The 57,671-nt window shown below is 62.9% G+C and carries 46 protein-coding genes (2 of these 46 running past the window's edge); 18 read left to right on the top strand and 28 right to left on the bottom strand.

Annotated elements, in window-relative coordinates; translation table 11 throughout:
* The 6 genes from DL86_RS05245 to DL86_RS05270 all read right to left on the bottom strand — a co-directional run.
* Positions 1-143, bottom strand: the 5' portion of a protein-coding gene (locus tag DL86_RS05245; RefSeq protein ID WP_036258944.1) for a hypothetical protein. The gene continues 118 nt to the left of window position 1, outside the view; 143 of the gene's 261 nt are visible here — the first part of the coding sequence; its start codon is at positions 141-143; the stop codon falls past the left edge of the window.
* Between the two features lie 360 nt (positions 144-503).
* Complete coding sequence (locus tag DL86_RS05250) at positions 504-1,625, bottom strand: glycosyltransferase family 4 protein (protein ID WP_036258946.1); 1,122 nt, start codon at positions 1,623-1,625, stop codon at positions 504-506.
* A 496-nt stretch (positions 1,626-2,121) separates the two neighbouring features.
* A complete protein-coding gene (locus DL86_RS05255; protein ID WP_036258948.1) occupies positions 2,122-2,481 on the bottom strand; it encodes a c-type cytochrome in 360 nt (119 codons plus the stop codon).
* Positions 2,482-2,485: 4 nt separating this feature from the next.
* Entirely contained in the window at positions 2,486-2,899 is a 414-nt protein-coding gene (locus DL86_RS05260) for a hypothetical protein (RefSeq protein WP_036258950.1), read from the bottom strand.
* A 161-nt stretch (positions 2,900-3,060) separates the two neighbouring features.
* Positions 3,061-3,219: a DUF3309 family protein gene (locus DL86_RS19135; RefSeq protein WP_036258952.1), complete on the bottom strand. Its 159-nt coding sequence runs from the start codon at positions 3,217-3,219 to the stop codon at positions 3,061-3,063.
* Between the two features lie 110 nt (positions 3,220-3,329).
* Entirely contained in the window at positions 3,330-3,908 is a 579-nt protein-coding gene (locus tag DL86_RS05270) for a Spy/CpxP family protein refolding chaperone (RefSeq protein WP_156964488.1), read from the bottom strand.
* 241 nt (positions 3,909-4,149) lie between these two features.
* On the opposite strand from DL86_RS05270, the gene DL86_RS05275 reads away from it, so the two are divergent.
* From DL86_RS05275 to DL86_RS05290, 4 genes are all read left to right on the top strand, one after another.
* On the top strand, positions 4,150-5,064 hold the full coding sequence (locus DL86_RS05275) for a DMT family transporter (RefSeq protein WP_036258954.1): 915 nt from the start codon (positions 4,150-4,152) through the stop codon (positions 5,062-5,064).
* A gap of 294 nt (positions 5,065-5,358) precedes the next feature.
* On the top strand, positions 5,359-5,670 hold the full coding sequence (locus tag DL86_RS05280; protein WP_036258956.1) for a septal ring lytic transglycosylase RlpA family protein: 312 nt from the start codon (positions 5,359-5,361) through the stop codon (positions 5,668-5,670).
* A gap of 558 nt (positions 5,671-6,228) precedes the next feature.
* Entirely contained in the window at positions 6,229-9,744 is a 3,516-nt protein-coding gene (locus DL86_RS05285) for a helicase-related protein (protein ID WP_036258961.1), read from the top strand.
* 178 nt (positions 9,745-9,922) lie between these two features.
* On the top strand, positions 9,923-10,468 hold the full coding sequence (locus DL86_RS05290) for a hypothetical protein (RefSeq protein ID WP_036258964.1): 546 nt from the start codon (positions 9,923-9,925) through the stop codon (positions 10,466-10,468).
* A gap of 178 nt (positions 10,469-10,646) precedes the next feature.
* Here the strand turns inward: DL86_RS05290 and hpnN are convergent, their stop codons facing one another.
* Positions 10,647-13,313, bottom strand: a complete 2,667-nt coding sequence (gene hpnN / locus DL86_RS05295; protein WP_084572717.1) for a hopanoid transporter HpnN — start codon at positions 13,311-13,313, stop codon at positions 10,647-10,649.
* Between the two features lie 240 nt (positions 13,314-13,553).
* Between hpnN and ispH the strand changes: the two genes are divergently transcribed.
* Together ispH and hpnH are read left to right on the top strand one after the other, a co-directional pair.
* Positions 13,554-14,486: a 4-hydroxy-3-methylbut-2-enyl diphosphate reductase gene (ispH, locus tag DL86_RS05300; protein WP_036258971.1), complete on the top strand. Its 933-nt coding sequence runs from the start codon at positions 13,554-13,556 to the stop codon at positions 14,484-14,486.
* Between the two features lie 147 nt (positions 14,487-14,633).
* Positions 14,634-15,782, top strand: coding sequence for an adenosyl-hopene transferase HpnH (hpnH, locus tag DL86_RS05305; RefSeq protein WP_036258974.1), 1,149 nt, complete (start codon positions 14,634-14,636; stop codon positions 15,780-15,782).
* Here the strand turns inward: hpnH and DL86_RS05310 are convergent.
* The 6 genes from DL86_RS05310 to hpnA are packed head-to-tail and all read right to left on the bottom strand — an operon-like array spanning position 15,672 to position 22,403.
* Complete coding sequence (locus DL86_RS05310) at positions 15,672-16,397, bottom strand: phosphorylase family protein (protein WP_051952735.1); 726 nt, start codon at positions 16,395-16,397, stop codon at positions 15,672-15,674. The genes hpnH and DL86_RS05310 overlap by 111 nt on opposite strands.
* Before the next feature lie 5 nt (positions 16,398-16,402).
* A complete protein-coding gene (gene shc, locus DL86_RS05315) occupies positions 16,403-18,406 on the bottom strand; it encodes a squalene--hopene cyclase (protein ID WP_036258976.1) in 2,004 nt (667 codons plus the stop codon).
* A 52-nt stretch (positions 18,407-18,458) separates the two neighbouring features.
* Positions 18,459-19,706 carry a hydroxysqualene dehydroxylase HpnE gene (gene hpnE / locus DL86_RS05320; RefSeq protein ID WP_036258979.1) on the bottom strand — a complete coding sequence of 416 codons (1,248 nt, stop codon included), beginning with the start codon at positions 19,704-19,706 and terminating at the stop codon, positions 18,459-18,461.
* Positions 19,706-20,551 carry a presqualene diphosphate synthase HpnD gene (gene hpnD / locus DL86_RS05325; protein ID WP_036258982.1) on the bottom strand — a complete coding sequence of 282 codons (846 nt, stop codon included), beginning with the start codon at positions 20,549-20,551 and terminating at the stop codon, positions 19,706-19,708. The genes hpnE and hpnD overlap by 1 nt, the downstream gene beginning before the upstream one ends.
* Positions 20,548-21,420, bottom strand: coding sequence for a squalene synthase HpnC (gene hpnC / locus DL86_RS05330; protein ID WP_036258985.1), 873 nt, complete (start codon positions 21,418-21,420; stop codon positions 20,548-20,550). Before hpnC ends, hpnD begins: the two co-directional genes overlap by 4 nt.
* Positions 21,417-22,403 carry a hopanoid-associated sugar epimerase gene (hpnA, locus tag DL86_RS05335; protein ID WP_036258988.1) on the bottom strand — a complete coding sequence of 329 codons (987 nt, stop codon included), beginning with the start codon at positions 22,401-22,403 and terminating at the stop codon, positions 21,417-21,419. Before hpnA ends, hpnC begins: the two co-directional genes overlap by 4 nt.
* 260 nt (positions 22,404-22,663) lie before the next feature.
* Here hpnA and DL86_RS05340 point away from each other — a divergent pair, with 260 nt between their 5' ends.
* Together DL86_RS05340 and DL86_RS05345 are read left to right on the top strand one after the other, a co-directional pair.
* Entirely contained in the window at positions 22,664-23,959 is a 1,296-nt protein-coding gene (locus DL86_RS05340; RefSeq protein ID WP_036258992.1) for an aspartate aminotransferase type Ic, read from the top strand.
* Positions 23,960-24,061: 102 nt separating this feature from the next.
* On the top strand, positions 24,062-25,891 hold the full coding sequence (locus tag DL86_RS05345; RefSeq protein WP_051952736.1) for an ABC transporter transmembrane domain-containing protein: 1,830 nt from the start codon (positions 24,062-24,064) through the stop codon (positions 25,889-25,891).
* A 178-nt stretch (positions 25,892-26,069) separates the two neighbouring features.
* Here DL86_RS05345 and DL86_RS05350 read toward each other — a convergent pair whose 3' ends face one another.
* Positions 26,070-26,420, bottom strand: coding sequence for a hypothetical protein (locus tag DL86_RS05350; RefSeq protein ID WP_036258995.1), 351 nt, complete (start codon positions 26,418-26,420; stop codon positions 26,070-26,072).
* Between the two features lie 67 nt (positions 26,421-26,487).
* Positions 26,488-26,949: a GNAT family N-acetyltransferase gene (locus DL86_RS05355; RefSeq protein ID WP_051952738.1), complete on the bottom strand. Its 462-nt coding sequence runs from the start codon at positions 26,947-26,949 to the stop codon at positions 26,488-26,490.
* Positions 26,950-27,302: 353 nt separating this feature from the next.
* On the opposite strand from DL86_RS05355, the gene recF reads away from it, so the two are divergent.
* The 3 genes from recF to DL86_RS05375 all read left to right on the top strand — a co-directional run bounded on the left by recF (position 27,303) and on the right by DL86_RS05375 (position 30,705).
* Positions 27,303-28,493 carry a DNA replication/repair protein RecF gene (gene recF / locus DL86_RS05360; RefSeq protein WP_425348898.1) on the top strand — a complete coding sequence of 397 codons (1,191 nt, stop codon included), beginning with the start codon at positions 27,303-27,305 and terminating at the stop codon, positions 28,491-28,493.
* A gap of 145 nt (positions 28,494-28,638) precedes the next feature.
* A complete protein-coding gene (ftsY, locus tag DL86_RS05365) occupies positions 28,639-29,847 on the top strand; it encodes a signal recognition particle-docking protein FtsY (protein WP_051952739.1) in 1,209 nt (402 codons plus the stop codon).
* A 171-nt stretch (positions 29,848-30,018) separates the two neighbouring features.
* Positions 30,019-30,705: a septation protein A gene (locus DL86_RS05375; protein ID WP_036259001.1), complete on the top strand. Its 687-nt coding sequence runs from the start codon at positions 30,019-30,021 to the stop codon at positions 30,703-30,705.
* 86 nt (positions 30,706-30,791) lie between these two features.
* Here the strand turns inward: DL86_RS05375 and sciP are convergent, their stop codons facing one another.
* On the bottom strand, positions 30,792-31,067 hold the full coding sequence (sciP, locus tag DL86_RS05380) for a CtrA inhibitor SciP (protein WP_036259167.1): 276 nt from the start codon (positions 31,065-31,067) through the stop codon (positions 30,792-30,794).
* Between the two features lie 634 nt (positions 31,068-31,701).
* Between sciP and mnmA the strand changes: the two genes are divergently transcribed.
* Together mnmA and DL86_RS05395 are read left to right on the top strand one after the other, a co-directional pair.
* The gene (gene mnmA, locus DL86_RS05390; RefSeq protein WP_084572719.1) at positions 31,702-32,985 is read left to right on the top strand and encodes a tRNA 2-thiouridine(34) synthase MnmA; all 1,284 of its coding nucleotides are present in this window, start codon (positions 31,702-31,704) and stop codon (positions 32,983-32,985) included.
* Between the two features lie 101 nt (positions 32,986-33,086).
* Positions 33,087-33,755, top strand: coding sequence for a class I SAM-dependent methyltransferase (locus DL86_RS05395; RefSeq protein ID WP_036259170.1), 669 nt, complete (start codon positions 33,087-33,089; stop codon positions 33,753-33,755).
* A gap of 42 nt (positions 33,756-33,797) precedes the next feature.
* Here the strand turns inward: DL86_RS05395 and DL86_RS05400 are convergent, their stop codons facing one another.
* A complete protein-coding gene (locus DL86_RS05400) occupies positions 33,798-34,016 on the bottom strand; it encodes a YdcH family protein (RefSeq protein ID WP_036259173.1) in 219 nt (72 codons plus the stop codon).
* A gap of 352 nt (positions 34,017-34,368) precedes the next feature.
* Complete coding sequence (locus DL86_RS05405) at positions 34,369-35,424, bottom strand: RluA family pseudouridine synthase (protein WP_051952774.1); 1,056 nt, start codon at positions 35,422-35,424, stop codon at positions 34,369-34,371.
* 256 nt (positions 35,425-35,680) lie between these two features.
* On the opposite strand from DL86_RS05405, the gene DL86_RS05410 reads away from it, so the two are divergent.
* Together DL86_RS05410 and DL86_RS18615 are read left to right on the top strand one after the other, a co-directional pair.
* Positions 35,681-37,453, top strand: a complete 1,773-nt coding sequence (locus DL86_RS05410) for a glucan ABC transporter ATP-binding protein/ permease (protein ID WP_036259005.1) — start codon at positions 35,681-35,683, stop codon at positions 37,451-37,453.
* Between the two features lie 108 nt (positions 37,454-37,561).
* Positions 37,562-38,260 (top strand): Rieske (2Fe-2S) protein, encoded by a 699-nt coding sequence (locus DL86_RS18615; RefSeq protein ID WP_051952776.1) that lies wholly within the window; start codon positions 37,562-37,564, stop codon positions 38,258-38,260.
* 93 nt (positions 38,261-38,353) lie between these two features.
* Here the strand turns inward: DL86_RS18615 and DL86_RS05420 are convergent, their stop codons facing one another.
* The 7 genes from DL86_RS05420 to DL86_RS05450 all read right to left on the bottom strand — a co-directional run bounded on the left by DL86_RS05420 (position 38,354) and on the right by DL86_RS05450 (position 49,837).
* On the bottom strand, positions 38,354-39,673 hold the full coding sequence (locus tag DL86_RS05420; RefSeq protein WP_036259007.1) for an HlyC/CorC family transporter: 1,320 nt from the start codon (positions 39,671-39,673) through the stop codon (positions 38,354-38,356).
* Positions 39,674-39,677: 4 nt separating this feature from the next.
* On the bottom strand, positions 39,678-41,492 hold the full coding sequence (aroB, locus tag DL86_RS05425) for a 3-dehydroquinate synthase (protein WP_425348899.1): 1,815 nt from the start codon (positions 41,490-41,492) through the stop codon (positions 39,678-39,680).
* Positions 41,493-41,590: 98 nt separating this feature from the next.
* Positions 41,591-42,313: a hypothetical protein gene (locus DL86_RS05430; RefSeq protein ID WP_051952741.1), complete on the bottom strand. Its 723-nt coding sequence runs from the start codon at positions 42,311-42,313 to the stop codon at positions 41,591-41,593.
* A gap of 250 nt (positions 42,314-42,563) precedes the next feature.
* Positions 42,564-44,753 carry an amylo-alpha-1,6-glucosidase gene (locus tag DL86_RS05435; protein ID WP_036259008.1) on the bottom strand — a complete coding sequence of 730 codons (2,190 nt, stop codon included), beginning with the start codon at positions 44,751-44,753 and terminating at the stop codon, positions 42,564-42,566.
* Positions 44,754-44,785: 32 nt separating this feature from the next.
* On the bottom strand, positions 44,786-45,925 hold the full coding sequence (locus DL86_RS05440; RefSeq protein ID WP_084572721.1) for a glycosyltransferase family 4 protein: 1,140 nt from the start codon (positions 45,923-45,925) through the stop codon (positions 44,786-44,788).
* Positions 45,926-46,090: 165 nt separating this feature from the next.
* The gene (locus tag DL86_RS05445) at positions 46,091-46,915 is read right to left on the bottom strand and encodes a hypothetical protein (RefSeq protein ID WP_156964489.1); all 825 of its coding nucleotides are present in this window, start codon (positions 46,913-46,915) and stop codon (positions 46,091-46,093) included.
* Positions 46,916-47,080: 165 nt separating this feature from the next.
* Positions 47,081-49,837 carry a tetratricopeptide repeat protein gene (locus tag DL86_RS05450; protein WP_036259184.1) on the bottom strand — a complete coding sequence of 919 codons (2,757 nt, stop codon included), beginning with the start codon at positions 49,835-49,837 and terminating at the stop codon, positions 47,081-47,083.
* A gap of 509 nt (positions 49,838-50,346) precedes the next feature.
* On the opposite strand from DL86_RS05450, the gene DL86_RS18620 reads away from it, so the two are divergent.
* The 3 genes from DL86_RS18620 (at position 50,347) to hrcA (ending at position 54,039) form a co-directional block, all read left to right on the top strand.
* Complete coding sequence (locus DL86_RS18620) at positions 50,347-52,407, top strand: HWE histidine kinase domain-containing protein (RefSeq protein WP_051952743.1); 2,061 nt, start codon at positions 50,347-50,349, stop codon at positions 52,405-52,407.
* 27 nt (positions 52,408-52,434) lie between these two features.
* Positions 52,435-52,821: a response regulator gene (locus DL86_RS05465; RefSeq protein ID WP_051952780.1), complete on the top strand. Its 387-nt coding sequence runs from the start codon at positions 52,435-52,437 to the stop codon at positions 52,819-52,821.
* A gap of 117 nt (positions 52,822-52,938) precedes the next feature.
* Entirely contained in the window at positions 52,939-54,039 is a 1,101-nt protein-coding gene (hrcA, locus tag DL86_RS05470) for a heat-inducible transcriptional repressor HrcA (RefSeq protein ID WP_036259012.1), read from the top strand.
* A gap of 59 nt (positions 54,040-54,098) precedes the next feature.
* On the opposite strand, the gene DL86_RS05475 is transcribed toward hrcA, so the two are convergent.
* The 3 genes from DL86_RS05475 to DL86_RS05485 form a co-directional block, all read right to left on the bottom strand.
* Positions 54,099-54,572: a MarR family winged helix-turn-helix transcriptional regulator gene (locus tag DL86_RS05475; protein WP_036259013.1), complete on the bottom strand. Its 474-nt coding sequence runs from the start codon at positions 54,570-54,572 to the stop codon at positions 54,099-54,101.
* 89 nt (positions 54,573-54,661) lie between these two features.
* The gene (gene mutS, locus DL86_RS05480; protein WP_084572722.1) at positions 54,662-57,433 is read right to left on the bottom strand and encodes a DNA mismatch repair protein MutS; all 2,772 of its coding nucleotides are present in this window, start codon (positions 57,431-57,433) and stop codon (positions 54,662-54,664) included.
* A gap of 84 nt (positions 57,434-57,517) precedes the next feature.
* Positions 57,518-57,671, bottom strand: the end of a protein-coding gene (locus tag DL86_RS05485; RefSeq protein WP_036259015.1) for a metallophosphoesterase family protein. Its footprint extends 734 nt past the window's final position; 154 of the gene's 888 nt are visible here — the last part of the coding sequence; the start codon falls outside the window, past its right edge; the stop codon is at positions 57,518-57,520.

A 57,671-nucleotide genomic window follows, 5' to 3' on the forward strand; every position in this document is an offset into this window, starting at 1 on the left:
TTGTTCTGGCTCGTCCAAGCGCCGCCAGGCGGCGGCGGGACCGGATCGGGAACGCCCGGGCGGCCCATGAACTGGGCCTGAGCCAAGCCGGAGGCCAAAGGGCCCGAAAGCGCGATGGCGAAAAAGACGAGCTTCAATCTCATAGCCACGCTCCCGCACATGTCCGGCCGCGAATGGATCATAAGGCGCCATCGCTGGCGCGCTCAGAATGACGCTCTGTTATTGCATAGACTACGCCTTCGCCCCACGCCGGGCAAGGCTGAACCTTTGCGGGATCGCGCGCTAGATCACGATGCTTTTAGATGAAAACATCCAAAAGCATCGTGATCTATTGTTGAGAAGAGAGCGGGATTTGAGGCGAAAAACCGGAGTCCACTTTTTCGTATCCCGCTCGAGGCATATTCCAAACAGATTGGTCGATCTATTCAATGAGAATATGCTCAGACTTTAAAACTTGAGCGATTTCTAATCGATCGAATGACCCCATTCGATCGGAAAGCGCTCTAATTCGCGTAGACGCCATCGATCATTCTTTGGGCGCATGCGCTCCAGGTATTTTTCTCGATAATCGACTTCCGGGCCGCGTCGAATTCCGGTCCCGGCAGATGCCGCGCGGCTTCAATGGCGGCCGCGATGGCGTTTGGATCGCGAATCGGGACGGTGACGGCGACGTCCCGCGACAGCAGGTCCCGCGCCCCAACATTCTCGGTAATCACAAGCGGCAGGCCATAGCCGAGAGCCTCGAACACGGTCATGCCGAACCCCTCGTCGATCGAGGGCTGAACGAAGACATCGGCCGTCTGATAGAGCTCCTTCAACCGATTGGGCAGGACCGGCGGAATGACCGTGATGCGCGGATCCTGAATCCGCTTTCGATAGGCGTCGGGCACGTCGCCGCGAATCCATAGCTCGGCATTTGGATCGTCGATGAGCTTAAAGGCTTCGACAAGATAGTGGATCCCTTTTCGCAGGAAGCTATTGCCGACCATCAAGACCTTGAAGCCCGCCTTCGCCCCAGGCGCCTTGGTCGGCCGCTCGAGATATTTGACGTTGCCGCCAAGCGGGTTGACGCGCACTTTCCGGATCAATTCCGGTTCCGTGTAGGAACTGGCGCTGAAGGTCGAAGGCGCAACGATGACATCGGCGAGGTGAAGCTCTTCTATGTTGCGTGCGAGCGCGCGCATGTCCTGCTCATGCGGAATGCCGAGCGCCTTGCCCTCTTCCAGCAGCAGATCATATTGAAACTGATTATGCGGACAGGAGCGCTCGACGCATAGGCGCCAGCCGGACCCCTTGAGTTTCTTGAATGTCGAGTAGCTGCTGCCGTTCCAGGAATGCAGGATTCCCGGCGTCTTCTTCGCCAGGCGCTTCGCCAGCCAATCGTCGAAGACCTCGAATCTGCGCTCATCCGTATATCCCACCGGAATATACCGGGAGAGAGCCGCCCAAACGGCGAGATCGAAGCGATTATGGAACGCCTTCTTGGAGACGTGATCTGGCGGATCGAGCTTTCTGTGAACGGAATAGAGATCGCCCAGACGAGAAAGCGCGGCGAATTCGGACGCCAGATGGTAAGCGTGGAACTTTCCCGCCACGGCAATGTCGATCCTTTGGACGTCGTTCATATCGTGTTCCCTGACTCGTGGAAATCTCGCCCTCAATCGAAGGCGGCCGTCGCGGCCGGGAGCCGCAGCAAGCCCCATCTTAAGCCGATCAAATCGGTCGAAGATCGACAAGCGCTGATGGATCGCCAAGGCTGCCCGCTCGCCGCGGCTGCCTCCGATTGAGACAAGCCAGCAAGCTCTAGACCTCCTTTATGTCGGATTTTCCGCACGCAGACCGCCGTCCCCTTAATATGACGGGGCTCTATCAGGTCCACTAGAGCGCTTTCGGTTCCGGCGGAATCAGAAAGCAGCTCTAGGTCTTTGTTTTGCCGCATTTTCTTAACGCGAACCGGCATCCACTTCGCTCGAAAATGCTCTAACCGAATGCAGCGCCGTTTGGCGCAAGAGGATCGCCGGGCGCGGACTTCAAGCGGCGCGAAAAATACCAGATCGCGTCGCCCCGTTCAATCGATCGGCGTCCGGGCTCGGAACGGCGCGGCCGCGCCGGCGAAGCGTCTCATTTGCCAGAAAGGCTCAAAATATAAGCGATGACCGCATCGGTCTCCGGCGCGCTCAAGATGAGATTGGGCATTTTCCCATGCGACGAGCGCAAGAAGACCTTCAGAGAAAGCTCATTGGTTGACGACATGCCCGCGATTGCGGCGAAGCTCGGCGCATCCTTGTTCGGGGAGCCTTCCGTCTCGCCTGGTTCGATCTCATGGCAAGCGCTGCAGACGTTTTCGGCGAGCCGGCGGCCCTCCGCCGGCTCGATCGACTGAGCCGCAGCAGGCGCCCGGGAGAGCGCCGCCGCGAGGCAAGGGGAGAGCGACGCCCCAAGACAGAAGCAGAGCGCCGCAAGCGGTCGACGATCGACCATCGCATCACCTCCCAGCGCTTGGCGGCGCCTGTGGCGAAAGCCGGTCCGCCGCCTTGAAATAGGCCCGCGCATGAGCGACCAGCGCGCCGTCGGTTGGATGATCGACGGTCTCGACGCCGGCGATGGCCTCCATCATCTTCGGATCGCGCCGCGCGATATGCTTGACAAGGGCCGTTTTCGCCATGCCCGGCCCGGTGATCAGCACAGCCTTCGATCCGCCAATAGCTTTCACGACGTCCTGGAGGAAGGCTTGGTCCTCCACTGCATCGCCGCTGCCGATCGCATCCGTCCGGTGATGAATATGAAGATGCTTGCCATGCGGATGAATGACCGTGGCGTCGACCTCCTCCGCATTGAAATGAAATACGCGCGCCTCGCGGTGGTCGATCCAGACCGCCGCGTGATTATGCTCTGTCATAATTATTCTTTCCAATCCTAACCACCGCCAATTCCAGGAGCGTTCGCGCGCCTGGGACCGCCTACCGCCCAAGGGATAAGGCGAAAGCTAGTCCAAGGGAATACGCGCCCTTTTGACCTGGAGCAATCCGGCGGCCAGGAAATCGCGGGAGGACGGATTGCTCAGAGCTTGCCTAAGAGGACAAGAATGAGCACCACGATCAAAATCGTTCCGAGCGCGCCCGAGGGTCCATAACCCCATGCGGTGCTATGGGGCCAGGTCGGAATGACGCCGATCAGCATCAGAATCAAAATGACGATGAGAATGGTTCCAAGCGACATATTCGCTCTCCTTTTTTGATAAATATGGCCACGAGGCGGCAAGCGGGGACCGAACGAAACTCGGCTCCGACACGGCGCCCGGGATCGATTCGATTTGGAGCCGGCCGTGGTCAGCGACCCCGGCGAGGCCTATCGTTGATGTCGCTCGCCGGCAGGTCGTCCTGCACGAACTGCACGAACCGCTTGCGTTGGCGGTCGTCTAGCAAGTCGTAGAGGGGCTGGGCCGCGTCGGAGATTTGCCGCAGATTGGCGGACTGCGTCGCCAGGGCGTCGGCCTCGCGGCGCATCGCTGCGATGTCGTCCGCCTGGACCGCGCCGTTCGCGTCCCGCCCTGAGCGAGCAGCAACGTCTTCATCCTCGATGGCCGGACGAGCCGCAGCGGCCGATGAAACGCTGGAGGCGCGGCCGGTTTGAAGGCCGCGCTCGCTGGCGAAGGTCTTGGCTCGGTTGACGGCGATATCGTGCAGCACAGATTCAAGACCGGGCCAATGCTTGGCCTGCTCGTCCGTAAGGCGAAGGCTCGCCTTGAGATTGGCGATTCGGGCGTCGGCCCGGTCGACGCTTTGGCCGACGGAGAGAGGAGGCGCTTCAGGCCGATGGCTCCGGCCATGAGCGGCATAGGCCGAAGGAAGAACAATGGCAGCCGCCATCCCTATGGTCGCAAGGCTGGATGCGAACCCTTTCCGCATGATCTCCTCCCTGACTCTTCGCGGCGTTCCGCATTTCTCGTCCAATAAGGTCGACAGGCGGACCGTTGCGCCGCGTGGCTAACGCGCGGCTGGGTCGCCGGTTCATTATTCAATCGCCACTCCTGAAAAATCAGAGGGATTCCGTTCGCCTCGTCCCGACTCTCGAGTTCAAGCCGCGGAAGGCAAAGGCGCGGGATGCGGGCGCATTCCATCGGATCGGAAAGAGCTCTACAGCTCGTCCATGGTCGCTCCCTCCTGGCTCTGGATCCTTTTCACCATCACGGCGGCCGGCGCGCAGACTCTCCGCAATGCGATGCAGCGCGACCTCATTCAGGCCCTCGGCGCCGCCGGCGCGACCTATGTCCGCTTTCTCTTCGGCCTGCCCTTTGCGCTCGGGTTTTTGGCCGCGACCTCGATAGCGGGGCGCGCGCCGCCGCCTCCGATCGATCCAACGGCTCTCGCCTGGACCGGCGTCGGCGCGCTGGCCCAGATTCTCGCGACCGGACTGATGCTCGCGGCCATGCGGGAACGGTCCTTCGTCGCAACGATCGCCTATACCAAGACCGAGCCCGTTCAGGTCGCCCTCTTCGGCCTGGTCTTTCTCGGGGATAGGCTCACCGGTCCGGCCGCGCTTTCGATCCTCGTTTCGACCGCCGGCGTGATGATCCTGTCCTGGCCGAAAGGATCGGCGAAAGCGCCCGGACCCGGAGCGTTCGCCGATTGGCGGCCGGCCTTGCTCGGCCTTGGCGCGGCCTCCTGTTTCGCTCTGTCGGCAGTCGGCTTTCGCGCTGGCATTCTCGCCCTTCACAGCCCGAATTTTCTGGTCGCTGCGTCAACCATCCTCGTCGCCGGCCTCATCATCCAATCGGCGCTGATCCTCGTCCATCTCGCACTCTTCGACAGGGGCTTGCTGAGATCGGTGCTCGCCGCCTGGCGGCCCTCGCTTTTCGCGGGCTTCATGGGCGCGCTGGCTTCGCAATTCTGGTTCCTGGCCCTCGCCATCGACACGGCCGCGCGGGTGCGCACGCTCGGGCTCGTCGAGGTGATTTTCGCGCAAATCGTCACGCGGCGCCTGTTCAAGCAGGGAACCACGGCGCGCGAAGCGATCGGCATGGCGATGATCGTCGCCGGCGTCGGCGCGCTGCTCAATTCCTGACGCCGCCGGCTTGGCTTGGCTTGGCTTGGCTTGGCTTGGCTTGGCTTGGCTTGGCTTGATCTCGGCGCGACGAAAGACCTTCCGTCCAGCCGCCTTGAACTTCACGCTTACATAAGCTGTTAAGGTCACAACTTTATGACAAAATAGACTTATAGGCTACTACTGCATATATAAAGTAAGTTTAGCTGCCCCATATCAGCATGTATATGGCCATTTTTGGATCACATAAGCCATGCAATGACAAAGCTATTCGGCGCTATTGCCGGATATGTGCCTTGTCATGGAGCATGAATATTGAAGACGCTTATCATAACATTTATCGCCGTTCTTATTTCATCGGCGGCGGCGCAGGCTCAAAGCTGGAGCGGCAAGGCGTCGTACTATGGCGCGCGGGGCCACATGACTTGCGCGCATCGATCGCTTCCTTTCGGAACTCATGTGCGCGTCACCAATCTCTCGAACCGCCGTTCGGTGGTGCTCGTCGTCAATGACCGGGGACCCTTTATTGCGGGGCGGATCGTCGATGTTTCGACCAGCGCCGCCGAGGCGCTCGGATTTCGCCGCGCCGGCGTCGTCAAAGTGACGATGGAGACGGTCTCGAATTGACGCTGAAACTCTGTGGATTGGCCGCGCGGGACGATCCAGCTCCCGCCGGCCGCAAGGGCTTCCGAGAAAGCTGCGTCATCTCGCCGCTGCGCAACCTCGCCGCCAAAAAAATCAGCTCCAGGCCGGCGACGGAGAGTTGACAGAATGGCGCCGCGGAGTCCGCCCCACATGCGGCCAGAGGCTGGCTGAAAAAGCCGTCAAATTCGCCAATTCCACAACCACTGGTCGCAATTGTTCGCTGCCATCAATATATTGGGGTGAACAAACAAGCATTCCGCGCGCGTCGGCGATTCGGATGCGATTCGTTCGTCTCCCGTTCGGAAGGTAAAGATCCGTGCGCGGGACCGCGCCATTGTGGTACATAAGGGCCAGGGTCGGCGGCCCGGCGCAACGCGCGCCGTTCACGCCAGCGGCTCTGACGGGCGCCATGCGGCCCCACTCGAAAATGCGCGGCTGCAAGATATTTAAGGGAGATCGGCCATCGCCCGCGACTCGGATCCCGCGACTTGGCTTCCCGCGACAAGACCCCCGCGCTTTTGCTCCTTCGCCGATTAACCAATGAACATTTCTTTTCCGGCCGCCAAACCGCATCCGCATCAGCGCGCCAGGGGCGTCAGCCTCCTGCTCGGGCCAACCAATACCGGCAAGACGCATTACGCAATCGAGCGAATGCTCTCCCATTCGAGCGGAATGATCGGCCTGCCGCTGCGGCTTCTTGCGCGCGAGGTCTATAACCGCGCCGTGGAGAAGGTCGGCGCGGCTGCGGTCGCGCTCGTCACCGGCGAAGAGAAAATCAAGCCCAAGGCGCCCCGGTATTGGATCTCGACGGTCGAGGCCATGCCGCGCGACCTCGACCTCGCCTTCGTGGCCGTCGATGAAATTCAGCTCGCCGCCGATCTCGATCGCGGCCACGTCTTCACCAACCGCATCCTGAATCGGCGCGGGCGCGAGGAGACCCTCCTCATCGGCGCCGCCACGATGCAGCGTCCCCTGCAGGAGCTGCTGCCCGGCGCAAGAATTCTCACCCGGCCGCGCCTGTCCAAGCTCAGTTTCGCCGGCGACAAGAAAATGACCCGGCTGCCGCGCCGCAGCGCCATCGTCGCCTTTTCCGCCGAAGAGGTCTACGCGATCGCCGAATGGATTCGCCGCCAGCGGGGCGGCGCCGCCGTCGTGCTGGGGGCGCTCTCGCCGCGCACCCGCAACGCCCAGGTCGAGATGTTCCAGAACGGCGATGTGGATTACATCATCGCGACCGACGCGATCGGCATGGGCCTCAATCTCGACGTCGACCATATCGCCTTCGCGGCCGACCGGAAATATGACGGCTGGCAGCACCGCCGCCTGCATCCGGCGGAATTCGGCCAGATCGCCGGCCGTGCGGGGCGCCATCTTCGCGACGGCACATTTGGCACCACCGGACGGTGTCTGCCCTTCGACGCGGAACTGGTCGAAGCATTGGAGGAGCATCGGTTCGAGAGCGTGCGGATGTTGCAATGGCGCAACGCCGATCTCGATTTTTCCTCCCTGAGGGATCTCATCGCCTCGCTTGACGTTTCGCCGAAGGAGCCGGGGCTGACCCGCGCTCCGCTCGCCGAGGACCAAATGGTTCTCGACATCGCGTCGCGCGATGAAAAAGTCGTGCGGGAGGCGAAGACCCGCGCCGATATAGCGCGGCTCTGGGAATGTTGCCAAATTCCGGATTATCGTAAGCTCTCGCCCACCGCGCATGCGGACCTTGTCTTGTCGGTCTTTGGATTTGTCGTGCGCGCGGGCCATATTCCGAACGATTGGCTGGCGCGCCATGTCGGGGCCCTCGACCGCGTCGATGGCGACCTCGACGCCCTTTCCGCGCGGATCGCGCAGGTGCGGACTTGGACATTTATCGCCAACCGTTCCGACTGGCTCCTTGATCCAGAGCATTGGCAGGGCGTCACGCGTCAGGTAGAGGACACATTATCGGACGCCTTGCATGAACGTCTCGCCCAAAGGTTCGTCGACCGGAGGACGAGCGTTCTCATGCGCCGCTTGAGAGAGAACGCCATGTTGGAAGCGGAAGTCACCACGAGCGGCGACGTGATGGTCGAGGGCCAGCACGTCGGCCAACTGAACGGATTTCGCTTCACGGCTGATCCACTGGCCTTGGGCGAAGCCGCCAAGGCCCTCAACGCCGCCGCGCAAAAGGCCCTGGCGAGCGAAATCGAGGGCCGCGCGACCAGAGTCCACGAGGCGGTCGACGAAGCTTTCGTTCTCGCCAACGACGGAATCATCCGCTGGCTCGGCGAACCTGTCGGCAAGATCGCTCCCGGCGCGCATGTGCTGGAGCCCCGCGTTTGCGTCCTGGCCGATGAGCAATTGTCGGGCCCTATGCTGGAAATGGTGCAGCGTCGCCTCGATCTTTGGCTCGCCCAGCATGTCAAGAAGCTCCTCGGTCCGCTCAAGGATCTCGAAACCGGCGAGGGACTCGAGGGAATCGCTCGGGGAATCGCGTTCCATGTCGCCGAATCGCTCGGCATTCTCGAGCGCGCCCGCGTCGCCGACGACGTCAAGAACCTGCCGCAGGAGGCGCGCGCCGCCTTGCGGAAATTCGGGATCCGCTTCGGCGCCTATCACCTCTATCTGCCAAATCTTGTGAAACCTGCCCCACGGGCGCTGGCGGCGCAGCTCTGGGCGTTGAAAAACGGCGGCGTCGATGAAGTCAAGGGCCTCGACGACGTTCCCCATCTCGCCGCTTCCGGCCGGACGTCTTTCGTCGCCGACAAGGACGTCCAAAAGGGCTTCTATCGCGCCGCCGGCTTCAGGATCTGCGGCGATCGGGCGGTGCGCGTCGATATTCTCGAGCGCCTCGCCGATCTGATCCGCCCGGCGGTGGCCTACCGTCCCGGCGTGACCCCTGGCGATCCGCCGACCGGCGCCGCCGACGCTGACGGTTTTGTCGTCTCGGTCGCGATGACCTCCCTCGCGGGCTGCTCGGGAGAAAGTTTCGCCTCGATCCTGCGCTCCCTCGGCTATGTCCTCGAGCGGCGCAAAGGCCCCGCCATCACCACGCCTTTGCTCCCGATGGCGCCGACCGAGCCGCTCGCATTGCGCGAGTCGCCGCCCGTCGAAACAAGCGAGCTTGCGGCGGAGGGCGCCCCGCAAGCGGAGGCCCAATTTGACGCCCAAATAGAGGTCCAAGTAGAGGTCCAAGTAGAGGTCCACGCCCAAGAGCCCGTGATCGAGGCCGCCGGCATGGAAGCAGAAGCCCCGCTTGGCGAAGTGTTGCTAGGCGATGTCCTGGCCGCAAGGCCGGGGTCTTGCGCCGAGGAAGCGCCGCCGACCGTAGCGGAGGACTTACCCGAGGCCGCAGCGGCGCACGCGCCGAACGCGCCGATAGAGGACATGGCGCAGGCGAAAGGCGAAGCCCCGGAGCCGGCGGACGCGGCGGCGCCGGCAGATGCCCCGGGCGAAGCGGCCACGGATGCAAGCTCGGTTGCCGCGACGGAGTCCGAGCAGGATGGCGCTGTGGCGGATTTCGGCGCGGTCGAAGACGCGGCTGCGTCAGACCCGGTCGAGCCGGCGCTGATCGAAGTCTGGCGGCCGCATCGGCAGCATCATCACGCCCGCCGCCCGGAGCCGCGCGCAGCTAAAAAGCCAGAGCGGCGCGAAAATGCGCCGATCGCGGCTGACGCCGAAGCCGCAGCGGCGGCGCCGGACCAATCGGCCCAGCCGGGACCGCCGCGCGAAAGACGTCGCACGGAGCGAAGCGGCGATCGGGGACGAGCTGGAGCCGAGTCCCGGTCCGCCGGGCCCGGTGGCGCTTCGAGCGAAGGGCGCCAAAATGGCCATAAGGACGGACGCCCGCCAAACCGCGGCCCGGCCAAAGGGCGTTTCGAGGGCCAACGCGACCGGCGCGAAGGCGGCGGCCCCTCTCGAGGCGCGGAGGACCGCCGGCACGGACATGGCCACGGACCTGGCGCTCAATTCGGAGCCAATGAGAAGAGATCGAGCGAACGGGCGCCCGATCCCAATTCGCCTTTCGCCAAACTTCTCGTGCTGAAAGCGCGGCTAGAAGAAAAAAACCGGCCAGATAGCTGAGATCCCAGAGTGATTGCCGCTGTTGCGATTATCAAACACCGCGCCGTTGATTTCTTTTCACGATGCAATTCGAAGAGCTGGCGCCTTTTCGGGATTGCGCGTTAGGACTATGGTGAGAATATTCTTGTAATTTAGCGATGCGCGGAATATTCGCGCGGTTTTGCGTTGGAGACCGCAGATGGGCAACCGATTGGTCCTGCACCTCGCCGCCGCGCTCCTCTGCGCTTCGCCGTCCCTTGTCTTGGCCCAAACCGCCGACCCCGTCATCAATCGAGGCGGCGGCATCGCTGGCACTGGTCTGGGCGTGGGAGCAGGCGCCGCTGGATCGCAGACAACGGCTCCTCCGCTGGCCAATCGAGCGCGTTCGCCGGCGGTGATCAGCGGGACCGGCCATATCGGCGCTGGGACTGGAGGCCTCGGTCTTGGAATGGGGAACGCGACGGGCGGCATCTCGGCCACCGCCTTCGGCGCCGGAAGCGGCGGCCTCGCCAACGGCACAAGCTGGGGCAGCGATACCGGCGGCGTGCAGGGCGTCGGACGCGGCCTCGGAGCTGGAAGCGGCGGCCTCAACGACCAAATCTCGATCGGCATCAATACCGGGGGCATCCAGGGCAGCGCGATCGGCGCCGGCACTGGCGGGACCAGAGATCTCAATACTCTCGGCGCCTCCACCGGCGGCACGAGAGAAGGCAATAACGCGCCGCGATTTCGAGTCGTCCAATAGAGCATGATCGTCGCAAGCCGACGGAACACGCTCTATCTCCTTATTTTAGCTGGCGCTCCGGCAAATATCCGCAATCTTTTACAGAAAGAGCGCTTGGCTGGCCCGCCGAGCGGGGACGCGCCAATCGCGTCGCATCCCCTATGATTTGCCCTTTTTGACTGTCGCGGCGTACGCGACTTTACGCCCCCTCGCCCACGGGATTGATCTTGCGCGGCGGGCCCATCAGCGCCGGCTGAAACAAGATTGCCGCCGCCAGCGTGCAAACCAGCGATAGGGCCAGCAGTTTGCCCATACTGGAGGTGCCCGGATGATTGGACAGCCACAGGCTGCCGAACGCCGTCGCGGTGGTGAGCGCGCTGAAAAAAACCGCGCGGGTGAGGCTCGATTGCAAGAGATTCGTCGTGCCCGCTCGCCACGCCATCACGAAATAGATCTTGAAAGCGACGCCAAGGCCCAGAAGCAGCGGGAGGGCGATAATATTGGCGAAATTGAGCGGCAAGCCGATCAGGACAGTGATTTCAAGCGTTACGACTCCCGCGAGCAGCAAAGGCACGAGGGTGAGGAGCACGTCCGAAATCCGGCGCAAGGCAATCAGCAGGAGAATGCTGATCGAGGCCAGAGCCCAAATGCCCGCCATGATGAAGGCGTGTACGACCGTCTTGCCCGATTCCTGAATGGCGATCGGCATGCCAGTGGCTTGCGGATCGATCGCCTGAACCGCCTCGCTGAAGCGCACCAGGGTTTCATTATCGTTCGCATCGCCTTTCGGCGCGACAGAAATGCGGGCGCGGCCGTCCGGGGTCACCCAATCGCGCGCCAGATTCGGCGGAATCGAGGCGATCGTCACCTTCTGCGCGCCCAATGAGGCGCGAAGGAGATCGAGCATCGTATGCAGGCTGGGCAGCAGGGCGGCGCGGGCGGCCTCCCGTCGCTGCGGCGGCGCCTCCGCCATTTTACGCATGAGCGCGGCGAGATGACGGGCGTCGTCGGCGCCCTTTCCAACGCCGTCGCCAGCTGTCGCGCTGAAGGCGGTGGCGGCCTTCTCCATCGCCGCGATATCCTCGGCGTCGCTCGGCGCCAGCCGGGCGCGGCGCGGATCGAAAATATAGGCCAGGGCCGTGCCCGTCTTTCGGATGATCGCGAGCTTTGCGTCCTGATCGTCCGGAACGAATGTTTGCAAAGTTGTGACGCGGGCGACTTCGGGCAATTGGCTGAGACGCGCCGCGAGCGGCCCGGCGGCCGCGAGCGATGGGGCCAGGACGTCAATGGTATTGGTTCCGGTCGCCGGATCTTTCATCAGGTCGAGCAAGGTGGAGACCGATTCGACCTTGCTGCTGCGCAAATTCAGCGGATTGAAATCGAAATGGAGGTTGCGCAGCAAAGGCGTTCCGGCCAAGGCGATGGCCAAGGTTCCGATGACGATTGCATAGCGGTGATCGGCCATGAACTGATCCACCGGGGCCAGGAATGGATAGCCCACCGTCTCTTGTTCCGCGGGAGGGCGCAACACGGCCAGCAAGGCGGGCAGAACCGTGATCGCCGAAAAAAAGGCGATGAACATGCCGGTGCCGGCGATGAGGCCAAGTTCGGAAACCCCGCGGTAATCGGTGGGCAGAAAGGAATAGAACCCGGCGGCCGTCGCCGCCGCCGCGAGCGCCAGAGGCCGTCCGGCCTTGGCCGCCGCATGCCGCAATGCCTGGTTGAAATCCGGCTCCTTGTAGCGTTCTGCGCGGTAGCGCACGCTGAACTGAATGCCGAAATCGACGCCGATCCCGACGAACAAGACGGCGAAGGCGACCGAAATCAGATTGAGCGCGCCGACCATCATGAGCCCGACCGCGGCCGTGATGGCGAGGCCGACGACGACGCTCAAGGCCACCGCCAACACGATGCGGCCCGATTTCAAGGCCCGCCAGATGATGAAAAGCACGATCAGGGCGGTCGCCGCGCCATTGACGCCAGCGCCTTGCTCGACGGTGGCGAATTCTTCGTCGGCGAGCGGCACAAGCCCCGTCAGCCTGACCGTTACCCCTGTCTTGGGAGAGAGGCCGAATTCATCCGCGCTCTGCCGGATGAAGTCCGACGGGATGGCTCCAGGCTTCAGCGCCTCGTAATCCAGGACCGGCTTCACCTGAATGAACCGGCGCAATTCGCGCGGATCGGGGGCCTGCGCGCTCAGCAGCGTCCGCCAGGAAAAGAACGTCGGCCGCCCCGCCAGCAAACCATCGAAGGCATCGGCGAGCGCGACCATCGGCCGATCGAAATCATCAAGGGTCCCCGCCTTTGCCTTGACCCCCCGGTTGATGAAGGAAAACGCCTCCATCAGCCCGCGCAAGCTCGGGTCAGAGGCCAGTGCGGCCAGGAAGGGCTGGGCGCGAAACAGTTCTTCCGACGTGTGCTTAACGTCGGAGAGGGGCATGAACAACAGCCCGTTCTGATTGAAAAACGGCCCCCCTTCCGGCCGCAGGACTGATTCGTAAAGGTCGGGGCGGGTCGCCAGCCTTTCGGTCAGCCGCTGCGCGGCTGATTCGGCCAGCTCGGGCGTCGCGCCATCGATCACGACGACAATCTGATCCTTACGCTGCGGGAAGGCTGCGTCCATTGCGGCAAGATCTTGCCGCCACTGCAGTTTAGCCGAGATAAATTCGTTCGTATTCGTGTTGATCTTGAAATGCGTCCTCGCATATTGCGCGGAGGCGATTGTCGCTGCTATCGCCAAGGCAAGCACAAGCCATTTGAATCGCCTGCATATTGTCACTATCGCGACAATTGAGCTTGAAATTGGCCCTGAAGACGCCGGCGCGGACGAAGAATCTTGGACTTTACTGTCTGGTGATATGTTCATGCGTTGCTATCGCCAATCGAAAAATGCCAAGCTATAGCTTTGTTGTTGAATAGCTGGCGCATTGGGTTGAAAAGCTTACGTCACGGCAAGTACCGATCTCCACTATTCTGGGGAGCGCCGCGGCTCTCGACGTGAGAGTTGTTTGACAAGTCCTTGTCGCGGCTACAAGCTGGAATAGGAGTTGAGATAAGGTATCGCCTGCTTGTAAGGGCTCATTTGGTTCGGCGCTAGGCAAATTTCATGAAGGTAATCTTGGCTCAACCGCGCGGTTTCTGCGCCGGCGTCGTCCGCGCGATCGAAATCGTTGAACAGGCGCTCGAAAAATATGGCGCGCCGATTTATGTCCGGCATGAGATCGTCCACAATGGCTATGTCGTCGAGAGCCTCAAGGCAAAAGGCGCTCGATTCGTCGAAACCCTGGCCGAGGTTCCTCATGGCGCCCGCACCATTTTCAGCGCGCATGGCGTCGCCCGCTCCGTCGAAGAGGAAGCCGCCGCCCTGGGCCTTCCCGTGCTCGATGCGACCTGTCCGCTGGTCGCCAAGGTCCATAGCCAAGGCGAGCGTTACGTGCAACAAGGCCGGACGGTCGTTCTGATCGGCCACGCCGGCCATCCGGAAATCGAAGGAACGATGGGGCGCATTCCAGGTCCGGTCTATCTGGTCCAATCCGAAGCCGACGTGGACAGACTTGGGCTTGCCTGCGACGCGCCGCTGGCCTATGTGTCTCAGACGACGCTGAGCGTCGATGACACAAAATGCATCATCGCCGCTTTGAAACGCCGGTTTAGCGACATTGTCGGACCGGAAACCAAGGATATTTGTTACGCAACGCAGAATCGGCAGTCCGCCGTGCGTGAACTCAGCCGGCTTGTCGACGTTATTCTGGTCGTCGGCGCCAAGAACAGCTCGAATTCGAACCGGTTGCGCGAAATCGGCGCCGAAGCCAAGGTGCCGGCCTTTCTGATCGCCGACAGGTCGGAGCTCGACCTCGAGATCGTGCGGGGTGCCAAGGCCGTCGGCGTCACCGCGGGAGCCTCGGCGCCGGAAATTCTGGTCGAGGAGATCATCGAGGCCCTGCGCGGCCTTGGTCCGATCGAATTGTCGATGCTGCCGGGGGTTGAAGAGAATATCGAATTCAAGCTGCCGGCCGAGCTTGTCGATCGTCGCGTTTGACGCCCCGCGCTTGCCCGGCGGCTTTGCGACCAAGAAAAATGCAACATACAAAACGTTAGTCTAGACAGCGCTGGAGCATGTCTTCAAGGCGTCGCGGCCTTTTAGGGATTTGCTCCAGCCAACAGCGTCAACCTCGGGGGTCAGGCATTGGGAATACCGCTTCTTCAAATGGCTCAGATCGGGGCCTATGTGGTCCGACAGCGCCTGGCCGGGCGCCGGCGCTTTCCGCTCGTCCTCATGCTCGAGCCCCTATTCCGCTGCAATCTCGCCTGCGCGGGCTGCGGCAAGATCGATTATCCCGATGCAATCCTCAATCAGCGCCTCCCCCTCGCCGATTGCCTCGCCGCGATCGATGAATGCGGCGCGCCCGTCGTCGTGATCGCCGGCGGCGAGCCTTTGCTGCACAAGGATCTGCCGGAAGTCGTCGAGGGCGCCATCGCGCGCGGGAAATTCGTCACGGTCTGCACCAACGCCTTGCTGCTGGAAAAGAATCTCCATCGCTATAAGCCGAGCCGCTATTTCAATTGGTCGATCCATCTCGATGGCGATCAGGCGATGCACGACGATGCGGTCTGCCAGACCGGCGTCTTCGATCGCGCCGTCAATGCTCTGAAGCTCGCCAAACAGCGCGGATTTCGCGTCACCATCAATTGCACTTTGTTCAACAACGCCGAGCCTGCCCGGGTCGCAGCTTTTTTCGATGCGGCGTCGACCCTCGGCATCGAAGGGATCACCGTTTCGCCGGGCTATGCCTATGAGCGCGCGCCCGATCAGCAGCATTTTCTCAATCGCGAGAAAACCAAGAACTTGTTCCGGCAAATCTTTGCGCTGGGCAAGGGCGGCAAGGCCTGGCCCTTTTTCCAATCGACGCTCTTCCTCGACTTCCTCGCCGGCAACCGAACTTATCATTGCACGCCTTGGGGCAATCCGACGCGCACGATTTTCGGCTGGCAACGCCCCTGCTATCTCCTCGGCGAAGGATATGCGGCGTCTTTCAAGGAATTGATGGAAGAAACCGACTGGGACGCCTATGGGACGGGCAATTACGAAAAATGCGCCGACTGCATGGTTCACTGCGGCTTCGAGGCGACCGCCGTCGAGGACGCGTTCAGCCATCCGCTGCAGGCGCTTGGCGTGGCCTTGCGGGGCATTCGCACGCAAGGTCCGATGGCGCCGGACATTCCGCTAGACCTGCAAAGGCCCGCCGATTACGTCTTCAGCCGGCATGTCGAGCATAAGCTCGCGGAAATCGGTGAAGCCGAGGGCCCCCGCAAGCAGCTTTCGGCCGCGGAATAGGGCTTCGAAAGCCGCCCGCGCATCGAGCGCCGTCTGAAAGAGCTGAGGGACTTGGCGCGGATCGCGTAGGAGCGAGCGCGCCACTGCCCCCAGGGCGAGAGTTCCATCCGACTGCATGCCGACCAGAGCGGCATGCGGCAACCGCCGTTCGGCGGGGTCGGCAACGACGCGGAGCGCCGCGAAGGGAAGCTGATAGGCGGCGGCGACGCGCGCGGCGATATGCGACTCCATATCGGCGACGAAGGCGCCCGTCTTGACATGCAAAGCGCGCTTGGCGGCATGGTCGATCACCGGCGAATCGACGCCGGCCATGTCGACGATCGGCGCGCCGCCGAGCGCCGCCGAAAGCCGCCGCGACCAAGCCGGATCGCCGTAATAACGCTCCCCGTCAGCCGCGATGATCGAGCGCGCTACAAGGGAGGATCCCGGAATGAGGCCCGGCGCAAGTCCGCCCGCCACGCCAAAACTGATAATGGCCGATGCGTTGTTCGCCGCTGCCTTCTCGAGCGCGCGCGCCAGAGTCGCGCCATCGCCGCCGCCCGACAGAACGAGGACTCGCGGCCCGGCCGCAAGTTTGGCTTCCGCCCGCAGGCCGGTGACGGCGATCACCGGCATGCCGGCTATATCCCGAATTGCGTCGAAGGCTGATTGCCGCGCTTCAGATTGCGGTAGCGCGCCATCGCCCAAAGCGGGAAGAACTTTGAATAGCCATGATAGCGCAAATAAAAGACCCGTGGAAAGCCTGTCGCGGTAAATCGCTCTTCTTTCCAAAACCCGTCTCCCGCTTGCGCGCGCGCAAGATAGCGCATGCCCGCCGCAATCGCTGGATCGTCAACGATGCCGGCCGCCATCAGTCCAAGCAATGCCCATGCCGTCTGCGAGGCGGTGCTCGGGGCCGGGCGATAGCCCGCGTAATCCATCGCGTAGCTTTCACCGCCTTCGCCCCAGCCGCCATCCACGTTCTGGATGCTTTTCAACCAGGCGACAGCTTTTTGCACCGTTTGCCTGCCTGGGTCCAGCCTAATAGCGTTGAAAGCGCAAAGGACCGACCATGTCCCATAGATGTAATTCATCCCCCAACGGCCGAACCAGCTGCCGTCCTTTTCCTGAACCTTGACGAGATAGCCGACGGCGCGCGCGAGGGCGGGATTGCGATCCGGCGTCTCGCCAAACTGGCCCAGCATGGAGATGCAGCGCGCAGTGACGTCCGCTGTCGGCGGATCGAGCAGAGCGCCGTGATCGGCGAAGGGAATCGCGTTTAGATATTCCCGGTCATTGTCGGAATCGAAGGCGCCCCAACCGCCATTGGCGCTCTGCAGGCCTTCGATCCACTCGCGCGCCCGAGCGATCGCCTCTTTGTAAGTCACATCATTGTGATCACGGTCGGACGCCGCCGGCCATCCGCCGGCCGCGCGGTCCATCGCCATGGCGACGACAGCCGTATCGTCGAGATCGGGATAATAGGCGTTGGCATATTGAAACGCCCATCCGCCGGGACGGACGTCGGGCTTCTGCGCCGCCCAATCGCCGGCGACGTCCGTGACCTGCAACGGGACAAGCCAGTCGAGCGCGGCCCGCAGGCGCGGCGCGACCTCGTCGCCGCCCGCCTCCATCAACGCGTGACAGGCCAATGCCGTGTCCCACACCGGCGAGACGCAAGGCTGGCAATAGGCCTCGTCTTCCTTGATGACCAGAAGCCTGTCGATCGCGGCCAGAATCTGGACCATCCTAGGGTCCGATCTTGGAGCGCCCAGCGAATCGAACATCATCGCCGAATAGGCCATCGCCGGATAGATCGCGCCGAGCCCATCCTCGCCGTTCAATCGTTCGGTCACGAAGGCGACCGCCTTGTCGATTGCGCTTCGGCGCCAGGATGTCGGAAAATAGGGCTCGGTCCAGCGCAGAAGCTGGTCGATCCCGGCGAAAAGAGCGGTCCAGGGAAATTTCTGATGCGGCGCGCCCGGCCAATGGCGGACCTCCTCCAGCGGCGCGACGAAAAGCTCGTCGATCGCGATCTTGCGCGGATTGCGCGCCTTCGGCTTCAAGGCGTGCACGACCATCAAGGGCGCGAGCACGGTGCGCCCCCAATAGGAAATCTTGGTCAGATGGAAGGGAAACCAGCGCGGCAGATGCATGATTTCGACTGGCATGACCGGGACGCCGCGCCAGGGCAGCGCGCCATAAAGCGCCAGCAAGGACCGGGTGAAGACATTTGTCGAGGCGGCCCCGCCATGCGCCAGAATCGCCTCCCGCGCGCGCCGCATATGCGGCGCCTCGGGCGAATCGCCGATCATTTTTAGGGCGAAATAGGCCTTCACGCTGCTGCTGATATTGAACGCGCCCTCGGCGAAGAGCGGCCAGCCGCCATGCCCCGCTTGCCGGCGCCGCAGATAGGCGCCGATCCTGGCTTCGAGCTCGTCCGGGATCGGCTCGGCCAAAAAATGCCGGAAAAGGATATACTCGGCCGGGATCGAGACATCGGCCTCCAATTCGAAGACGAAATGCCCATCCGGCCGTTGCTCGGCGAGAAGCGCCGCGCGCGCGCGGGCGAGCGCCGTTTCGATCTCCGCGAGCGAGGGTTCCAGCGCGGCGGACGCCTCCGCTGCGCTCACGTCGCCCACCATAGCAAACCGATCCGCCACAGCCGCCCCGCCTCTTCGTTCAGTGCGTGAATATTCATTTCATTTGCATGATCGCGTCAGCCGCGCGATTGCCGGAGCGAATCGCGCCTTCGATCGTCGCCGGCAGGCCGGTCGCCGTCCAATCGCCGGCAAGCGCGAGATTGGCATAGGCGGTTCGCGCGCCAGGGCGGCGCGCGTTTTCTTCCGGCGTCGCGGCGAATGTCGCCCGTTTCTCCTTGATGATTTGCCACGGAGGCAGCGGCTTTTCAAGCTGCGTCGCCTCCGCGACCTCCGCCCAGATCGTCGCGGCGAGCTCTTCGCGCGCGACATCGAGAAGCCGGTCGGCGCCGCTGATCGTGACCGAGAGGCGATCTTCGAAGGAAAACACCCATTCGATCGTCCCGTTCACGACGCCGAGAATGGCGGGGACATCCTTTGGCGGCGCGATCTTGAAATGGGCGTTCACGATGGCCCGGAAGGATTGCGGCGCCTGCAGGTTCGGCGCGAGATCCTGCGCGACCGGCGCCGGCGCCGCGAGAACGACTTTGTCCGCTGCGCCGAGCGCCGCCCGCGCATCGCCAAAGTCCAGCCCGGCGATGCGATTTCCAGAAAACTCGAATCCGCGCAGCCGATGATCGAGACGAATGTCCGCGCCGATTCGCGTGAGATGGGCGATGGCCGGCTCGATGAAGGCCGCTGAGAGGCCATGCGCGACGAGCGGACGGCAAGCCCCGCCGCCCTTCGCCAAGGTTTCCCGCACGATGGCCGCCGCGAGATGGGAGGAGCCCTCGCTTGGCTCGATGTTCAGCGCGGCGAGCAGAAACGGGCGCCACAGCCGCTCGTAAAGCGCGCCCTCGCAAGCCATCACCGCGCCGATGGGCCGGTCCTTTCCGGGCAGAAGCAAAGCGAGCAGCGCCAGATAATCGCGCCAGTTCGCGCCGGGCGGCCCCCTGCCCTCGACAAAGATCCACCACGGAATCGGTCCGGCGTTCGGGCGCACCCGCCAGCGCTCTTTAGTGGCGAGATCGACAAAGGAAAAATCGGCCTGCGCCGGACCGGACAACCTATCGGCGCCTCCGATCGTAGCGAGGAAATCCAGCGCGGCGCGATTGCCCGACAGAAGCAAGTGATTGCCATTGTCGATCACCATGCCGAGCGTCGCATCGAAATAGGACCGGCAGCGCCCGCCCGCCTGACGCGCCGCCTCATACAGCACGATTTCGCAAGGCTCCCCGGCAAGCCTCACCGCCGCGGCGAGCCCCGCGAGGCCCGCCCCTATAATATGAACGACAGGCTTTGCCATCAAATGAGGCCGTAGCGCAGGACCGCCAGCAGGACGCGCCGTTTCGATGTGCGGATTCTTGCGCGCGGCGGGGCGAACCGGGTTTCGCTCAAATCGGCGAGAATAGGCTGATAGACCTCCGCCATGATCCGAGGCGCCCGCACGCTTTGGCGCGGACAGCGCGCCATGATCGCCCGCGCCTCGTCGAAATGATATTGCGCGCGCGCGATGACCGGAGCGCAGGCTGCGCCAAGCGCGGGATGCGCCAGAACCGCTTGCGGATCGGTCTCGAAAATTCCTGCGTCGATCAGGGCCTCGCGCGGCAGATAGAGCCGCCCAATCGCGGCGTCCTCATCGAGATCGCGCAAAATATTGGTGAGCTGGAAAGCGCGGCCCAGATGATGGGCAAGGCCGGGACCCTCCTGCGGCGGAACCCCGAAGATGCGCACCGAAAGGCGCCCCACCGCGCTGGCGACGCGGTCGCAATAAAGGTCGAGGCGCACCCAATCGGGCGCCTGAATATCGGCCTCGACATCCATCTCCATGCCGTCGATGATGGCGATGAAATCCTCGCGCCGCAGGTCAAAGCTCTCGATCGCCGTCAGGATGCCGCGCAGGCGCGCAGGCGGCGCATCGCCGGCGTAAAGGGCGTCAATATCGCTGCGCCATTTGGCCAAGGCCGCGAGGCGCTCCGGACGCGGGCCGCCTTCGTCGGCGATATCGTCGACGAAGCGGCAGAACGAATAGATTTCGAACATCGCCTCCCGGCGCGGGCGGGGCAGAATGCGCATCGCCGCGTAGAACGAACTGCCGCGCGAATGGGCGGCGGCATCGGCGTCGACCGACTCCGAGGCGGCGCCGTTCATGCGCCACCGACCGGCGTCGGCGCCGGCTGACGCGCAAAACCCGCGAGGCAGGACAAGATCCCGGCGCAGGAATAGGCGATGAAGCCGGGCTTGCTCAGATGCACCTTCTCGCTCAAGGGATCGCGCTCGAGCAGAAGCGCATTGAGTTTTTGCGCGAGCCGGGCGATTGCCGCCGTCTCGAGACGCAGGCGAAAATCCTGAACCAGAGGCGGCAGTCCAGCCCCCATGTCGACCAAGGCTGCGTTCCTCATCGCCAGATCCTTGAGCGCGGCGCGCAAGGCCGGCGAAGCTCTTTGCGCCCCGAGCGCATCGACATCGGCGCCATGCGCGGCGAGGGTCTCTTGCGGAACATAAACGCGATCGAGATTGCGGTAGTCGGCGGCGCAATCTTGCAGATGGTTAATGACCTGCAGCGCCGAACACAAAGCGTCCGATGCGGGCCAAGTCGCCTCGCTCTCGCCATGCACGTCGAGAACGAAACGTCCGACCGGCGCCGCCGAATAGGCGCAATAATCCATCAGTTCGGCCCAGGTCGCATAGCGGCTCTTGACCGCGTCCATCCTGAACGCGCGCAAGAGATCCAGCGCGTGGCGCGGCGAAAGCTTTTTGGCCTCGAGAACAGCGCGCAGAGGCTTGGCCGCCTCGATCCGATCGCTGCGCCCCAGCAGCGTCGCCTCGAATGCGTCGAGGCCGGCCAGCTTTTCGTCGGGAGAAAGCGATCTATTGTCGACGACATCGTCGGCCCCGCGGGCGAAGCGGTAATAGGCGAGGATCGCGGCGCGATATTTCGGCGCGATGAGCCTTGAGGCGACGGGGAAGTTTTCTTGCGTATGCGTCTTCGAGGGTTCGATCGTCGCCACAGCGCTCATCGCACATATCCGTTTTGCCGGAACCACGCCAAAGCTTCGGCGAGCGCCTCGAGATAGGGCCTCGCCTTGTAGCCGAGGTCGCGTTCGGCCTTGGCGGATGAAAAGAACATGTGATGTTTTGACATCCGCAATCCATCGATGGTCACGAAAGGCTCGCGCCCGGTGACATGGGCGCTCGCCTCGGCCGCGAAAGCCAGGGGATAGACCAGCCGGCGCGGAATCCGAAATCGCGGCGGTTTGCGGCCGGTGAGCCTGGCGATGTCGCCAAGCATGGCGGCAAGCGGGGCGTCCTGACCGCCAAGAATATAATGCTCGCCGATCTTGCCGCGCCACAGCGCCGCGAGATGGCCGCTGGCGACATCGTCGACATGCACGAGATTGAGGCCGGTATCGACAAAACCGGGGACGCGGCCCAATGCCGCCTCGACGATGATCCGCCCGGTCGGCGTCGGCTTGATGTCGCGCGGACCGATCGGCGTTGACGGATGGACGATGACGGCGGGCAAACCCTCGCGCGCGATCATTGTTTCCACAACCCTTTCGGCGACAACCTTACTTTTCTTATAGGCGCCGATCGCCTCCGATTCGTCAAGGCGCGCGGTCTCGTCGGAGGCCCCGCCATCGGCGGCGCAGGCGATGGTCGCGACGCTGCTCGTATAAACGATGCGCTCGACCCCCGCCTTAAGGGCGGCTTGCATGAGGTTTAGCGTTCCATCGCGATTGGTCCGCATGATCTCGCGCGGATCGCGGGCCCAGAGCCGATAGTCGGCGGCGACATGGAGCAGATAGCGCGCGCCGTCCATCGCCCGCGCGATGGACGCAGGCTCGCACATGTCGCCCTCGGCGACTTCAACATCGAGATTGGCGAGATTGGCTCGATTGCTGGCCGGACGCAGCAGCGCTCGCACGCGATAGCCGGACTGGACCAGGGCATGCGCCACGGCGGAGCCGACGAAGCCCGAGGCTCCCGTGACCAGAACCATGTCGCCCGCCACTTCGCCGCGCCTCTCTAAAGGAATCCCAAAACCGCTTTACACCAGTATGCGGATGGGGAATATCACCTCTCCCGCCGTTTCAGCAACCAGCCGTGGGCAGATTTGGCCGTCTGGCCGCCGATCGCGCTAAAGTGCCTGGATCGGCAAGCGCGCCTGCGATATGCCCGTTGGCGCCGCCGGCCGCGCGACCGCCCTCGGCCTTCGCCGCGCCGCCAACGCCCGTTTAGAAAATCGAACCCGAGGCCACTATGAACGCGATCGCCGATCTCTCCGCCGCGGAACGCGAAGCATTGCGAGACCGGGTCCGCGCCGACTACGACGCCTTCCGGGCGCGCGGCCTCAAGCTCGATATGACGCGCGGCAAGCCCTCCCCCGAACAGCTTGACCTCGCCAATGGCATGCTCGCCTTGCCCGGCAATGGCGACTACTTGACCCAGTCGGGCGAGGACGCCCGCAATTACGGCGGCCTGCAGGGCCTGCCCGAAACGAGGGCGCTGTTCTCGCATGTGCTCGGAGCGCCGCAGGACCGCATCGTCGTCGGCGACAATTCGAGCCTCGCGCTGATGCATGATTGCCTCGTCTTCGCCCTATTGAAAGGCGTCCCTGGCTCGGCGCAACCCTGGTCCAAGGAGCCCTCCCCCGCCTTCATCTGCCCGACGCCAGGCTACGACAGGCATTTCGCGATCTGCGAGGAATTCGGCGTCCGCATGCTCCCTGTCCCATTAACGGGACATGGGCCGGACATGGACGCGGTTGAGGCTCTCGCTCTCGATCCGGCGGTGAAAGGCATGTGGTGCGTGCCTAAATACTCGAACCCGACCGGGGAGATCTATTCTGACGCGACGATCCGGCGCCTCGCGTCCATGCGCGCCGGCGCCGCCGATTTCCGGCTGTTCTGGGACGACGCCTATAGCGTTCACCATTTGACGGAGCGCCGGCATCAAATCTTGAACATTCTCGATGAATGCGCCCTTGCCGGATGCCCGGACCGCCCCTTCGTCTTCGCCTCGACATCGAAAGTCACGCTGGCGGGAGCCGGGCTCGCCCTTTTCGCCGCCTCGCAAGCCAATGTCGCCTGGTTCCTCGCCCGGATCGGCAAGCGCACGATCGGCCCGGACAAGTTGAACCAGTTGCGCCACGTCCGCTTTCTTAGGGACGAAGAAGGCCTGCGCCGCCACATGGACGCGCATCGCGCCTTGCTCGCCCCAAAATTTGCCGCCGTTCTGGAGGCGCTGGAGCGCCATCTTGCGGGATTTGGCGTCGCCCGCTGGAGCGCGCCGGAGGGCGGCTATTTCATCGCCGTCGAGGCCTTGGGCGGCGCCAAGCGCGTCGTCGAACTCGCCAAGCAAGCCGGCTTGGCATTGACGCCGGCGGGCGCGACTTGGCCTTATGGCCAGGATCCGCACGACAGTTCGCTGCGGCTTGCGCCAACCTTTCCAACCCTCGATGATGTTCGCATCGCTTCGGAAGGCATAGCGCTTTGCATTCTGCTGGCGGGGATCGAGGCGCTCTGCCCTGTTGAGGGCGCGCTCGGAACGCAATGAACGCCCCGCAGCGCGTTCATTGCGTCGCCAAATCCTCGCCGCAGGGCTTTCGCGCCGCTGAAAAGCTCTGCTTACGATCAAAGATCTTGCTATAGTCGACCAATGATCAAACCTGTCTCCCCTCCCGGCCTTTCCACGAAATCCTCGCAAAAGCCCTCGCCCCGCGCGCTATTGCCGCTGCTGCCTTACGTGCTGCGCTACAAGGCGCGAATCGCCGGCGCCCTGCTTGCCGTGACGGTCGCTTCCGCGGCGACCCTCGCGGTGCCTCTCGCAATCCGCCGCATGATCGATTTCGGCTTTTCCGTCGACAGCGCCGGCGTGATCAATACCTATTTCTTCGCGCTGATCGGCGTCGCCGGCATTCTCGCGCTCGCCTCCGGATCCCGTTATTATTTCGTGACGACGCTCGGAGAACGCTTCGTCGCCGATCTCCGGACGGATGTTTTCAAGCATCTTTGCCGTCTTGACGCCGGCTTCTACGACACCGCGCAGACCGGCGAGCTTCTTTCGAGGCTCACCGCCGACACCACGCAGATGAAAACCGCCTTCGGCGCGACCGCGGCCTTGGCCCTGCGCAATTTTTTCCTCTTCCTCGGATCGATCGCGCTGATGGTCTATTCGAGCCCGAAGCTTTCGGCGGTGGTGCTGATCGCCATTCCGGTCATCGTCCTGCCGCTCGTCGCCTCGGGGCGCTCCGTGCGCAAGCGGTCCCGCAAGGCGCAGGACACGCTCGCCGAGGCGAGCGCCTATGCCGGCGAAAATCTCGCCGCGGTCCGGGTGATGCAGGCCTATGGCGCGGAACCGGCGACCAGCCAGCGCTTCGGCGCTGCCGTCGAAGAAGCCTATCGGGCCGCGCGCAATGCCGCCGCCGCCAGAGCCAGCCTCTCCTTCGTGGCGATCTTCCTGATTTTCGCCAGCATCGTCGGCGTCCTGTGGTTTGGCGCGCAGGACGTCCTCGCCGATCGCATGACGGGCGGCCTATTGTCGCAGTTTCTGCTCTACGCCATTTTAGGCGCGAGCGCGCTCAGCGAATTGAGCCAGGTCTGGGGTGAAATATCCTCGGCCTCGGGCTCCGCCGGACGCATCGCCGAAATTCTCGCCGTCCAGCCGACCATCCAAGCGCCTGTTCCGGCGGCCATCCTGCCCTCGCCGAGCCGGGGCGACATCCGCTTCGAACATGTCGATTTTTCCTATCCGACCCGGCCTTCGGACGCCGCTTTGCACGATCTCTCGTTCAAGATCGCGGCGGGCGAAACCGTCGCCATCGTCGGCCCCTCAGGCGCCGGCAAGACGACTTTGTTCCAGCTTCTTTCCCGGTTCTATGACCCGACTTCGGGCCGCATCCTGCTCGATGGCGTCGACATCAAGACCGCCGATCCGGCCGAGTTGCGGCGGCGGATCAAAAGCGTGCCGCAGGATCCGGTAATCTTCAGCGCCTCGATCGCCGACAATATCCGCTATGGCGCGCCGGAGGCCAGCGACGAGGCCGTGCGCGACGCCGCCCGGCGCGCCGCCGCCGACGATTTTATCCGCGCCCTGCCCGAGGGCTATGCGACCCGCGCTGGCGAACGCGGGGTCACCCTGTCGGGCGGCCAGCGCCAGCGGATCGCCATCGCTCGGGCGATCTTGCAGGAGGCGCCGGTGCTGCTTCTCGACGAAGCCACCTCCGCGCTCGATTCCGAAAACGAGGTCCTGGTCCAGACAGCGCTCGAAAAGGTGATGTCGGAGCGCACGACGCTGGTCATCGCGCATCGCCTCGCGACCGTTCTCAACGCCGACCGCATTCTGGTTCTGGAGAATGGCCAATTGGTTGAGGAGGGCGTGCATGCGACCCTGGTCGCCAAGGACGGCCTCTATGCGCGCCTCGCCAAGCTTCAATTCGAAACCGGCGCCGCGGCGCTCAAGAACGGAGAGAGCGCAGCGGCCGAGTGAGCGCCGGAGCGCCTCCCCATCGGATGGACTCATTTGATCGAACGGGAACCACTCAGATTCGAAGAGTTGGAGCATGTTCTTATGAGACATCGGATATATCCGATGTCTCAATATCGAAAAAAAGCCAATCAGCTTTGTTGGAACATGCGCTAAGGCGCGCCCCGGGAACAGCTGGAAATCAATCCACCGAATCATACATGGATTGAAAATTGCCGAGCTTCGCCCAGGTCTCCGCATTGGTCTGTTTCAATGACCTCCATTGGACCAGGAGCTCATCGAAAATCAGCTCGTCGAAATTGAAGACTTGCTCCGGCAGGACGGCGACAGGCGCATGGATGCCGGTTTTGATCTCCTCGAGCAGACCGGGATCGGCGACATGAACGCCTCTTTCAGAGGTCGTCATCAAGACCCTTTTCATTGGCTTTCCGCCAAGGGCTTGGACGATGACCAATTGCTGCTGCATGTGAGCGACCTCGACCCATTGCGCCCGAATCGCGCGGGCGGCAAGTTGAACATCAGATAGCGGCAATTCGCGAAATCTCAGTGACGCAACCGCCGAATCGTCAGCTTGTCAATGGCGTAGTCCATAAAATTACTCAAGCGCCTTTTGTCCACCGGAGGCGCCAGGTTTTCAGGCCGGAACGCGGATTGACGCCCTCCGCGCATTTTTCAAATCCTTCGCGCTCGTAGAACCGGACCGCCCGCCCATTGTCCTGGTTGACGTCCAATTCGAGCCCGATTGGCGCGCGCCGCCGCGCCTCGTTTAAAAGCAGCATCGCCGCGCCGCTTCCTTTCGCATCGGGCGCCACGGCGATCTGGTCGAGATAGCCGCTCACCGGGTCGAGCGTTGCGAAGCCGATCAGCCGGTTCGCGCCATCATAAGCGCAAAAAATTGCCGCCCCGGACGCCTTGAGCGCTTGCATATGAGCGCAAAACCATGGCCGCCGGGCCGAAAAATCGATCTCCGGCATCGCCTCGCGCCAGCTTGCGACCCAAAGATCGGCCAGGCGCGGCAAGTCCTCGTCTTGGGAGTCGCGTATGGCGATGGCGCGGAACATATTTGCAAGCATAGCATATAAGGCGCGCCATGGCTGGCGCTGTGACGCGCCTTGCGCGCTGGCATGGATCGATTTAGAGCCTGTTCTGGAAAAAGCTGAACCGACTCTTTTCGATATTTAGACATCGGCTATATCCGATGTGTCATAAAAACATGCTCCAGCCGTCTGAATCCGATAGCGCCAAGCGGAAATCGATCTCCTTCCTTATCTGGTTGTTTTAGCGCATGATCTTGTCCACGAAGCGCTCCCTTCGGCGCATATGCGAGATCGGCATTTCCGGATCCTCCGCTTGACGCATCTCACCGAACCCGCATCGGCCAGATCGAACGGATCCACTCGGAAAACGTCGCCAGATGCCCCTTCAGGTCGGAATGGAGCAAGTTGACCCGATCGCCCGCCGGCGCATCCCGGCCGCCGGCGTGCGGCGCGTCACGCTTGCCGATTTTCGCTCCTATGCCGCGCTCGATCTCGACATTTCCGCCTCCCTCGTCGTCCTCAGCGGCGACAATGGCGCCGGCAAGACCAATCTGCTTGAAGCCTTGTCGCTGCTCGCGCCGGGGAGGGGCCTGCGGCGGGCGGAATTGAGCGATTGCACGCGCCAGACCGGAGGCGGCGGCTTCGCGGTTTCGGTCGAACTCGAAACGCCTTGCGGCGCCGTTCAGCTCGGAACCGGCATAGAGCCGCCAAGAAATGCGCCGCCGCTGCGCAAATATCGGATCAATCGCGAGCCGGTCAGCTCCATCCGCCTCTTTAGCGACCATATCCGCGTGGTTTGGCTGACGCCGGCGATGGATGGACTCTTCGCCGGAGCGGCGGGGGAGCGGCGGCGATTCCTCGACCGTCTTGTGCTCTCGATCGACGCCGATCATGGCGCAAGGGTCAATGCGCTCGAGCGGGCCCTGCGCGGCCGCAACCGCCTGCTTGCGGACGGCTCCAGCCATGGCGACAGGATCTGGCTCGACGCGATCGAGCGGGAAATCGCCGAGCTCGCCATCGCCGTCTCCGCCGCGCGCCTCGAGACCGTCTCGCATCTCTCCGCTCTCATTCTCGCCGCCCGCTCGGATGCTCTTTTCCCCTGGGCCGAACTGAAGCTTCAAGGCGAGGTCGAGCATTTGGTCGAGGAGCGCTCGGCTCTTGAGGCCGAGGATATTTATCGCGGGCTTTTGCGCGACAACCGGGCGCGCGATGCAGCGGCCGGGCGCACCCTGATCGGACCGCAGGCCAGCGACCTGCTTGTGAAGCACGGTCCCAAACAGGCCGAGGCGGCGCAGGCTTCGACCGGCGAGCAAAAGGCGCTTCTCGTCGGCCTGGTTCTGGCCCATGCCCGCCTCGTCAAGGCAATGAGCGGGATCGCCCCGCTCGTCCTGCTCGACGAAATCGCAGCCCATTTCGACCCAGTTCGCCGCGCGGCCCTTTATGATGGCCTCGAGACCTTGGGCGGGCAAATCTGGCTGACCGGCGCCGATCCCGCGACTTTCGCCGCGATCAAGGCGCGGGCGCAAATGCTGACAGTGACGCCCGGGCGCGTCGCCGCCTTCGCATGAAGGAAACGGCCAGGGCGGCGCCCCGCGCTCCCGCTGAAATCGCTCACAATCGGACTTGCGATCTTATATACTGACCAAAAGAGGCTCCGCCGCCGCCGTCCAGAGATCAATGATTCCGCACGAACCAGGAAGCGAATCGCATTAAATGGCACAACAAGACAAGGACGCCAGCGCCGCCGCGGCCAAGCCGAAACCGGGCCTGTTCGCCCGCGTTTTCGGGCGCAAGGAAGCCCCCGCCGCCGCGCCGGAGCCCTTGCCCGAGGAACTCGCGCCGGCGCAGATCCTAGAGGCCGAGCCTTTCTTGGAGGCTGACTCTTGGCCGGAGGAAGCCTTGGAGCCGCCGGTCGCCAACGCCGCGCCCGCGCCAGCCGAAGCTTTGGAGCCTGCCGAATTTTTCGAGCCGGCTGCGGCCAAGTCGTCCGAGCCGCCGCCGCGGCGCGGCTGGTGGGCAAGATTGCGCGAGGGTCTGGCGCGCTCCTCCAATTCGATCGGAAGCGGCCTGATCGCCATATTCACCAAGCGCAAGCTCGACGAGTCCATGCTCGACGATCTGGAAGATGTGCTGATCCGGGCCGATCTCGGCGTCGCAACCGCGGCGCGGATCGCGAAAATCGTCGGCAAGGGCCGCTACGATAAGAATGTCGAGGTCGAGGAAGTAAAGGCGATCCTTGCCGCCGAAGTCGAGCGCGTGCTGGCCCCTTACGCCAAGCCGCTAGAGCTCGATCCCGCAACAAAGCCTTACATCATTCTCGTGGTCGGCGTGAACGGATCGGGCAAGACGACAACCATCGGCAAGATCGCGGCGCAATTTACCGCCGAAGGCCGCAAGGTTCTGCTCGCCGCCGGCGACACCTTTCGCGCCGCCGCAATCGAGCAATTGCTGATCTGGGGCGCCCGCCTTGGATGTCCGGTCATTTCGCGCGAACAGGGAGCCGACGCCTCGGCTCTCGCCTTCGATGCGATCAAGGCCGCGCAGGAGCGCGGCGACGATGTCGTCCTCATGGATACCGCCGGGCGCCTGCAAAACCGGACCGAGCTCATGGCCGAGCTCGAGAAAATCATTCGCGTCATGAAAAAGGTCGATCCCCGCGCGCCGCATGCCGTGCTTCTCGTCCTCGATGCGACCGTCGGCCAGAACGCCCTGAGTCAGGTCGAGATTTTCGGCAAAGTCGCCGGGGTGACGGGCCTTGTCATGACCAAGCTCGACGGAACCGCGCGCGGGGGAATCCTCGTTGCGATCACCGACAAATTCGAGCTTCCGATTCATTACATCGGCGTTGGCGAAACCGCCGAAGACCTCGAAGCTTTTACGGCCCGCGATTTCGCCCGGGCCATTGCGGGGCTGGATGGCTAGAAAAGCCGCTCGCAGCGCGATCGCATTGCAAAGCCGAAGCGATCCTGCGCGGTTCGCCGACTTGGCATTATTTTCCGTCAGGACGGCGATTGCCTTTTGGAGTGCGCGGGCTCGGTCGCCACAAAGCGACCCGCCTTTGATGGAACGAAACGACAAGAAAGGTTGGCTTGAATGAGCGAAGTCTCGAAACGCGTCCCCACCGCCGCATCGAAACAGGTCAAAGCGGGGGCGGTCTGGCTGAAGCTTGGCGTGGAAATGGGGCCGCTGATCCTGTTTTTCTTCGCCAATGCGCGGCCGAAGCTTTTCGAGCCCCTGGCCGGACTTTTTCTGCCGGAATCGATCTTGAGCGGCCCAAACGCCGGGCTCTATACGGCGACTCTCGTTTTGATGGCGGCGGTCATGGTCGCCCTGATCGTCTCCTATGCGCAGACGCGCCGACTCCCGGCCGTGCCGCTCATGACAGCCGTTCTGGCGGTCGGCTTCGGCGCGCTGACGCTCTATCTCCAGGATACGACTTTCATCAAGATGAAGCCGACCGTGCTTTATGCTTGCTTCGGCTTGGCGCTTTTCGGCGGCCTCGCGATCAACAAGCTGCTCCTGCCGATCGTGTTCGACAACGCCATGGCTCTGACCGAACGGGGCTGGCGCCTGCTCACCCTGCGCTGGGCTGGATTTTTCTTCGTTCTTGCGCTTTTGAACGAGATTGTCTGGCGCACCCAGTCGAATGACGTCTGGGTTTCCTTCAAATTTCCTGGAATTATGATTTTGCTCTTTGTTTTTGCCGTCGCGCAAGCGCCTCTTATGCTGCGGCACAAGCTGGAAGAGGAAGAAGAGGAGAAGGCGACGGACCCTTGTTGAGGGCGCCCGCCGGTAAACGGAGCCGCGCTCATCTGCATCCAAGACGGTTTAATGGCTTTGCTTGAAAATCCCGGCGAGAAAGGCGGTCAGAGTCGGTATTGCTGAATTCGGGTGGTGCGCAGGCCGGCGAGGCCATGCTGATCGATGGACATCTGCCAGGACAGGAATTCATCGACCGTCAAAGTATAGCGGCTGCAGGCTTCCTCCAGCGAAAGAAGGCCGCCGCGCACAGCAGCCACGACTTCCGCCTTGCGCCGGATGACCCAGCGCTTGGTTGTCGCGGGCGGCAAATCAGCGATCGTCAAGGGGCTGCCATCCGGCCCAATAACATATTTCGCCCTATGACGATTCGGTTCGGCCATCTTCAAAAACTCACGCATTACACTGACCTTGATGTCGGTCAACATAAGGCGGGTGTTTTAAGATTTACCTAAACCGATGCCCTGGTTTTGCTGGCGAATCTCCGCGCCGCCGCCTTTAATCCTCTTGCAGCAATTCCCTTGCAACGGATCGAGAGCTTCACGATTCATGGCTCTCGTTGCGGCAATCCATTTGCGTAACGTTAGAGCATGATGCCGAAAAGTGGGAACCGGTTTTCGGATGACATCATGCTCTAACACTTTGAGGAGAGGCGGATTCAGACTTTGAACGAGATCGCGTTGCGATTCCGTCCAAAATCATCCGGCTCCAGGGAAGCCGCGGCGGCATCTGAAAGCGTTCTCGAAAGTTCAGAAGGTCTGCGGCGAAAAAGTCTGTCGGGTTTTTCGGGACCTGCTATAAAGCATTTCCGACTTTATCCGAACCATGCCAGCGGCGGAGCGAAGGCGTTGGCGGAGGCCGGAGCGATCCCGAGAATTCGGTCGCGGGAAATTTTTCAAGATTTTGTAAAGTCCCGTGGGGTTGCCTTGTTCCGCGCTTCGCGCAACCCGGCTGAAACCGGCCTTGGAGGCGGAGCGCGCTCCGGCCGGCCATTGAAGCGAGCGAGTGACGGCGGCCATGACCAAAAACCCCGCGCCGGGAGGGAGCCAAGTCTCCAACAGTCTCGGCCTCAATAAGAGTCCCGCAGAGACGCGCGTTGTCGTCGCCATGTCCGGCGGAGTTGATTCCTCGGTCGTCGCCGCGCTCCTGAAGGAGCAGGGCTATGACGTCATCGGCGTGACCCTGCAGCTCTATGATCATGGCGAGGCGGTCCATCGCAAGGGAGCTTGCTGCGCCGGGCAGGATATTCACGACGCCCGGCTCGTCGCGGCGCGGCTCGAAATTCCGCATTATGTCCTGGATTACGAAGAGCGCTTCAAACAGAAGGTCATCGGGCCGTTCGCGCAAAGCTACGCCACCGGGGAAACGCCGATCCCCTGCATTTCCTGCAACAGCGAAATCAAATTCGCCGACCTGTTTGAAACCGCGCAAGATCTCGGCGCCGACGTTCTCGCCACCGGCCATTATGTCTCGTCCAAGTTCGATCCGACGGGGCAGCGCGCGCTGTACCGCGCCTCCGACGCGACGCGCGACCAAAGCTATTTCCTGTTCGCGACTACCAAGGCCCAGCTCGAGCTCCTGCGGTTTCCGCTCGGCGATCTGGCGAAGACGGACGTCCGCGTCCTCGCGCACCGGTTCGGCCTCCTTGTCGCCGACAAGGCGGACAGCCAGGACATATGTTTTGTCCCGACCGGTAAATATAGCGATGTGATCGAGCGCCTGTCGCCCTGGGCGGCGGAGCCGGGCGAAATCGTGCATGTCGATGGCCGGGTGCTTGGGCGGCACGCTGGCGTCATCCATTATACGATTGGGCAGCGCCGCGGCTTAGGGCTCGGCGCAACCACGGCGGCCGCGGGCGAACCGCTCTTTGTCGTCAAGCTCGACGCCGCGCGAGCGCGGGTCGTGGTCGGGCCGCGCCGCGCCCTGGCGACCCGCCTCGTCCGCTTGCGCGCGCTCAATTGGATCGGAGCCGGCGCGCTCGAGGACCTCGCCAGCGACGGACATGAGCTTTTCGTGCAGGTCCGCTCCAGCCGCCCGCCGGTTCCCGGATATCTCTATGTTGGCGACGCCGAGACATTCGTCGAGTTCGCCAGCGACGAGGACGCGGTCTCGCCCGGTCAGGCCTGCGTCTTTTACGAGTCGGATCAGCCTCGAGCCCGCGTGCTGGGCGGCGGCATCATCAGCTCGACTGAACCCGCCTGCCCGGCGGTGGCCAAAATCTCGCACCAAGCAGAGCTTGAACATTTTTCCGCCTTGGCGGAAGATCGCTCAAGCTCTGCCGGAGCCAGAGCGAAGCCATAAGAAAAGCTGTCGTGATTCCAGGTGAAGGGAATGCGCTGGCAGCATCAGCTGGAGGTTGAACGCCCGTGCAAGAGGAAACCTTTCCCGGCGACGCTCGCGTCTTGGATGGACGATCGGCGCCGCAGGGGGCAGACGCCCCGATCCTCGACAACAAACATGTCAAGACATCCTATGCGCGCTGGGCGCCGATCTATGATCTGGTCTTCGCGCTGGTCCTTCGGCCTGGCCGGAAGGCCGCCGCCGCCGCGGGCGAGCGCCCCGGCGGGCGCGTGCTCGACGTTGGCGTCGGCACCGGCCTTGAATTGCCGATGTTCGATCGGCGGACAAGGTTGATCGGCGTCGATCTGTCCGAGCCCATGCTCCGGCGCGCCCAGCATCGCGTCAGCTCGAAGGCCCTGCGCAATGTCGAGGGTCTTGGCGTCATGGACGCGACGCGCCTCGCTTTCCCCGACGGGCATTTCGACGCCGTCGTGGCGCCTTATGTCCTCACAGTGGTTCCCGACCCGGAAGCCAGTCTCGACGAGTTGGTCCGCGTCGTGAAGCCCGGCGGCGAGATCATCCTCGTCAATCATGTCGGCGCGGCCAGTGGGCCAATGGCGTGGATCGAGGCCTGGCTCGGCACGCGCAGCGCCGATCTCGGCTGGCGGCCGCAATTCCCCTGGTCCATTCTCGGCGATTGGATCGGCTCCAATCCGCAGGTCCGCCTCCTGGAGCGGCGCAGCCTACCACCTTTCGGGCTATTCACGCTCGCGCGCATCATGCGGCTTTGAACCGGCCGAACAGGCTGGCTTTTTTGGCCACGCTCAGCCAAGTCAGGCGATAATGTCCGGGGTCAGCTGATCTTCGAGAAAGCTCAGCCGGTCCCGCAAGACGAGCTTGCGCTTCTTGAGCCGCTGGATTTGCAGCCGATCGGCGGCGCCAAGATGGAGCAAGGCGTCGATCGCCGCGTCAAGATCGCGGTGCTCCTGACGCAGATGCTCGAGTTCGGCCTGCAACGCGGCGCGCTCCTCGTCGCTCAATCTGTCCGCCATGAACCGCCGTTCCCCGTCGTTCGAAACCTGTTTCGACGCCCCTTCGCCCAATAGCGCCGAACGCGGCGCGAAAATAGGTTCGGCACCGCGCTCCGGCAAGGCCAATGGCCAAGGCATTTTCAACTTAATAATGCATGATCTGAAAAGAGTTGCAGGGTTCTTGGAGAGGATCATGCGTTAAAACAAAGAGATACAAAGCAAGTTGCATTCCGCTTAGAGCATGATGCCAAAAAGTGGGAACCGGTTTTCGGACGACATCATGCTCTAACTCTTTGATGAGAGGCGGATTTAAGACTTTGGACGTGATCGCGTTGCGATTCCGTCCAAAATCATCCGGCTCTAAAGACACCGGCTAGCGCCGGTCCAAAATAGGAACAAACGGCATGGGGTTACCGGAAACGGAGAGCGCGTCGGCAAGATTTTGCAAGTCCGGCGGCAGCGCGCTTTCGAACCGCATCGCGGCTCCGGTCACGGGATGCGGGAACCCGAGAAGCGCCGCGTGCAAGGCTTGCCGGGAGAGCGCATTGAGGCGCGCCTGCGCTTCCGGCGGGAGCCGCGCCGCCTTGCTCTTGAAGCCTTTCGCATAGACGGGATCCCCCAGCACCGGATGCCCGCAATGGGCCATATGGACGCGGATCTGATGCGTGCGCCCGGTTTCCAACCGGCAGGCGATAAGGCTAGCCTCCTCGCCAAAGCGCTCGATGACGCGCCAATGCGTGACGGCATGACGCCCGCGCGAGGCCGGAACGACGGCGATTTTTTCGCGATCGATCGCGTGACGGCCAAGCGGCGCATCGACGACGCCCGAAGGCCGCGCCGGAACGCCCCAGACGAAAGCCAGATATTCGCGCGCAAGCGCAAGCGTCTTGCCGTGATCGGCGAAGGTCTTTGCGAGCCCTTGATGGGCGGCGTCGGTCTTGGCGACGACCAAGAGGCCCGACGTATCCTTGTCGAGCCGATGGACGATCCCCGGCCGCCGGACTCCGCCGATGCCAGACAAGCTCGCGCCGCAATGGGCGATCAGCGCATTGACGAGGGTTCCGGCTTCATGTCCCGCCGCTGGATGGACGACCAGTCCGGCCGGCTTGTCGAGAACGAGCAGATGCGCGTCCTCAAAGACGATTTTGAGCGGAATGTCCTCGCCCAGGGGCGTCGGATCCACAGCCGCCGGCACGTTCAAGCCAATGACCTGGCCGCCGCGCACCGCTTGGCTGGCGTCCTTGACGGTCGCGCCGTCGATTGAAACAAGGCCCGCCTCGATCAGGCCTTTCAGCCTTGTGCGGGACAGATTGGCCCCCGCCGCCGCGGCCTCCGCCGCAAGGAAACGGTCGAGCCGCTCGCCGCCGCGCTCGTCGCCCACTGGGTAGACGAAGCTCCCGCCATCGGGGCTTCGATCCGCCTCTCGCATATCCGGCTCCACGCGCTGGAGCGCCTTCCGATCGGTTTTGACCGGAAAGCCGCCCTCGTCCTTAAGTTTTCCGATTGTCCCCCCCCGAACATTTTTCCGCGACGCGGAAAAAGCCCATGGCGCCTCCCCATACACCGATAAAGGCGGCGGCGCCCATTCCAAGCTGGAGGGAACGCGGGCCGATGTCTCGCCACCACTCGGCAAATCAAATATAAGAACGGCCGCCCGTTGCGCATTGTCCCAGCCAGAGCGGTTCATGTCGATTCTCTCGGTCTATCTCCGCGTGCTCGGACAACTTGGCGGGCAAAAGCGTCTGGCGATCGTCCTGGCCCTCGCCAATCTCGCCCTGGCGACCGCGCAATTCGCCGAGCCGGTTCTGTTTGGCCGCATCATCGACAGGCTGACCAGCGCCGCGACCGCAACCAAAGCTTTGAGCTTTCAGGACCTCCTCCCGCTGCTGGCCGCCTGGGTCGGCTTTGGCCTGTTCTCCATCCCGGCCGGCGTTCTCGTCGCCTTGAACGCCGACCGTCTCGCGCATCGGCGCCGGCTCGCGGTGATGGCGCTCTATTTCGAGCACGTCCTGCATCTTCCCTTAAGCTTTCACAGTTCGGCGCATTCCGGCCGTCTGCTCAAGGTGATGCTCGAGGGCGCGAATGGAATGGCCGGCCTCTGGCTATCGTTTTTCCGGGAAAATTGCGCCTCGCTCGCCGCGCTGCTCATTCTCCTGCCTTTGTCGCTGGCGCTGAACTGGCGTCTTGGCGCGCTTTTGATCGCGCTGGTTTGTGTGTTCGGGTTTCTGACCGCCTTTGTCCTGCGCCGCACAGAGTCCATGCAGCAGTCGGTCGAGCGCCATAACAGCTCCCTCGCCGAACACGCCTCCGACGCTCTCGGCAATGTTCCGGTCATCCAGAGTTTCACCCGCATCGACCTCGAAGCCCATACGCTGCGCCTGATCATCGATCGCGTTCTGGCGGCGCAAATGCCGGTGCTGTCCTGGTGGGCCCTCGCCGCGGTCGGGGCGAGAGCATCGGCCACATTGACGCTGCTCGCGATTTTTCTGCTCGGGACCTGGCTCAATCTTCAGGGCCTCGCGACGATCGGCGAGATCGTCACATTCATGAATTTTGCGACCATGCTGATCGCCCGGCTCGAGCAGGTTGTCGGCTTTTTCAACAACCTTTTCATGCAGGCTCCCAAATTGCAGGAGTTTTTCGGCGTCCTCGACACCGCGCCGCAGGTCGCCGACAGTCCCTTCGCCGTGGATCCCGGCCGCCTCGAAGGCAAGGTCGCCTTCGACCATGTAAGTTTCTCCTATGATGGCAGGCGGACCGCCGTCTCCGACGTAACTTTCGAGGTTGCCCCAGGAGAAACCGTGGCCCTCGTCGGGGCGACGGGTTCGGGCAAATCCACCACGCTCGGGCTGTTGCACCGGGTGTTCGACCCGACGAAGGGGCGGGTGCTGATCGACGGATTCGATATCCGCGACCTGACCCTGGCGTCGCTGCGGCGCAATATCGGGGTGGTGTTCCAGGAGCCTATGCTGTTCGCCCGTTCGATCGAGGAAAATCTGCGAGTCGGCCGACCCGACGCCTCGACGGACGAGATTCGCATTGCGCTCGAGCGCGCCCAGGCCGATGAATTCGTCGCCCGCCAAAGCGACGGGCTGGCGACGATCGTTGGCGAACGCGGCCGCTCCCTGTCGGGCGGCGAGCGCCAGCGGGTCGCGATCGCCCGCGCCCTGCTAAAAAACCCGCCGATCCTGATTTTCGACGAAGCAACCTCCGCTCTCGACGCGACCACGGAGCGGCAATTGCAGATCGCGCTGGAGAAGGCGACCGAAGGCCGCACCACTTTCGTCATCGCCCATCGGCTGGCGACGATTCGCGGCGCCGACCGCATTTTCGTCTTCGAACAGGGCGAGATCGTCGAAGCCGGGAGTTTCGAGGAGCTTGTCGCAAAGAACGGCCGCTTCGCCGCCTTGGCGCGGGCGCAGTTCATGGCCGCGGGGGCGCCGCCGACCTCTCCCTGACCTGTCGCGGCATTGCTATTGCATGCAAAAATGCGGTTCGGATGGAATGACGCAAGCCGGACGAACCAATCAGCTCACGGTCGCACCGAGATTAAGAGCGAGGACCACATGTCAGATCAAAGCGCCTCGAACGAGGCCTCAAACGCCCCGGCCGGGGCCGCCCCCGCTTCGGCCGAGCCTTCGCAATCCCCGACCGAAGCCCTCCCCAAGGGCGGCTGCGCCGGGGCCCATGCCGCATGGGTGCAAGGCGGACAACGCGGCCAATTCGTCATGCGCGCGATGCCGGTTCCGGAGATCGTTCCCCCGCCCCCGGTGGCGGCGACGCCCTCCCCCCCGAGCGGGGAGCTTTACGGCATCTGCAATAAAAGAGAGATCCGCGACCGCATGGGGAAAAGTTTCCCCTTGATGCGCCGCTGGACCGACGGAAAACTGCGCCCCTGGGACGTTTTCATCGCCCGGTTCGGCAAGGAATATCACGCCTATGTCAACGAGTGCCCGCACCAGCACGTCCGCCTCGATTGGGAGAAGAACAATTTCTTCGAGCCCAACTATCTGAAGCTTCTCATGTGCGGCAAGCATGGCTCGCAATTCGACCCGGAAACCGGCGTTTGCATCTCCGGGCCTTGCAAGGGCGCGCAGCTCGAAAAGATCGTCTGCTTTGTCGATGACGAGGATGATGTCGTCCTGGCTGGGATCAACATCGATCTGGAAGCCGAGATCGGCCCGGCGGCGGGCGATCCAAGCGTCGACGAAGTGCTTGAAAACAACGGGTTCAAGCTGCAATCGACAAAACGCGAGTTCTTATAAGGCGCGCCGCCTCTTTTTAAAGTCCGCGGGACGCCCTGGATCTTTGCGCCGCCGGCAATGCGGATCCCGGCGGCGCCCTCCGTCCAGGCGGCTTCAATGCTGGAGGGCATTCCCGAACGCCTGCAAGCCGACCGGCAGAATCCGCAAGGACGTAATGCGGTTCTTGGTCTTGCGCAGCACCTCGAATCGGAACCCGTGAAACGTAAAGACCTGCCCTGATTCCGGGATCGCCCTCGCTTCGTGAATGACAAGTCCGGCGATCGTTGTCGCCTCTTCGTCGGGGAGGTTCCAGGCCATGACCCTATTGAGATCGCGGATCGGCACCGACCCCTCCACGACCACCGAGCCGTCGGCTTGCAGCCTGACGCCTTGAACGACGAGATCATGTTCGTCGGAAATGTCGCCGACGATCTCCTCAAGGATGTCCTCCAGCGTGACGAGGCCCATGACCACGCCATATTCGTCGACGACGATGGCGAAATGCGTCTTGCGCTTCAAGAACGCCTGCAATTGGTCCTGGACCGGGGTCGTATCGGGCACGAACCAGGGCTTCAGCGCGAGTTTCTCGACGTCGAATTCGGCGACCTCGCCGCTCCAGGCGTCGAGTGCGCGCAGGAGATCCTTCGCGTGCAGCACGCCGACGATATTATCGGGTTCGCCGCGCCAGATCGGCAGGCGGGAATAGGGCGCCTCGACAACCTCGCGGATCAATTCATGCGGCGGAAGATCCGCATTGAGCATGAGCATTTTAGTCCGGTGCACCATGAGGTCGGACACTTCGAGGTCGCGGAGATCGAGCAGGCCGCCGAACATGTCGCGATCGGAGCGGCCGACGCCCCCCTCCCGATGCAGAAGATCGACGGTGCTTTTCAATTCCTCGTGCCCCGACAATATCGAATGCCGCCGGCTGGTGTCGACGCCGAAGAGCTTCAGGACGCCGCGCACCAGCGCTTCGACGCCGACGAGGATCGGCCCGAAGATCGCGACAAAAAATGAGATGGCGCGGGAGACCAGCAGCGAAACCCGGTCGGGATAGTTGATCGCCACGGTTTTCGGCATGACCTCGGCAAAGACGAGCAGCAAGACGGTCATGATTGCCGTCGCATAGAGCGCGCCGCGATCGCCGAAGAACTCGACGAGCACAATCGTCGTGAACGCCGATGAGCCGATATTGACCACCGTGCTGCCGAGCAAGGTGGCCCCGATCAGGCGATCCCGGCTCTTCAGCAGCCGATTGACCCGGGCGGCGCGAATATCGCCGGTTTTCTCCAGGGCGTGCATTCGGGCCCTCGACGCCGCCGTGAGCGCCGTTTCGGAAGCCGAGAAAAACGCCGCCAAGGCGACGCACAAGATTATTATGACGATCGCGAGCCAAAGATCGACCGGCAAACCCTCGGCACCCGCGCCGTGCATGGCATCAATATCCCGTTGTCAATTCATCTTGAAGAAAGCCGCGGATCTCGCCGGCATCGACGTTCTTCGCCACGAAACAGTCGCCGATCCCCCGCGCGAGGATGAATGTGAGGGAGCCCCGCTCGACTTTCTTGTCCTGATGCATCGCGTCGACGATCTGATCGGCATCCGCGCCAAGACCAGCGATGTCGCCGATCCGAGACGGCAATCCAACCTCCCTGAGATGAGATTCGACCCGGATTTGATCCGCCTCGGAGCAAAGTCCGACACGCGCCGAGAACCGAAAAGCACAGGCCATGCCAATGGCTACGCCCTCGCCATGCACAAGCCGCCCCCCATCGTAGCCGGCGATGCGCTCCAACGCGTGGCCGAAAGTATGGCCGAGGTTGAGCAGCGCCCGCTCGCCCTGTTCGCATTCGTCGCGGGCAACCGTGGCCGCCTTGGCGGCGCAGCTTGTCGCGATCGCATGGACGCGCTCGGCGCCGCCGGTGAACAGTCCCCGCCAATTGGCTTCAAGCCAGCGGAAAAACCCCGCATCGCCAATGAGGCCATATTTGACGATCTCGGCATAGCCGGCGCGAAATTCGCGCGGCGGCAAGGTCTCCAGCACATCCGTGTCGGCCAGAACGAGCGAGGGCTGATGGAAGGCGCCGATCAGATTCTTGCCATGCTTGGAGTTGATCCCGGTCTTGCCTCCGACCGACGAATCGACTTGGGCGAGGAGCGTCGTCGGGATTTGAATGAAGCGCATCCCGCGCCGCACCGTCGCGGCGGCGAAGCCCGCCAGATCGCCAATGACGCCGCCGCCCAGGGCGACGATCAAATCGCCGCGCTCGAGCCGCGCTGCGAGCAGGGCGTCGCAAACTTCGGCGAAGACGGCGAAGGATTTCGATTCTTCGCCAGCGGCGACGATCACCGTGGAATGGCGCAGGCCGGCCGCATCGAGCGCCGCTTTCAGCGCGGGCAGATGCAGCTTGGCGACATTCGAATCGGTGACGATGGCGCAGGCGGCGGCCGGGGCCAGGCGGCGAATGTGGTTTCCAGCCTCGGCGATCAGCCCAGAGCCGATCGAGATCGCATAAGCGCGGGCCCCAAGCTTGACCTCGACAAGCGCGCGGCTTACCGCGGGATCATGATTCGATAAGAGTTCACGGCGCGACGTCGAATTGCTCAAATCGTTCATGTCCTTCGGCTTTGCTGGCGGCGGCGGATCGGGCGAAAACCGCAAAAAGAATTCAATGCCCGAAATCATTTCCTCGACCGTCGCTTCATGCGGTCCATCGCGCGAAACCACGGTGACGTCGGCGCGGGCATAGACGGGATAGCGCTGCTCCAGCAGCGTCCTTAGCGTTGTCTCTGGATCGGCGCCCTGGAGGAGCGGACGATGCGAACGCTTGCGCACCCGGCGCCAGAGTACATCGGGATCGGCCTTGAGCCAAACCGATATGCCGAGCTTGGCGATCCGCGCCCGTGTCTCCTCATTGAGAAAGGCGCCGCCACCGGTGGCGATTACGCGGGGGCCCTCCTCGAGCAGCCGCGCCATGACCCGGCGCTCGCCGTCACGAAAATAAGGCTCGCCGTGACGGGCGAAAATATCCGAAATCGACATCCCGGCCGCGGCTTCGATCTCGGCGTCGGCGTCGACGAAGGCCAGTCCAAGCCGCTGCGCGAGGCGCCGACCGGTCGAGGTCTTGCCCGACCCCATGAGGCCGACGAGGACGATCGAGCGCCGCCCGAGCCCCGACACGAGCACCGCCATGCGCCTATCGCGCGCGCGCTCCTGCGCCCCATAGCGCGCCGATCCGATGTCGCTGATCATGCAAAACGTATAGCATGGCCTCAGAGTCGAATTAAATGGCGCTTTTGCCTTGGCCCGAAGCCTTCAGCCTCATGAGCGCCATCTTCGCTGGGACTGCCTCAAGACGCGGCGCCCCAAGCGACAAAGGCCTTCCAAGCGCCCCAGCCGCCGATCGCCAGCAGCATGAAAAAGGCCGCCGCGCCGAGGACTTCAATCAGGAACGAAAGAATTGCGAGGACCGCGCGCGAAAACGCGGCCTCCCCCGCCGCGGCCGCCGATTGTCCCGCGGCGGCCGCGCCGACTCGCCGCTCATCGGCAAGCCTGGCGCGCCATGCCGCGCGCCGCGCGCCAGCCCCATGATCAAACCGCACTTCGGCGGCCAAGGCTTTTTCGCGTTCAAGAAGCCGATGCGCCATGTAATCGGCGATCGCGTCGATCATCGCATCGATGCTTTCGCTCTCCGCCAAGGCGATGCGGCCATGCCTCGTATCCTGCACGAAGCGATAGGCGCGCCGGTCCGGCGCGATATCGACAAAGCCGATCATGTCGATGAACAAGCGGGGATGCTCGCCAGGCATGATGGCGACGTCGAACAGATCGATTTCTGGCGGCGCCTCGGCCAGAAGTGGCTCCAATGCGTCCCGCAGCATTTCGAGCCGCGCCATTTCCGCGCCGCGCAATGTCGCGATCACCTCCGCGCGCTCGGCTTCGTCGACCCGGGCTCGGCGCATCGCGCGCTTGAGCCTCGACCCGAGCTGCGGCTCGTCGCCGCGAAAGCCGCCGCTCGAGCGCCGGACGCCTGCTGAAAAGCTCGACGCCGGATCACGCGTCGGGTCCTCCAAAGTCACTCTCCCTGTGATCGAGACCAAGGCATTGACCCGAACCGGCGCGGACGCCAACGCGTTTGGGAAGCGAGGCTCGGATCCGCCGCAAAAGCAACTTTGCGGCCCTGATCGCATCATCGCCAATGTCTTTCACGAAAAAACGTTAATTTAACGCAATTTATGCGAAGTCATTAAGGGAAGGCGCACATTGCATGTAAGTCGGTTAATGGCCTCGTAACCGGCCCTTCCCAGGAATGTTTTGCCCACCTTACTTGGCGAGCATGACTTTCGCCGCGCCGCGTCTGCTCAACAAATTGAGCGTGACGTCCTGTCCATGCCGATGGAACTTAAGATCGACGGAAGAATCGCGCAGGCTCAAATGGCGGATGTCCACGAATTCCAGGAAATCCGGCATGATGGGATCGTGGAAGCTGATCGAATCGGTTGCATAACTAAGGTCCATGCGAAGACAGGCCGCAAGGAAAGCGAAGGGCGCCGCGGCGGCCCAGGCTTGCGGCGCGCAAGCGACGGGATAGGCGGTCGGGCCGCGGTGCGGCTTGCGAATGAAGCCGCAAAACAATTCCGGCAGACGGCGCAGCTCCTGATGGCAAGCCGCATCGAAGATGGCGGAAAAAATCTGGCAGGCTTCCCGGGCGAGCCCGTATCGGGAAAAGCCAAGCGCGATGATCGCATTGTCATGCGGCCAGATCGAGCCATTATGATAGGAGATGGGATTATAGCGCGCCTCGCCGCTCGCGACGGTTCGGATCCCCCAGCCGCTGAACGAATCCCTGGCCAGAAGGGTTTGCGCAACGCGGGCGGCGCGCTCCGGCGCGGCGATTCCCGTGAACAAGGCATGGCCGGAATTGGAGGTCCGCACCCGGCAGGGATTTTTCCGGCCGTCAAGCGCCAAGGCGTAGACGCCGATGTCTTCGCACCAGAACGCGGCCTCGAATCTCGTTTGCAGCATGAGCGCCTGGGCGCGAAGCTTGTTTGCGAAATCGACTTCGCCGAATCGATCCGCGAGCTTTGCCGCATGGGTCTTGGCGCTGAAGACATAGCCCTGCACCTCGCAAAGCGCGATCGGCCCTTGCGCCAAAGCGCCGTCAGCATGAAAAATGGAATCGTAGGAATCCTTCCAGCCTTGATTGACGAGGCCGGTCTCGGTCTGCCGCGCATATTCGACGAAGCCATCGCCATCCTTGTCGCCATAGGCGTCGACCCAGTGCAGCGCCGCCTTGATATTTGGCCAGATCGCCTTGAGCGTCTCCGCGTCCCCGGTCCGGTCGAAATACATGCCCGCCAGCATGACGAAGAGCGGCGTGGCGTCGACGGTTCCATAGTAGAGGCGGAACGGCACTTCGCCCAGACGCGCCATTTCCCCGTTTCGGGTCTCATGCAGGATCTTGCCCGGCTCCGCGTCGGCGAAGGCGTCGAAGGTCTTGGCCTGGGTCGCCGCGAGATAATGAAGAACGCCCTTGGCGACCGCCGGATCCAGCCACAGCAAAAGCATCGCCGTGATGATCCCGTCGCGTCCAAAAGGCGTGCTGTACCAGGGCACGCCGGCATAAGGATAAAGCCCATGCGCGGTTCGCGAGATCAGCATGTAGAGATCGGAGGTCGATCTGCGGCAGACCTCGTTGAAGACGTCGTTCGAGCTTGCGACGTTGGCTATATGGCTCGTCGCCGCCCGGATGTCGCGCCGCCGGGCCCGAAAGGCATTCTGAAAATCGATGCACTCCGGCCGGTTTCGATCGTGGCAGAGGACCGAGGCGAAGAGCGATCCGCGCGCATTGGGAGCAAGATCGAATTCGAAAATCGCCCGGTTCGCTTCGAGGCGAATCGGCGCCGGCGAGAACCGCAGCTCCGTCTTGCGTTTCAGATTGTCGAGTCCCTCGTAATGAAACTCGACGCCGGCCTCGGTGACGAAAGCCGAGACCGCGCCGCGCTTGGCGCGCGTCTCTCCGCGCACCTCGAAGAGATCGCGAAAATCCGCGCTGAAACAAATCTCGACGCGAAATCGTCTGTGGCTATCGCTATAGTTGCAGAAACCAATCCGTTCGTAGCAGACGGCCCGCCACAAGAACTTGGTGCGTTCGAACGCAATCGCGTCGCGCGGCAGCGATATGACGCCATCGGCGTGGACGTCGGGGTTGGCGAGATCGACCGAGAGCGCCGCATTGTCATCCTGAACCACGGAACTCAAGAGAAGCGGCCGCATCCCCTCGAACCGGAGTTCGTACCAGGACAGGAATCGGGTGTCGTTGAAATAGACTCCCTCGGCGCCTGCCCTGCCGACCCCAATGTCCCCGTAATCGTCGAAGACCGCGAAAGCGTCCTCATGCTTCAAACTGCGCAACGCGCGCTGAACGAGGGACGTCTCGGTCTCGATATAATGCTGCGGCAGCTCGATCGCCGCATCCTTGACGTGGTCGACGCCGCGCGCGGCCTCCTGCATGTCCCCTCCGTTATCGGCGATCGGCCAAAAACCTATCCAGAAGCTTGGTTCGCCGACGCATTCATGCCCGCCGCATGCAGCGAGGCATGTTCCCAAGCCGGCGCCCCGAGCGCTTTTGCAGATTTCGCAATAGCCGCGGGCGCCGGCGTTCGGGCCAAGAGCGAACGATAGGCCCCGAGATAGGAATGCGCCATCCGCGCTGCGGTGAAACGCGCCTCGAATTCGGCCCGAACCGCCGCGCGGCTCATCGTTGCGCACTCCTTCACGGCGGCGACGGCGGCCTCCATCGATTCGACGATCACGCCACTCACGTGATCGGCGATCACCTCAGGGACCGAACCATTGCGCCAGGCGATGACCGGCGTTCCCGCCGACATCGCTTCGATCATCACCAGCCCGAAGGGTTCAGGCCAATCGATTGGAAACAGCAGCGCCCGCGCCTTGCCAAGGAATTCGCATTTTTGCGTTTCATTGATTTCGCCGATGAATTCGATCAACGGATGATCGAGGAGGGGCTCGATCTCGGCCTTGAAATAAGCGAGGTCGGCGGCGTCGACCTTGGCCGCCATCTTTAGGCGCATGCCGCTCCGTTTGGCGATTTCAATCGCCCGATCGGGGCGCTTTTCGGGCGAGATGCGCCCCAGAAACGCCAGATAGTCGCCGCCCTCGGGATCGAAGGGGCAAACCTGCGGCGGCAGGCCATGCGGGATCGTCGCGAGCCAATTGGCGCTCGCCGGCATCGGCCGGCGCTGCGCATTCGAAATCGAGACCAGAGGCATTTCCGGATAGGCTTCAAAAAGCGGCAGGATGTCCGGCTGATCGAGGCGCCCGTGCAAGGTCGTCAGGCATTTATGCGCGAGATCTGGAAATAAGGCCTGGGGCAGGAGGTCGACATGAAAATGGATGATGTCGAATTCATCGGCGCGCAGGCGCACCTCCCGCAACATGCGCAGCGAACTGCCAAGGTGGTCGCGAATTCCCGCAAGTCGGAGGCTTTGCGGCGCGCAGGCGATGAGCTTCGCGCTCGTCCGCGACCCGCCGCTCGCGAACAAAGTGACCTTGTGCCCTTGCCGGACGAGTTCTTCCGCCAACCAGGAAACGACTCTCTCCGTGCCGCCGTAAAGTTTTGGAGGCACAGCCTCAGCCAGGGGAGCCACGAGCGCTACGCGCATATGTCAGCCTTTCGAATGGGAGATCAGTTCTGCCTTGGCAATGTGCCAGCGGCGCGGAGGTTCCCGCTCTTTTCGTCGCTCTACGCGTTGGCGGAGCGAAAGCGTCCTTTTTAAGCGCTATCCGATCGGCGGGACTCATCTGATCGAAAAGCGATCGCTCAAATCTTATTTGAACAGCTCGCTCTTCCCAGCAGCATAGGCATCGAGGAAGCGCCGCGCGCTTCTCTTATCCGGCTTGGAGGCGGCGGACAGAACGAGCGCCACCGCGCATTGTTCCAAGGTGTTGAAATCGATGATCTTCGACCAACGACGCACGGCGATGAGGTCGCGATCCCCTTCGCTCGAAGCAACGCGGTCGATCGGCATTTCCAGCAAGCGGGCAAGCGAGCTTGCCTCCCGCATGCTTTGTTTGACGAAGACATAGACCTGCTGCTCCTGGCCACATGCGAACCAGAACCAAACAATGGCCGAGGGCGATGCTTGAAGCCAAAGCTTGCCCGTCGCCGCCAGATCGACCACGCGATCGCAAAGAGCATTGCGCGCCGCTCCGGCATGGGCGCCAAAAAAAGCTTCGCCCGATTCCGCGGCGGCGCGCTCATTTGTCCAATCGCCGTCGACGGCGCAGAACAATGCGCACAGAAGCGAGATATCGCTCAGGCCGACGATGACCGGCAATATGAGTTCTCCCCGTTCGGATGGCGCGGCTTCTTTCAAGAGGCCAACGAGCAGGGCGCAAAGACGCAGCTCGTTCGAGGGCGCGGCGCGAAGATAATTTGGGCTCGCCTCGAGAATGGCGCGCAGCCAATCATCCGCCCTTCGCGTCGCGCGCGCGAACGCCTCTTCCAAGGCTTCGATGACGCATTCTCGAAGGCTCTGCCTGTCGGCGGCGGCGGCCTCCCCGATCCGATCTTCGATGGCGCCGAATGCGCGCGACGGATTTTTCGACTCGAGCAAGGCGTCGATTTCCGCGCGTCCCCAACTTGCACACATGCGATGAAGCCCGAATTCTGCCGCAACAAGGGCCCCGAGCACACCCCTCGTCGCCTTCCATGCCTTGTTCGCAATGCCCCCCCCGACTCCATAAACCGGCAGGAGACTGTTGGAAACAAAAAGCGCGGACCCCGAATGATCAATGCAGGGGTTTCACGCTCCGTCTTACACTGCGTTCGCGTCCTGCGCCGCATAGGACTTTTCTTCAACGATAGCGGAATTGAACAATAGATTGATCATCTTCTTCAAGCCAGCGCGGCGATCGTTGGTCTTGTAAACCTGTCGCGCCAGGGAAATGAAGCCCTCGCTGAAATCCGCGCGCCTTTCGTGCTCGCGAAGGGCGTCCTCGACGTTCCAGAGAAAGATATTGGCGGCCTTGAGTTCGGTCTCGAGTTCGGCAAGGCGCGCGCCGCCGAAACCGGCTTTGGCCCTGAGCTTGCGCAACAGATCCAATTCGTGCCGAATATGGCCACGCTTCGCCGGATCGGCGACATGGTTGTCCTTGATCTCCAGGATCGTGATTTTATCGATCAATTCGCCGACCGCGCCGGGGATCTCGATCAAAGCCGCCTTGGGAGCCCGCCGCCCCGCCGAGGCGCGCCGCTCGACATTCGCGGCGATGCCTTCGAAGACCGAAGTCCACGCATCTTTTTCGGTCTGGCGAAACAGCTGCATGGTCGGATACCAGGGACAATCGTCGCGGTCGAGGAGCCAGCGCCAATCGGGCGCCTTTTTCAGGGCGACGAAAACGGGGCGACCCAATGCGCCGGCGAGATGGGCGATCGCCGTGTCGGAGGTGATGATCAGGTCGAGGGACGCCATCGCCGCCGCGCAGTCTATAAAAGAATCCGGCCCGGCGTCGAAATCATCGCCCAAGCTCTCGATCGCGAAGCGGGCGTCCGATGGCCCCGCCTCAATCCGCTGCTGGTCCTTCATGAGGCTGATGAGCCGGACGCCCTCGATCGCTGCGAGCGGCGCGAAGAATGTCGGCGGAACCGTCCGCTTCAAGTTGATGAAGGCGTTTCCATGCCAGCAGATGCCGATGCGAAAGCCGTCTACGCCGATGCGCTCGGCCCATTTGCCGACGAGGTCCGGCTCGGCCCGCAAATAATGAGCTTGCGTCGGAATCGTTTCGAGCGTGGTTTGAAAGGCGCGGGGAAGGCTGAGAAGCGCGCTCTGGAAATCGAAGGGCTCGCCTGGATCGACCGCGTCGACAAGCCGGATCGGCGCCGGCAGGGACCGCAGCAATCGCTGCATGCTCTTGCGGCACAGAAGCGTGACATGCGCTCCGGCGTCGGCCAGCTCCAGAAGATAGCGGGAAAATTGGATGAGGTCGCCAAAGCCCTGCTCGTCCCACACGACGATGCGCCGGCCGCCGAGCGGCTGGCCTTCCCACTTCGGCGTCGTCGACATAAGGGTTTTGGGCGGCGCGTTCGAGCGGTCCCAGCGGCTTTCGAAATCTTCGAAGCCCTCTTTCAGCATGCCCTTGATCAGCAGCGCCCCCGCCCGGTTGTTCCGCGCGTCCGGATAATCGGGCTTATGCTGCAAGGCTTTGTTGAAACAAATCAGCGCCTCCTCGATTTGGCCCGACTCCTTCAAGGCGACCCCAAGGCTGGACATGGCTTCCGGATAAGTCGGGCGGAGCCGCAGCGCCTCGTCATAGGAGGCCACCGCCTCGCCGTGCCGATCGAGTTCCTGCAGGACATTGCCGCGATTGAGCCAGGCTTCCGGCGCCGCCGGATTGAGCGCAAGCGTTTGATCGAGAAGAATCAGCGCCTCTTCGAGCCGTCCGAGTCTGTACAGCGCGGCGCCGCGAATCCCGAGCGCTTGCGGATGCTTTGGATCGTGCCGCAGCGCCTCGTCGCACGAAGAGAGCGCTTGCTCGGCGCGGCCCATTTGCAGAAATATATTGGCGCGATTGGTCAGGGCCGGCAGAAATCCGGGGCGAATCTTCAAGGCTTGGTTGTAGGCGGCGAGAGCGTCGCCAAGCTGACCCAGCTCGTGCAAAATATTGCCGCGATTGCACGAAGCTTCGCAATAGCACGGATCGAGGGCTAGCGCCGCGTCATAGGCGGCGATCGCCTCCCGGGGCCGGCCGAGCCCCTGCAAGGCGATGCCCTTGTTGTAGAGCGCTTGAGGATAGCCCCGGCGATATCGCAAGGAGCGGTCGTAGCAGGTCAGCGCCTCTTCGAGACGGCCAAGCTTTTGCAGCACATTGCCGCGATTGAGCTCGGTTTCCGCATCTGGCGGGCCGCAGCGGGCGGCCTCTTCATAGGCGGATAGCGCCGCGTCGAGCCGCCCGAGCTTTTGCAAGACCGAGGCTTTATTAAAGAGGGTTCCGCTGTCATCGGGCCGAATCGCCGCGATGGCGTCGAAACATGCCAACGCCTCCTCGAATCTGCCAAAACGTTCAAGCAGGGCCCCGCGATTCGTCAAGGCCTCGCAATGATTGGGGCGCCAGCGCAATGCGTTTTCATAGGCGGCCAGGGCGTCTTTCATGCGCCCCAGGCTCTGCAAAATAACGCCGATGCTGAACAGCGCGTCGGCGTCGTCCGGACGAAGCTTCAGGACCGCTTCGAAAGATGCTAGCGCGTCCTGCGGCTGGCCAAGCTTTTGGAGAACGATGGCGCGCGCGCCGAGCGCCTCGGGATAGGCGGGCTTCAAGGCGAGCGCGCGCTCGAACCAACCGAGCGCTTTGCCAAGATCGTCCGCGTTGAAATGAATAAGGCCGAAGACATAGCACCCGACATCGCTCGGAGCGGCGAGGTCCGCGAAAGGCTCAAGATGGGCGATCGCCTCCCCAGGCGCGCCGGCGCTCAGGAATGTGAAGGCTTCGGTGATCGCGACCTGGAGAAGCGCCTTGTCGCGAATCTCGGCGCGGCCTCGACCATTATTCTTTTCCTCGGACTTTATGGCACTCATTCGATTGCGCTCATTAAGATGCCGGCCCGCCGCCACAGGCGGGACCATTCCATTTCAAGGATCGACCAGCGCCGGCAAGCAAGCCAATCGGCCGGGCAGACGACGCGACGCGCCAATCATCTTGATGCGCCATCGAAAACATTGCGCCCGGATTGAAGCGGAGATGGCTTTCGCGGACCTGACGTTCAGGGCCGCGCCCTCAATCTGGAGCGCGGACTCCTCTTGATATTGAGAGCAAAGCGCCTCTAACGGATCAGGCCAATGGCGCCATCGGTTTTCAGCCCTATATCCCCGATGCTTGTCCTTGCAGGCCAAGCGGTCCCAACAGCCGGAGGCCGGGCGCTTGAGACGGACTGCTAGAGCATGACGCCGAAAAGTGGAAACCGGTTTTCGGACGACATCATGCTCTAACTCTTTGATGAGAGGTGGATTTAAGACTTTGGACGAGATCGCGTTGCGACTCCGTCCAAAATCATCCGGCTCTAAGAGGCGGACAGCCAGGAGGGCGGATGAAACAACCCATTCGATCCCTGATCGGCAGGCTGCCTCCTCTCGGATTCCTCTTTTGGGGGGCGCTCATTCTCCCGCTTGTCGTCGCCGCCAGCTTTTCCGCCATCTTGTACAACCGCAGCGCTGCGGATATCGAACTGGAGGCGGAGCGAACGGCTGCGATCGCGCGCGAACATGCCTTGCGCATCTTCGACGCGCAGCAAGATGCGATGGCGGCGATCGATCTGCGGCTAGGGGGGATGAGCTGGGACGAAATCCGCCGCTCCGATTCGATCCGCGAATTTCTGGCCGGCTTGATGCAATCCTCGCCGCGAATGGCGGCGATCCTGCTGATCGACCCCGGCGGGCGGATCGCGGTGAGCAGCAATCTTTCGGGGAATTCGCCGAGCCTGACGATGAAGGAGGACTACGCACAGGCCTTGCGCGCCCATGCGCGCCTCTATCTTGGTCCAGCGCTTCAAGACAAGACCGAGGCGGGAATTGGATTTGCCGCTGGCCGCGGTCCCGGCGCCGCCAATGGCGCGATCATCATCCCGACCAAGGCGCGCTATTTCGAGGATTTCTGGTCGACGCTGGCCGGCGTTTCGACCCTAATGATCAGCATCATACGTGACGATGGCGTCATCCTCGCGCGGCTCTCCAATGTTGGAGAAAGAGCCACGACGATCTCTGAGGATTCGCTCTTTTTCGAATTGAGCCGCACCCAAAGCGCCGGCCTTTATCGCACGCGCTCCAGCGCCGACGGCGGCGATCGCCTTTATGCCTTCGCCAAACTGGGGAGCTTTCCCGCCTATGTGCGGGTCAGCGTCGACCGGGACGCCGCGTTCGCCCCATGGCGCGCTCAAACCTTGGCGCTCGTCGCGATCGCGGCGGGAGCGAGCTTGGCCCTCGCTACTCTCGTCAACATGGCGCAAGCTCGGGAAACGCGGCTCTTCGCCGAGATCGAGCGGCGCCGGCGCGCGGAAACCTCGCTCATCGCCAGGGACGAACATGTCGCGGCGCTCCACAAAGCCGAATCCCGCCTTCTGCTCAGCGGGCAAAGATTTCGCGTCGCCATCAGCGCGATGGCGGGGATCGTCTACGACTGGCGCATATCGACAGGAGCGATCTACCGGTCGGATGGGCTGCTAAAGCTTCTCGGCTGCAGCGTCGAGGAGGCCGGGACCAGCATCGCCTGGTGGCTGGCGCGCATGCACCCCGACGATCGGCCGCGCTTCGAACTACAGCGCGCCAAATTGGGGGACGGCGCGATCGAAGAGCAGGCCGAGGAATATAGACTGAGACACCGCGACGGAAGCTGGATCCATGTCTGGGATCGAGGATCGCTCATCCGCGACCATCAAGGCAAGCCGGTTCGCGTCATCGGCAGCGCGATCGACATCACCGAACGCAAAAACGCCGAGGAGCGCCAGCAGATTCTCATCAACGAGTTGAATCACCGGGTCAAGAATACGCTCACGACGGTCCAATCGATCACCGCTCAAACCGCCCGCAATGTCGAGGACCCCGTCGATATGGCGCGCCGGCTGCAGGAGCGGTTTCTCGCCTTGTCAAAGGCGCATGACCAACTCATCCGCACGAATTGGGAAAGCGTCGATCTGAATGAATTGCTGGAGAACGAACTGACGCCCTATATGGAGGCGGACAGCAAGATCACATGCGCCGGGCCGCCTGCGAAATTGAACGCGGCGACGGCTGTCGCCGCCGCGCTCGTGCTGCATGAACTCGCGACGAATTCGGGCAAATATGGCGCGTTTTCGATCGACTCCGGGCGTCTCGACGTCCACTGGTCGATCGACGCCGGCGATCCGCCGCGGGCGCGCCTGACCTGGCGCGAACATGGCGTTCCGGCCGCGGCGACCCCTGGCAAACCTGGCTTCGGCACAAGATTGATCCAACGCGGCCTGCTTGGGGTTGGCGGGGGATCCACCGCGCTCGAGTTTCTCGAGGGAGGCGTTGTCTGCGTTCTCGAAATGCCCCTATTTGCGCAGCCCTCCGATCCGCCGGAAATTGATCCGGCGGCGTGGAACCAACGCCGAAGCCGACGGTTTGATTGCTAATGCGCTCGCTTGATTTGGACTCATGTCTTGAAACTAGAAACCAGCCTTCGCGTCCTTGTCGTCGAGGATGAAGCCCTGATCAGCATGTTGATCGAAGACATGCTGGCCGAGATTGGATGCCAGCATGTCGAGGTCGCAGCTTCCGTGGAGGGCGCGCTTGGCGTCTTGGCGAAGACATCGCCCGATTTCGCGGTCCTCGACATCAATCTCAATGGCCAGCGAAGCTTTCCTGTCGCCGATATTCTGAAGTCGCGCGCCATTCCGTTCATTTTTCTATCAGGTTATGGCGCGCGCGGGCTCGACGCGACCTATGCGGACGCCAAAGTCCTGGAAAAGCCGTTCCGGGTCGGCGATCTTGAAACGGCCCTTGAAGACGCTTTTCCGGACCCGAAAATCGACCTGCGTTCGTTCTGATCCGCCGGCCGGGAGGGCGCGGCGCCTTGGCGGGTCCGGCGGAGGAGCGCTCGCGCGCATCTTGCGTCGTTGTTTTGCGCGCTTGCATCCACCGGGCGGGGCGGCCATGTTATCGGCATGGCCATCCCGTTAGACCATCCCCGCGATCCTACGCGCCTTGGCGGCGCGAGCTTGACGAGCCTCAACGAGCGCTCGCGCGAGATTTTTCGCCATATCGTCGATTCCTATCTGGCGAATGGGGAAGCGGTCGGTTCGCGCCATCTCGCGCGGCTGTTGCCGATGGCGCTGTCGCCTGCTTCCGTCCGAAACGTTATGCAGGACCTTGAAGAGCTTGGCCTCATCTATGCCCCGCATACCAGCGCCGGGCGCCTCCCGACCGAGCTTGGCCTGCGCTTTTTTGTCGACGCCTTGCTTGAGCTCGGCGACATTGGCCATGGCGAACGCGAGCAGATCGAGGCGCAGGTCAAGGCGGTCTCGCCGGAGCAGCCCCTCGAAGGCCTTCTTGGCGACGCCATGATCATGTTGTCGGGCCTCACTCGGGGCGCCGGCGTCGTCGTTACGACGAAGGAAAACGGGCGGCTCAAACATATCGAATTCGTCAGGATCGAGCCGGAGCGCGCGCTCGCCGTGCTCGTCGCCGAAGATGGGACGGTTGAAAATCGCATCATTCAAATCCCGACCTGGCTGCCGCCTTCGGCCTTGATCGAGGCTGGCAATTATCTCAACGCCCGAATCCGGGGCCGCACCCTGGTCGAGGTCAAGACCGAGATCGAAGCCTCTCACAAGGCCGCCGAGGCCGAACTCGGCGAATTGACCGCGCGCCTTGTGGACGCCGGCCTCGCCAGCTGGACCGAATGTTCCGGGCATGGTCCTCAGCTGATCGTCAGGGGCCAGGCCAATCTGCTCCAGGACCTCACCGCCCTTGAGGACCTCGAACGCATCCGGCTGCTATTTTCCGATCTCGAAACCAAAAAGGATGTGATCGATCTCTTGAGCCGGGCGGAAGGGGGCGAAGGCGTCCGCATTTTCATCGGATCGGAAAACAAGCTGTTTTCGCTTTCGGGCTCCTCGATGATAGCGGCGCCTTTCCATGACGAGCAGCAGCGCATCGTCGGCGTGCTCGGGGTCATCGGCCCGACGCGGCTCAACTACGCCCGGATCGTCCCGATGGTGGACTATACGTCGAAAGTCGTCACGCGCCTGCTGCAAAGGCGTTAGCGTCGCGCGCCGCAAGATCCTTTCGGACTCTGAACGGCATCCTCCCCTTTGAAAACCATCTAACCGGCGGGCGGCTTTGCGTCGGACTTTCCGCGCTTGCCCTGCAAATTGTTGCGCACGCGCCGCAGATCTTTCCGCAGCCCCTTCAGATCCTCGGCCGGGCGGCCCATCGCGCGCGCCATCTCGGCCGGGATGCCTTTCGCCGCGGATCGAAGCTCCCTGCCTTTGTCGGTGAGCTTGACGCGCACCTGCCGCTCATCCTTGGGGTCCCTTGCTCGGTGAATAAAGCCGATGGCTTCAATGCGCTTCAAGAGCGGCGTCAGCGTGCCGGAATCGAGCTGGAGCTTTTCCCCGATTTCCTTGACCGTCACGTCGTCGGTCTCCCACAAGACCAGCATCACGAGATATTGCGGATAGGTCAGTCCGACGCGCTCCAGCAAGGGCCCATAGGTCTTGTTGATCGCATGCATGGTCGAATAGATCGCGAAGCAAAGCTGCTGATCGAGCCTCGGCGCGGCATCGTCATCGGACATGGGCAGTCTCCAGCTAGCAATTCAATTGGATCCAATTAAATGGAAGTTATGCTAATTACAATCCTGATCGAAAACCCGTCCATTCAACGCTAAGCACCGCGCAACCGCTTCAGCCGGTACAAGACCTCCAACGCGTCGCGCGGGGAAAGCGCATCGGGATCGACTGCGTCCAGAGCTTCGCCGAGAGCATCGGCCAAGACGTCATTTTGAGCCGGGGCCACGGTCGGCCGCTCGATCGCCGGGGCGGTGAACAAAGGCAGATCGGCGACGAGCCTGTCGGCATGGGAGCGGCGGTCGGCGGCCTCGAATTCGGCCAGGAGATGTTTCGCGCGGGCGACCACGGCGGCCGGAAGCCCGGCGAGTTTGGCGACCTGGATGCCATAGGAGCGGTCAGCGGCGCCCGCGATGATTTCGTGCAAGAAGACCACTTCGCCGTTCCAGTCGGTCACCCGCACGGTGAGATTGTCGACCCGGTCGAGGCTTTTGGCGAGCTGCGTCAATTCGTGGAAATGGGTGGCGAAGAGCGCCCGCGTCCGGTTCTTTTCATGGAGATGCTCCATCACCGCGATGGCGATGGAGAGACCGTCGAAAGTGGCCGTGCCGCGGCCGATTTCATCGAGAATGACGAAGGAGCGCTCCTTCGCCTGATTGAGAATGGCGGCTGTCTCGACCATCTCGACCATGAAGGTCGAGCGGCCTCTGGCGAGATCATCCGCCGCGCCGACGCGGGAGAAAAGCTTGTCGACGATCCCGATATGCGCTTTTGCGGCGGGAACAAAGGATCCCATCTGGGCGAGGACGGCGATGAGCGCGTTCTGACGCAAATAAGTGGACTTGCCGGCCATATTGGGCCCGGTCACGACGGCGATCCGGCCCCCCTTTCCGGCCAGCCCCGAAAGCGCGCAATCATTGCCGACAAAGGCTTGGCCGTTCAAACGGAGCGCCGCCTCGACGACCGGGTGGCGGCCCGCTTCGATTTTGAAAGCCAGCGAGGAATCGACCTCGGGCCGGGTCCAATTGCAGGCGGACGCCAATTCGGCGAGCGCCGCTGCGACGTCAATCAAGGCGAGCGCATCGGCGGCGCGTTTGATCGCTGCCTCTTGCGCGAGGAGAAGCGCGGCGAGATCGTTGAAAATCGCGGTTTCGCGGGCGAGCGCCTCATCGGCGGCCGAGGAAATCCTGACCTCGAGCTCGGCAAGCTCCTTCGTCGAAAAACGCATCGCATCGGCCATCGTCTGGCGATGCACGAAAACCGCGTCATGCGGCGGCTTCAACAGCCTTTCGCCCTGCGCTTGCGGAACCTCAAGAAAATAGCCAAGGAAATGATTGTGCTTGAGCTTTAACTGCCGGGTTTCGGCGATGTCGCAATAGCGCGCTTGCAAAGCCGCAATCACCCGCCGGCTTTCATCGCGGAGGGCGCGATGCTCGTCGAGGGCGCCGTCATAGCCCGCCCGAACGAAGCCGCCCTCGCGCCGATGCAGCGGCAAGGCCTCGGCGAGGGCGTCTTCCAAGCGCGCCGCAAGCGCTTGATCGCAGCCTCCGGCCCCCACCCCGGCTTTCTCAAGCTCCCCTGGCAACTCACCCGCACGGCCGAGCGCTTCAGCGACTGCATTGGCGGCCGCCAATCCATCGCGCAAGGCCGCAAGGTCGCGCGGACCGCCGCGATCGAGCGCGAGCCGGCCAAGGGCGCGGGTCAGGTCAGGGGCTGCCTTGAGCTGCGCTCTGATCTCCTTGCGCAATATCTGATTGTTGACAAAGAACTCTACAGCATCGAGGCGGCGCGCGATGGCATGGGCATCGGTCAACGGCGAGGCGAGGCGCTCCGTGAGAAGCCGGCCGCCCGATGGCGTGACCGTCTTGTCGACGGCGCCGATCAGCGAGCCCTCGCGGGCGCCGGCCAAGGTCCGAGTAAGCTCCAGATTGGCGCGGGTCGCGGCGTCGATGTCCATATGCGCGTCGCGGCCAAGCTTCGAGGGCAGGCTCAAAGCGGGCCGAGCGCCGAATTGGGTGCGCTCGATATAGAAAATCGCCACGGCCGCGGCGGCGATCTCGGCGCGGGACAGGGAGCCAAGACCATCGAGCGTCGCAAGGCCGAAATAGTCCTTGATCCGCCGCTCGGCGCCAAGGCCCTCGCCGCTCTCGCGGCCAAGCGGGGTCACCGGCAGCTTGGTCTCCCGCGCGATCCGGGCAAGACAGGGCAGGTCGGCGAGGGCTTCGGGAGTGACGATCTCGGCCGGGTCGATGCGGGAAATCTCGGCCTCCAGCGAGGCCTCGCTCGCTTCAAAAAGGGCGAAAGCGCCGGTCGATATATCGATCGCGGCAAGGCCATAGAGGAAATCCCCCTTCGATTGGGGCGCGCGGGCGATTCCAAGCAGGCAATTGGCGCGGGCGGGATCGAGCAGAAGCTCCTCGGTGATGGTTCCAGGCGTCACCAGGCGCACGACTTCTCGGCGCACCACGGATTTGCCGCCGCGTTTGCGCACCTCGGCGGGGTCCTCGACCTGTTCGCAAATCGAGACCCGGCAGCCAAGGCCGATCAGCCTGTGGAGATAATCCTGCGCGCGTTCGACCGGAACGCCGCACATCGGGATATCCTTGCCCAGATGCTTGCCGCGCCGCGTCAGGACGATGCCAAGCGCCTTCGCCGCGATCTCGGCGTCCTCAAAAAACAATTCGTAGAAATCGCCCATCCGGTAGAACAGCAACGAGCCCGGATTGGCCGCCTTGATCTCGCAATATTGCGCCATCATCGGCGAGATCTTGGCTTGCTCCTCGGGGGCGGACGTCACATCGCGCCGACGTCCTTCCGGGGCCGATTGCGATGAATTGGACGAAAAGGGAGGATCCGCGCGCTTGGGCATGGCGGCAGGCTAATCAGGATTGGCCAGGATGTCACACGCGAAGGCTGTGACGAAGCGTCCCTTGCGGGCCTGTCCCCAGAAGCGTCACAGCCGGATGCGGCCCAGATCGCCGACGATCATCGTCCCCGGCAAGAGGCCGCGCGCCCGCGCCTCGATCTTGTAATCGCGATAGTTTCCGGACACTTCGAACAGGTGGTAGCCAGCGCGATTATGCGGCAATCCGCGAAGCGCGGAGGCC

The sequence above is a fragment of the Methylocapsa aurea genome (assembly GCF_000746085.1).
GTDB lineage: Bacteria > Pseudomonadota > Alphaproteobacteria > Rhizobiales > Beijerinckiaceae > Methylocapsa > Methylocapsa aurea.

Bases quoted from the DNA above. Each gene is read 5' to 3' on its own strand.
- DL86_RS05250 (WP_036258946.1), bottom strand. From the start codon at position 1,625: ATGAACGACGTCCAAAGGATCGACATTGCCGTGGCGGGAAAGTTCCAC.
- DL86_RS05255 (WP_036258948.1), bottom strand. From the start codon at position 2,481: ATGGTCGATCGTCGACCGCTTGCGGCGCTCTGCTTCTGTCTTGGGGCG.
- DL86_RS05260 (WP_036258950.1), bottom strand. From the start codon at position 2,899: ATGACAGAGCATAATCACGCGGCGGTCTGGATCGACCACCGCGAGGCG.
- DL86_RS19135 (WP_036258952.1), bottom strand. From the start codon at position 3,219: ATGTCGCTTGGAACCATTCTCATCGTCATTTTGATTCTGATGCTGATC.
- DL86_RS05270 (WP_156964488.1), bottom strand. From the start codon at position 3,908: ATGCGGAAAGGGTTCGCATCCAGCCTTGCGACCATAGGGATGGCGGCT.
- DL86_RS05275 (WP_036258954.1), top strand. From the start codon at position 4,150: ATGGTCGCTCCCTCCTGGCTCTGGATCCTTTTCACCATCACGGCGGCC.
- DL86_RS05285 (WP_036258961.1), top strand. From the start codon at position 6,229: ATGAACATTTCTTTTCCGGCCGCCAAACCGCATCCGCATCAGCGCGCC.
- DL86_RS05290 (WP_036258964.1), top strand. From the start codon at position 9,923: ATGGGCAACCGATTGGTCCTGCACCTCGCCGCCGCGCTCCTCTGCGCT.
- hpnN (WP_084572717.1), bottom strand. From the start codon at position 13,313: ATGAACATATCACCAGACAGTAAAGTCCAAGATTCTTCGTCCGCGCCG.
- ispH (WP_036258971.1), top strand. From the start codon at position 13,554: ATGAAGGTAATCTTGGCTCAACCGCGCGGTTTCTGCGCCGGCGTCGTC.
- DL86_RS05310 (WP_051952735.1), bottom strand. From the start codon at position 16,397: ATGCCGGTGATCGCCGTCACCGGCCTGCGGGCGGAAGCCAAACTTGCG.
- shc (WP_036258976.1), bottom strand. From the start codon at position 18,406: ATGGTGGGCGACGTGAGCGCAGCGGAGGCGTCCGCCGCGCTGGAACCC.
- hpnE (WP_036258979.1), bottom strand. From the start codon at position 19,706: ATGGCAAAGCCTGTCGTTCATATTATAGGGGCGGGCCTCGCGGGGCTC.
- hpnD (WP_036258982.1), bottom strand. From the start codon at position 20,551: ATGAACGGCGCCGCCTCGGAGTCGGTCGACGCCGATGCCGCCGCCCAT.
- hpnC (WP_036258985.1), bottom strand. From the start codon at position 21,420: ATGAGCGCTGTGGCGACGATCGAACCCTCGAAGACGCATACGCAAGAA.
- hpnA (WP_036258988.1), bottom strand. From the start codon at position 22,403: ATGGTTCTGGTCACGGGAGCCTCGGGCTTCGTCGGCTCCGCCGTGGCG.
- DL86_RS05340 (WP_036258992.1), top strand. From the start codon at position 22,664: ATGAACGCGATCGCCGATCTCTCCGCCGCGGAACGCGAAGCATTGCGA.
- DL86_RS05345 (WP_051952736.1), top strand. From the start codon at position 24,062: ATGATCAAACCTGTCTCCCCTCCCGGCCTTTCCACGAAATCCTCGCAA.
- DL86_RS05355 (WP_051952738.1), bottom strand. From the start codon at position 26,949: ATGTTCCGCGCCATCGCCATACGCGACTCCCAAGACGAGGACTTGCCG.
- recF (WP_425348898.1), top strand. From the start codon at position 27,303: ATGCCCCTTCAGGTCGGAATGGAGCAAGTTGACCCGATCGCCCGCCGG.
- ftsY (WP_051952739.1), top strand. From the start codon at position 28,639: ATGGCACAACAAGACAAGGACGCCAGCGCCGCCGCGGCCAAGCCGAAA.
- DL86_RS05375 (WP_036259001.1), top strand. From the start codon at position 30,019: ATGAGCGAAGTCTCGAAACGCGTCCCCACCGCCGCATCGAAACAGGTC.
- sciP (WP_036259167.1), bottom strand. From the start codon at position 31,067: ATGGCCGAACCGAATCGTCATAGGGCGAAATATGTTATTGGGCCGGAT.
- mnmA (WP_084572719.1), top strand. From the start codon at position 31,702: ATGACCAAAAACCCCGCGCCGGGAGGGAGCCAAGTCTCCAACAGTCTC.
- DL86_RS05400 (WP_036259173.1), bottom strand. From the start codon at position 34,016: ATGGCGGACAGATTGAGCGACGAGGAGCGCGCCGCGTTGCAGGCCGAA.
- DL86_RS05405 (WP_051952774.1), bottom strand. From the start codon at position 35,424: ATGCGAGAGGCGGATCGAAGCCCCGATGGCGGGAGCTTCGTCTACCCA.
- DL86_RS05410 (WP_036259005.1), top strand. From the start codon at position 35,681: ATGTCGATTCTCTCGGTCTATCTCCGCGTGCTCGGACAACTTGGCGGG.
- DL86_RS18615 (WP_051952776.1), top strand. From the start codon at position 37,562: ATGTCAGATCAAAGCGCCTCGAACGAGGCCTCAAACGCCCCGGCCGGG.
- DL86_RS05420 (WP_036259007.1), bottom strand. From the start codon at position 39,673: ATGCACGGCGCGGGTGCCGAGGGTTTGCCGGTCGATCTTTGGCTCGCG.
- aroB (WP_425348899.1), bottom strand. From the start codon at position 41,492: ATGATCAGCGACATCGGATCGGCGCGCTATGGGGCGCAGGAGCGCGCG.
- DL86_RS05435 (WP_036259008.1), bottom strand. From the start codon at position 44,753: ATGCAGGAGGCCGCGCGCGGCGTCGACCACGTCAAGGATGCGGCGATC.
- DL86_RS05440 (WP_084572721.1), bottom strand. From the start codon at position 45,925: ATGCGCGTAGCGCTCGTGGCTCCCCTGGCTGAGGCTGTGCCTCCAAAA.
- DL86_RS05445 (WP_156964489.1), bottom strand. From the start codon at position 46,915: ATGTGTGCAAGTTGGGGACGCGCGGAAATCGACGCCTTGCTCGAGTCG.
- DL86_RS05450 (WP_036259184.1), bottom strand. From the start codon at position 49,837: ATGAGTGCCATAAAGTCCGAGGAAAAGAATAATGGTCGAGGCCGCGCC.
- DL86_RS18620 (WP_051952743.1), top strand. From the start codon at position 50,347: ATGAAACAACCCATTCGATCCCTGATCGGCAGGCTGCCTCCTCTCGGA.
- hrcA (WP_036259012.1), top strand. From the start codon at position 52,939: ATGGCCATCCCGTTAGACCATCCCCGCGATCCTACGCGCCTTGGCGGC.
- DL86_RS05475 (WP_036259013.1), bottom strand. From the start codon at position 54,572: ATGTCCGATGACGATGCCGCGCCGAGGCTCGATCAGCAGCTTTGCTTC.
- mutS (WP_084572722.1), bottom strand. From the start codon at position 57,433: ATGCCCAAGCGCGCGGATCCTCCCTTTTCGTCCAATTCATCGCAATCG.